Below are 56,837 nucleotides of genomic sequence, written 5' to 3' on the forward strand. Positions count from 1 at the left end.
TCTCCTCAATTGCGGCTCTGAGCCTTCGGTTCTTCGGAGCCTCAAGCTTAACCCGCGTCGCTTGAGGTACAGCAGGTCCAATACATTGTGTCTAGATAGACACTACCCGCGTCGAGCGTAGTCGTCCGCGACAACTCAAGCAGGCTGATCGATTTCCCAGACTTGTGCGGTGACGCAGGAATCAACTGCGTCAGCTTCCCTTTCCACGACCTGACAGAGATCCGGCCGAGCGTAGTCTAGCGAGGGGCTGGCGCGCCCGACCATTAGGGTCGGCGGATGCATTGGCACGGGCGGCAACGTCCGGGAGGCTGCTTCGGAAAATCATACCCGTCGGCATGCGAGAATGGTGTCTAGCCGATCTTCCTCGACTAACGGATCGAAGATATGAGGAATCGCCATCAATGACGAGCGACGCGACTCGACCCTCATCCGCTCGCGGTCGCGCTCGGGCGGAGGAACTATCTGCACTTCGGCGTCGGCAGCGGCGGTGAACGTGCGCGGCCATGCGCACGCTGATTCGACCTGGTCAGATCAGGGCGTAAGGTAGCATTGATTTTTCAGGGAATTCATGTCCCTCTTGAGGGGATACATTTGGCTATCTCCGATATATGTAATTGTGGGTGCACTTGCACCTCCCCTGCTTATGGATCATTTCTCGATCAGACCGGATCGAAACCGCTCTCCCGTCGCGTACTCGCCAGAGACTGAGCCGTCAGGAAGGCGGCGAAATCCTGAGCAGGCCGTGAGTGGTCAATCACCGCCAACACATATTCCGTCGCGAGACGGAAGGTTTGCGGTAATGGGCCGACGAGCACCGCCCCGGGGTTCTGGAGGACTTCGGTGCGCTGTGCGAAGGCGAGCACGCGCTTGTCTTTGGCGTCATCAAGTGCCTCGACAGCCGGTGCGCCGCCCGGAAACTCGACAACGTTGGGGCGCAGGTCGCCAGTGAGACCAAGCGTCTCAAGCATGTGGACGAGATGACGCCCGACCGTCGACTGCCGCGTATCACCGGTGTAGATCGCATCTACTTCACCCAAAGTCCGGCGCAGCGTTTCAATGGTGGAGATGTCGAACGCGCGCACATCGCCACGGCATGCGAAGCAGGTCATCGTCGAACCGAGCGAGCCGGCCGGCGACACGCGATGTGGGAAGGCCTGCTCAAGACGTTGTAACAATGCCGGCGTCAGAACCGTTAAATCGCAATGCTGCTGCGCCCGCATGGCTTCGCTAACGCGCTCGAAGGTCGTCCCCACCGCGGCAAAGTCCGCTAACAATGTTATCCGGTGGCGAGCTAAAAACGCATCCGACACCATGCCAACCAAGCCACGTGCCGCACCAGCACTTTTGATAGTAAGTTGTCGCATCAATCCTCCTGCCCCTGTCTCGGCCGGCTGTACTGGGCTATTCCGCTGCAACTGCGTTACGCAGTGTGCCAATACCCTCGATCTCCACTTCGCGTTGATCCCCGGCCTGCATGAACAATGGCGGGTTCCTTGAGAACCCGACGCCTGCTGGTGTGCCCGAAATGATGATGTCGCCTGGCGCCAGCGCAAAAGGTTCGGAGCAAATAGAGATCAAAGTCGCGACATCGAAGATCATATCCGTGGTGACTGCGCTCTGCACAACACGTCCGTTCAGGCGCGTCTGAATCCGCAGGCCTCTCGCGCCAGCCGGCAATTCTTCCTCGGTGGTGATCTCGGGTTCGAAGGCTCCCGAACGATCGAAGTTCTTGCCCATCATCCACTGTGCCGACTTGAACGGATAATCGCGTAACGTTCCGTCGTTGAAAATTGAATAGCCGAACACGTGATCGAACGCATGCTCTTTCGAGATGTAACGCCGCCCTTGCCAATAACCACGACTAACTCGCCTTCGTAATCAAAGTGGCTCGATACCTTCGGCAATTGCAGCGCTTCGTCGTGTGCGACCCACGAAGATGGATACCGGTGGAACAGCACCGGATAGTCCAACGTTGTGGCCTTAATCTCAGCAGCGTGATCGACATAGTTAAGTCCAACCGCAATAGCCTTGGACGGCTTTTGGAGTGGTGTCAGAATGCGCAGTCCGAGGACCGGTTCGACACGCCTCGCCTGCTTCACGATACTTTCGGCACGATCGATAGCATCGGATCCCGACGCGAGCATCGCGTCTAGCGTGGTGGGAAGTCCTGCCGCGGTCAGATCAATGAAACCGCCTCCAGTGCGCGCGCCGATGGCCATGTGGTCATCTCTCGAAAACATAAAATACTTCAAAGTCAATTCTCCAAATCAGTCGGCACGCCTTGCTGTCAAGCAACGTGACGTTCTCTATGTCAATCGCTCAGGCTGACAGCGGCGAGCGCGACCAGTGCACACTTTTCATCGTTGTCAGCGGTGTCTCCGCTGATGCCGATCGCGCCGCGAACGCGCTTTTCCGTGTCGTGGATGAGTACGCCACCCGGGACGGGGATGACGTTGCCGTCAGTGAGTGCCGCAATCGCTGCGAAGAAATGCGGCAGATGGTCGACCCGTTCGGACATAACGCGGGTCGACTGTCCAAGACCCAAAGCACCCCGCGCCTTGGCGGCCGCGATCTCGGCCCGCATATTGCCGGAGTTGTCTTCGCGTTTTAGGGCGGTCAGGTGGCCGCCGCGATCGAGTACAGCGACTGTCATCGGCTGCAGATTCAGTTTGCGCGCCTCGGACAACGCAGCGTCAATAATCCGCAGGGCTTGCGCCAAAGTAATGTCTGTCATGTCGCTACTCTTGATGATGCTGATTGAACGGCTTGATGATGTTTGCAAAGACCTCGGAGGTGTGTCCTCGGTGGTCATGCCCGGCTCCAACGTGCCGTGGTAGACAAGCGTGCCCGGTCGGACTGCCGTGTCGTGGCATTGGCCTCATCGGCGCGGTCGCCATCCTCATCCGAGATGCCTGTCCAGGAACGGAAGTGTCCGCCCCTGGGCGAGATCGTAGTCAGCCGGACTGAACCCCGCCGGACGAGCATCACAGCCGAAGCCATGCTTCGCGCCCGGATAGACGCAGATTTCGACCTCTGGCCGCACCTCCCGCAGAGCATCCACATCCGCCATCGGCACGGACGCGTCCTGGTCGCCAAAATGCAGTAGTACCGGGCAGTTTGGTTTCTCGTCTTTCAAGGCCACCATTCCGCCACCGTACCAACCACAGGCGGCCTGGAAAACGCGCGTACGGGTAGCGGCAAGCCACGCCACATAAGCGCCGAGTGAATAGCCGACGATCCCGCGCCGGGATGTCCCGAGCGCATCAGCAGCCGCTTCGATATCCGCAATCGTCGTGGAGTCGGTCATCCGGCCGCGATACGCGCGACCCTTTATCCTTTCCTCCTCCGAATAACCCATGTCGACGCCACGCTCGATGCGATCGAACATCGCGGGTGCGACAACTTTGTAGCCTCGGTTAGCGAAGCGATCCGCTACCTCGCGGATATGCGCGTTGACCCCGAAGATCTCCTGCACGATAACCAACCCATACGTAGAGGCCTCTGGTCCCGCCTTATAGGCCGACAGCTCAAACCCATCTTTTGCGCGCAAACTGATATGGCTTCCCATAATATCGCTCCATCTGCTGTCGGTTATTGCTGACTTGCGTGCTACCAGAGTGGTGACCATAAGGGACTTACACCATTGTCAACTTTTGATCGCAGCGGGGTGGTCATATCCACGCCCATTCCAAGCTGCGAATATCTCCAAACTCCTGCTTTACTTTCGTCCAGGAGGCGCCTCCGTCGGCGGAGCGGAAGACTTGTCCGAGCTTGGTGGTACAGAAGATGACCATTGGATTTTCGGGATGAGGTGCAAACTTCCAGAGCGTGCTGTTGAGCTCTGTCGGCATGGGGACCTTGCGCCACGTGTCACCGTGGTCGTCGCTACGTAAAAGATAGCCCCAGGATCCCGGTGGCCCATTCCCGTTTGTGACAAAAATCGTTTGGGGGGCGTGAGGCGAGATAACCACAGAGCGCGTATACTGATTCGGCACATCTAGAGGGATGTGGGACCACGTCTCACCCTCATTGGTGGTCATGTGGAGGCCTTGGTCGGTCGCGGCGAAGACGCGCTCCTTAACCGGTGAGACAGCAAGCCCGTGAATGTCGCCGGATATCAGTCCGCGAGTGCTCTGCTCCCATGTCTCACCACGATCGCTCGAACGCCAGATGTGGTCAATCTCGACAGCACCCCAGATCGTGTTCTCGTTCTTCGGATCGAACACAAACTTGGTGACGCGCGGATAGGTTACGGCGGGGCAACCTTGCGCCAGGCGTGCAGGAAGCCACTTCCAAGTCTTGCCGTCGTCAGTCGAGCGATAGAAAGCAGCGGGGCGTCGGGTCCCGGCGAGGATGAAGTCGGGGTCCCATGGTGCGTGGGCAAGTGCCCAGACAGGCGTCCCACTGATCTCGTTGAACAGTGGAACCCACCCCTCGTCGGCGCTACGCCAACGCATAATTCCGTTATCGGTACCTACCAGAAGTTCGCCTAGCCGAGCAGGATGCGAACTCAACGTCCACGCAGGCATCACCGGATAATGAACTCCTTTCGTCATTCTGTTCCAGGTTTCGCCTTCGTCAGAGCTGGACCATGCCATCATTGTTGCAGTACCAATCACGATCTGCATTCGAGTGCTCCCTTTGCCTCATTTCCTGAAGTCGATTTATAGACGAAGGTGCGGGGCAGCCGGTAACCGGAATGTTTGCAGAGTGACCCTTTTGTTTGATCAAGCCCATCTGATCGGATCGGAAGGTAGTCGTGGAGTGCAGGTCGGGGTCCCACGCGATGGCACGGCATCTCCGGCACGACACTGCGATAATCCGTCGTCCGTGGCGTGGGTGCACTGAGACGACGCTGACCGCATGTCCCGCCTAGCCGATGGACTATGGGTCATCTTTGCAGCGCACGGATCTGTCGGGTACAGCGGCCACCATCCAGTTCCAGTTGGGCACCGCCGTGCCCATGGCGGCTTTGGTATTCCAGTGCTGTTCACCGCCACGTCCTGCGGAGCGTCGGGCAACGGTGCGCGGTGCTCCGCAGGTCGTCGTTTCGCACGCCGGCCTGGCATCTGTAGCGTAACGGCGTGCCGCAGATGCCTGCGGATCTAACTCGACATACCTGCCTGCAGATGGTTACACCGGTTTTCCCGGCCGACGAATGGATTTTGATGGTCCGAACGGTCAGGAACGCTTTACGTTTGAGATCGCGACCTTCCTTTTTCTCGGCCCACCACCGCGTTGTTGCGGACTCGCGTAAACGAACCGCTATCTTTCTCGCGTGAGATTAAAGTTTTGGGTTCGGATTCATCGATTTTATAACGCAGCTTATTTCAGACGTGGGCAAAGTGAACCGCGCCCGCACAGGCCTCCCGAATTCATATCTCACAGCGACTCGAGGATGAGGTTCCTCGTCCTGTAGGACATCGGCGTTTCACCCGTATGCTTGGTAAAGAATCGGGTGAAATGGCCGGGCACACTAAAGTCCAGCATATCGCTGATCGTCGCGATAGAATCATCGCCCTCCAGTAAAAGATGAAGCGCAGTTTTCATCCGGACAGCGTTAATCAGCAGTTGCGGCGAAAAGCCAAAGTGAGCACAGAATCGGCTATAAAAGTGGCTTCTGGAGAGCCCGTGTTCTTTCGCCAGATGGTCGACGTCTGTTCGTCCGTTGCACAGCTGAATACGGTTGGCCGCGTCCAAAATCCGCTTGTCCCAATAACCCTTCAGGCCGGCTGAATTGAGAAACGGAGCGGATGAGCCTATTGAGCCCACGCCATCGATAAGCGCGTTGACGAGTGCCGTCACATGCTCTGACGCGTCCAAACTCGGATTCGTCAACGACAATCGCAAATGCGCCAGGATCTCCTTGAGGGAGCGAGGTACAGCAAAGACCTCTACGCCCCCGTTGATGTTATAGCCAGCCTTATTATGCGCACGCAGCCATGCAGGCGAAATCGCCATCACAATCAGATATGTTGGTACGGTGAGGTCCACATCACGCGAATGCTTCACCCAAGAGGGAATGGCCGCACCTTGACCGGGCTTCACCACTACGAGTGCGTCATCGATCCTATAGTGCAGCGGTCCGTCACCAAGATTGAATGTAATCTGGATCTCATCATGGGCATGCAGCCCGATGTTGCGGTGCGCCCAGCAGCCCACGACCCGTCCAAAACGACCTGTCGCGAGCAATGCTCCCTGCGCTCCTGGAGCCGTCGACACTCGCGTTGGACTTTGATGCACGGAGACGGCTCCGGGCGCAACGCCGCTGAGATTTCCTTCGACACGCGTTTCGCCAATAGACGACTGCGCGCCTCTGCCGTCCGAAAATCTCATGTCGGTAGAAAGTCGCTGTTTCATGTTCCTGTCTCCGCCCAAGAGTGGCTGTCCAACAGTAGACGCTGGAAGACCTTTAGTTCTTAAAGGCTACCATGGTCAAGGACAGCTGGGTATTCGTCATGCACCTAGCGTCCTCGCTCGCGCTTTGGCCTGGCCGAGGCTTTGATACAGGGAACGCAGGGCATACTGCGGGATTGTGTACAAAGCTTCCGGAAAAGAGCTGATTTGTGACCACCAACACGAAGACAGTGAGACATTCAGGCAGGGCATCAAGGAAGCGAGGTTGCTCATACCCACGAAGCGGGGATGAGGACGACAGGCCGGTGCCTAATTGAAGAATGAAAAATCAATAGCTATCTGGAAAAATCTCCACGTGGCAGGCCGTAAGTTGTTAAACGGTTGGACGGTAGTGCTCCCGGGAGTGAGCGACGAACGACTACCAAGGTGGACATTTGGCGTCTTAAATAGTCGCGCTTAATTCTCTCATCCACCCGTCGTCGCCGCTAAAAAAAGCCACCATTCGATGGTAGTGGATTCCCAGGGGACACCGAAAGTAGTCACTTAAGGAGCCTCTCGCGGTCACAGCGATCCTAACCGTGCTGGGCGACAGCAGGAGCATCCTGGCGAAGCAGATCCAGGGCAGCATCCACGATCATGTCTTCCTGGCCACCTACCATTTTTCGGCGACCAAGTTCGACGAGGATGTCAACCGTCTTCAGCCCATATTTGGCCGCTGCGAGCTCTGCGTGGCGCAGGAAACTCGAATAGACGCCTGCGTAACCCAGCGCGAGCGTTTCCCTATCCACTCGCACGGGTCGGTCCTGCAACGGTCGGACCAGATCGTCGGCGGCGTCCATCAGCTTGTACAGATCACAACCGTGGTTCCAGCCTTGTCGTTCCACGGCGGCAATGAATACCTCGAGCGGCGCGTTCCCCGCACCGGCACCCATACCGGCAAGGCTTGCGTCGACGCGGTCGCAGCCCTCTTCGACGGCAACGATCGAATTCGCTACGCCGAGACTCAAATTGTGGTGTGCATGCATTCCCGTCTGTGTCTCTTGCTTGAGCACATCCTTAAATGCCCGGAACCGGTCGCGAACATCGTTCATACCCAGTGCGCCGCCCGAGTCCACGACATAGACGCAGGTTGCGCCGTAGCTTTCCATCAGCTTTGCCTGCTCGGCAAGCTTTTGAGGCGTGGTCATGTGGCTCATCATCAGAAAGCCGACCGGGTCCATGCCCAGTTCGCGTGCGAATTCAAGGTGCTGGCGCGAGACATCAGCCTCCGTGCAATGCGTGGCGACCCGTACGATGCGGGCGCCTGCATCGTACGCGTTGCGTAGATCGTGCGTGGTGCCAATGCCCGGAATCAGCAGCGTGGCAATCTTCGCAGTCTTCACACTTTCAGCGGCCGCCGAAATCCACTCTACGTCGCTATGTGCGCCGAATCCATAGTTGAAGCTTGATCCATCGATGCCATCGCCGTGAGCAACCTCGATGCTCTCAACGCCAGCTGCATCAAGGGCGGCGGCTATTGATTTGACATTGGCAACGCTATATTGATGCCGGATGGCGTGGCTGCCGTCGCGCAGCGTCACGTCGGAGATATAGATCTTTTTATCGAGAGTCATTGTGCCGCCTCCTTGATGCTGCGTGTGATGCCTGAAGCCAGCCGACGTTGTGCCGTTAGATCGCCGCAGGCGAGGGCGGCGGAGGTCATGATGTCGAGGTTGCCGGCGTACGAAGGCAGATAGTGTGCTGCTCCTTCGACTTCGAGAAACACCGACGTCTTCAGGCCGTGTATCAGACCGACATCGGGTATGTTCAGCGGTTTATCAGCCGGAATCACGTCGAACTGCACCTGCTGTTTAAGTCGATAGCCGGGTACGTAGGTCTGCACCTTCGCGATCATCTTCTCTATGCTCTCCTTGATGGCTTGCTGATCCGCCATTTCAGAGAGGACGAACACGGTATCTCGCATGATCAGCGGCGGCTCGGCCGGATTGAGTACGATGATCGCCTTTCCGCGCGTCGCACCCCCGAGCTTCTCGATCGCGCTGCGCGTGGTCTCAGTGAATTCATCAATGTTGGCACGAGTGCCGGGGCCCGCCGACTTGCTCGCAATCGACGCTACGATTTCCGCGTAGTGAACCTTTGCAACGCGTGAGACAGCCGCGACGATTGGAATGGTGGCTTGCCCGCCGCATGTCACCATGTTCATGTTCGTCGCGTCCTCCTCCTCGAGATTGATGGCGGGAATGACATAGGGGCCGATAGCCGCAGGAGTCAGGTCAATCACCTGCACACCGTGCGCCTGCAGTACTTCATTGTGGTGTTTATGTGCACCGGCGGAGGTTGCATCGAAGACAATTTCGATATTCTTAAAGATATCGAGGGCCAGCAAGCCGTCAATACCTTCGGCCGTTGTTGCCACGCCCAAACGGGATGCACGCGCGAGGCCGTCTGAGTTGGGATCGACGCCAACCATTGCGCCCATTTCCAGATACTTGCTGTTCCGTATCACCTTGATCATCAGATCGGACCCGATGTTGCCGGACCCGATGATCGCTACCTTCGTCTTGGTCATTGTGTATAACTCCTTGAGTGATCAGTCCAGGATGCGCCCGCTTGCCTGAGCGGTGGATCGTACGTCTTGAACGAGGTTGCCGAGGGCGAAACCGATGTGTGCTGTGTCAACACCGACCGCTACGAACCTCGCGCCGCAATCAAGCCAGGTTTTTGCCTCCGTCGCCGTGGGTGAGAAGACCCCCGGCGCGATGCTGGCATCAAGTGCACGAGCAATCGTTGTGGCAAGTGCGGCACGCACTGTCGCATGATTGATTTGCCCGGGCACTCCCAGTGCATGGGATAGGTCGACCGGACCCAGGAAGATGCCGTCGAGATCGGGGATGCCCATGATGCTGTCAAGTGCTTCCAGCCCCGCGGGGCCTTCAATCATCAGGAGAACGGCGGTTTCGTTGTTTGCCGTCTCAAACCAGCGTGGAGAGCAACCGTAGCCGCCGGCTCGCACCCAGGGATTGGCGCCACGATTACCTTGCGGCGCGAAGCGGGCGGCCCGTACAGCATGTGTTGCCTCTTCGATTGATCCGATCTGGGGGACCAACACGCCAGCTGCACCTGCGTCGAGCGCCGCACCGATGAGAGAGGCATCATTGCATCGCACGCGCACTATAGGAAAAATGTTAGAGGCCCTTGCTGCGAGAATAAGAGCGGGTAGCGTTTCGGTTCCATAGCTGCCATGTTCTGTATCGAGAATAATGCCGTCGAATCCGGATTGGGCCGCGATTTCGACGAGCTCCACCGCTGGGATGATGGAGAAAAGCGCCAGGAAAGGCTCGGGTGTGCGAAGGCGAAGACGAAGATTCGTCTCTCGGTGCGCCGAAGAAGGGCAATCGCCGCCATTTGGATGGGCCGCTGTCACGATTGCCCTCCAATTTTTGGCATTCCAGGGGCAGTTTCCAGCGTGAACAGGTCGGCTCCGGGCGCCGTGTCGCGGCGGATCAAGGCCCATTTGTCCGGCACGCTCACAGCGGCTTTCGCCTCGCGTTTATCGATCTGATCCTTGCGCCTGATCAATTCATACGCGTTGAGAATTCGCGGGTTCGGAGTATCCGAGAACCATGGCGCGTTGGCCAGACGCCGGGCGCGGCGATGAACGTCCACCACGCCAAAATCAAACTTCTCCATATGACCTGTTCTCCTTGCATCCTGTCTGATTTGGCTCAACAGACTTTGATCATTGGCTATACCAATCTGCTAATTGGTGTAGCCAATGTATAACTTGGTGCGTCCAATTGTCAACTACTTAGTCACCGATCAGTGGTGTAACAATTTAAAAAAGACTGTGGCGCTGACTTGTACTTCTGTTTTGGCGACGGAACTCAGGAGGCGAACAGTTTCGCAACGCACCCGATCCAATGTGTCATGCCAGTTGATGTTGCGACGGGTGGCTGCGATGCTCCTGAAGGTTTTGTAGGTAGATGAGCGTATCTGGCCGGTAGGTCGGGACCTGGATCAAGCAGCGATCGGTGCCCGGTTGTTGTGTGAGGTGCGGTTTTCCGATTGCGTGGATGGCTGGGACGTTCCGTTCTCGTGCAGGGAAATCTGAACTGGCGATTCCAAGGCCGGCAGGCAGGTGTGATGGTTGATGTTTTTTTTGGTTGAACCAATTGGATTGATGGTGTAGCCTTGGTTTTGAGGGCGAGGTGTCGCCATCAACAAACGAATACGATTACCCCGAGAGCAAAGGATAAAGATGAAAATCGTTAATTTCACAGTCGACGGCTTGCGTCGACTTGGCTTTCTGCTCGATGACGAGATGGTCGATCCGCTAGCGACCAACATCGGAGAGAGATCTGAGAACAGGGCTCTGTTTGCCGATACCGCAAGCTTCATTCGTTCTGGCGAGGCTGGCAGGGCGGTGGCGAACGCAATCGTGAACTCCGGCGAGGGTAGGCACTCGCTTGGCGACGTGCGATTGACCTCGCCGCTTCTACCTTCGACTATTCTCTGTAGTGGTAGCAACTATCGCGCGCATAACGCTGAAAAGGTCGGCGCGCCTATCAGCGGCAAAGAGCCGGAGTTTTTCGTGATGACATCGGACTGCGTGGTGGGACCAGACGAGCCGATCGTCTACGACCCCGAACTTACACAGAAGCTCGATTGCGAAACCGAACTGGCAATTGTCATCGGCCGGGAAGGTCGACACATTCCGGTTGAAAGGGCGCTTGATCACGTTTTCGGCTACACGGTTGCCAACGACGTCACCGCGCGGGATCGGCAGGTTCGGCGATCGCCTGAAGGTTTCACCTGGTACGAAGTGGGTCGTGGCAAAGCCTTCGACAGCAGTTCGCCGCTAGGACCCTGCATTGTCACCGCTGACGAGATCGGGGACCCGCAGACCCTGACACTGCGTACCCGGATCAATGGAGAGTTGCGACAATCAAGTCCGACTGCCGACATGATCTGGACGTGCGCGGACCTGATTCATTTCTTCTCGATCAACTTCACCCTGCGTCCCGGCATGGTGATCCTTACCGGAACGCCCGCTGGCACGGCTTGGTCGACCGACGCCGAACTCGGCGGAAAGTGGCAAGGCCAGGAGGGATTGGTCGCGGCGACACGCTATTGCTTGCCAGGCGACGTCATTGAAAATGAAATCGATCGTATCGGCATTCTGAGGAATGCGGTCGTTCATATCTAAACACCGCGCGCTGAAATTCGAGAACAGCTAGATTTTGGCTGTTCGGCGCGTAGGGGCTGTTGCGTTGGAGGGGGGAGGCGGAAGCTCGGCGGCAATTTCGGGTATGCAGCAACGGCTAGGCCGCGATAGTGCCGCCGAGACCGTTTCGTATCCGAGATACGGGGTCCGGCTGACATCCTCAGTTATGAATTGTGGCAACTACTGTGTTTTTCTTACGCCGCGAAAGGTGGCGGAGTTGCCGGTCGGGGGCCGCATTGAGCTTACCGTAAAGGGTGCAGTAGTGCTGCTTGGTGACATTCTCCCCGAACATGGCCCGCACATCAGGCCCGTGGCGCTGGCTCGAGGTGGTGAATGTCATCTCGACCAGGTCGGCGATGACCGACGGAAGGAATGCTCCCAATGGAGTTGATTGGAGCCACACGGCGCAGTGTTCGATTTGTCTGCGCAAGATCGGCGCGACAGGAAGACGACCAAGCGGCCATGCGACAACATAGGTGCTCTCCCACCTGTACCGATCCCTGACGACCGAAGGAGTTATACAATGTAAGAAGCATCGTAGAACGTTCGAACTGGTCACCGCGGGTGAGCGAGAAGTGATTCGTTGCTTCACGCCAGCACGCTATCTGTACCGATTCGGATGGGTACACGACTAGGTGGCATATCTGTTCTCGCACCGCGGCTATAACGCGAACTTGCAACCGAAGTGGCAGGCTGAACTTCGCGCCATATGAAACGGCAGCAGGCAACATCACGCTGGAACAACCTGCCAGATACTTTAGTATTACTAAAGTAAAACGTCATAAATGATGAGCAATTAAACAATTGTGACATTACTGTAGGAGACGATGATGGCCGAGATATTTGCTATGCACGAAGGGGCGTTCGGTCGCATTTCGCTGCTGCCATTGCGGACAGGCTTAGTTTCCCATGCGCACTCGGAAGCGCATATTGTCTGGTGGCTCGGTGGCGCTGACGCTGAAGCGAGGATAGGCACGCAGGTTTTCCGTCTCAGCGAAACGCATGCTGTCGCGATTAAGCCATTCGAACAGCACGATGGGAAGCTCTTGTCGTCAAGTACGCCGGCCATTTTCATTTCGGTGTATATCAATAAGGAGTGGTTGGACAAAAGGGCCGCCACGGCAGGTAGGCCGTTCGTGTTTGCCTCCCCACGTATTGCCGTCAGTCCCGAGCTGCGCGCCAGTCTCTGGAAGGTTTTGGACCTGATATTGTTCCACCCGGAACTGGAAGAGAAGATTGAGATCGCAGCTGAGGAGCTCATTACTGGTTCAATTCAGGCGTCGCTGGTGACACACTCACCAGGTCCGTTGGCTGCAGGCCTCCCGCTGCTCAGTCGCAAGTTGAGGTTGGCGATAGCGCTCATGCGCGAAAGAGTTGATGTACGCGCCACTATCGACGAGATTGCGAGCGAGGCAGGATTATCGAGGGCACGACTGTTCGCGCTATTTCGCGACCAACTCAACACTACGCCGCAGGTGTTTTGGAGCACAATTCGCCTCGAGGAGGCTATTCGCAAGCTAGTGATCGGAGATGTGCCCTTGACAAATGTTGCAGATGAACTGGGATTCTCTGCGGCTAGCAATTTTTCGCGTTTCTTCAAGGAGCATACCGGGGTTTCCCCTTCCGATTACAGGCGCGCAGCGACAGCCCCGCGTGTTGGTGTGGCGTGCAACGCCATTGGGAAATTGCTGTATTTCGCGAACGAAAAATTTGCGTAATATTAGTATGACTAACGGTATCGCTGATACAACCTTAAAGTAGATCAAGGCGGGCATGCCGTCAGCCAAGCTTATTTGCTGGTCGCAGGGACGGCGGAATGGCCTCTAGCAGCGCGTCTATCACCACCCGAAACTTGTAGGGCAGGTAGCGGGTGCGAGGCCAGATAACGTGCAGCGGGACCATGATCGACGAGGCTTCACCGAGAACACGGACAAGTGCCCCCGACTGCAAATGCTCGTTCACCAGCCAGTACGGGACATGAGCTAGCCCAGCACCGTCGAGAGCGGCGGCAGCTATCGCCCCGATGTCGTCGAATCCAATCCGGTGCGCGATTTCCGTCTCCACCACATGCCCGGTGGCGTTCGTCAGTGGCCATGGGAATGCCCGGCCCCCACGCATGTAGTTGATGCCTAGGTGTGCGGCGAGATCGGCAAGATCATGCGGGGTTCCATGACTCTCGAGATAGGCGGGCGAGGCGCAGAGCACCATGGGCTGCTCGCCGAGCCGGCGCGCCACGATGGCATCGCTGTCGGCCAGGAGGCCGCTGCGGATCGTTAGGTCAATGCCATCGTCGACAAAGTCGACCAAGCGATCACTGAAGATCCCCTCGAGCTGCAGTTGCGGATGGCGCTTCGTCAGACGTAGCAGAACGGGCGTCACGTGCAGGCGACCGAAGACCACCGGCGCGCTTATCCGTACCCGGCCTGCCGGCTCGTCGCGCCCTGCTTCGAGGACGTGCTGCGCGGCGTCCAGCTCCTCCAGTGCACGGGCGCAACGCTCGTAGAAGATCCGGCCATCATCAGTCAAGCTCTGGCTGCGCGTTGTTCGCACGAAGAGCCGAGTTCCCAGCCGCGCCTCAAGCCGGGCGATTGATTTGCCCACTGCAGAGCGGGTCAGCCTCAATCGCGCCGCCGCCTGCGCGAAGCTTCCCGCTTCTACTGCTGCCACGAAGGCGCTAATTCCGGCCAGCCGATCATGTGAGACAGGTTCCACTTATTGGTTCCATTTTATCTGCATACCGCCGATCAATATGAAGCACTCCGTTGTCGGCAGAACCATTATCCTGCGTCTCTCAACATATTAATACGAGAGAACGCTATGCCATTCTCAATGCAACGCTGGCAATTGCCTACCTATGGTCGCGCAAATCTAAAACTGGCTGAAGTCGCTGTGCCTGTGCCTGGCCCTGGTCAGGTGCTGGTGAAGGTGCAAGGCATCGCATTGAACTACCGGGATCTGCTTATCACCCGGGATGGGATGGGCATGCCATTGCCGCTTCCGCTCGTGCCAGCTTCCGACATGAGCGGTGAGGTTGTCGTTCTGGGACCGCGTGTTACTAGCTTCTCGGTGGGCGACGCGGTGATCAACACTTTCTTTTCCGGATGGGTCGATGGCGTCCAGCCCCGCACCAGCGTGATGCACGGCGTGCCCGGGCCAGGCATGCTGTCCGAATATGTCGTGCTCGACGAGGACTCGCTTGTGCTTGCGCCGCGTTCGCTGGACCCGGTTGAGGCCAGCACACTAACCTGCGCCGGCCTGACTGCCTGGTTTGCGCTCGCCGAGAGTGCGTCGACTCGTCCAGGTGACACCGTGGTTGTGATCGGAACTGGCGGCGTCGCCCTATTCGCAGTGCAGATCGCGCGAGCTCAAGGCGCACGGGTCATCGTGATCTCCGGCAGCGACGACAAGCTGCAACGCGTCAAGCACTTGGGCGCTGCCTATGGCATTAATCGCAAGCTGACGCCGGACTGGGCAGCAATGGTGCGTGAGATCACCGGCGGACGCGGGGCCGACCACGTTGTGGAGTTGGCAGGTGGAGATAACTTCGGCCAGTCGCTGGAGGCATTGACACAAGGCGGCCGTATATCGGTTATCGGCATTCTGCAGGGAGACGAGCTGCGGACCTCCGTCTTCCCACTGCTGCAGGCACGCGCCACCGTGCAGGGCATCGGGGTCGGGCCGCGGCGTGCGCTAGAAGACCTGGTGCGCGCGGTCGACTGGCAGGAACTGAAACCCGTGATCGAGAGAACATATCCGTTCGACCAGCTCCCAGACGCGCTAGACCACTTGGAACGAGGCTCGTTCGGTAAGCTCGTGGTGACCGGCCCCGGGATGTGAGGCCGACAGGCGTGGGAGTCTCGCGATCCCGCTGATGTCAGTCGTAACAGGCGGTTGCCGGCCACTTGCAAAGCGATGTGGGGTTTCTCGCGGACTCCGGCGATCTTGGTTCCAGGGTAGGTACCGAGGACTGCATCGCCTCGCTTTGCGGACGCTGAACTGTTGAAGCGCAGCGTCCAATATGCTTCCAACGATACGCTACCCGTGGGGCATGTGAAACCATGGCAGGCGATCCGGTGCTGGGTCGCCTTGCTGTAGAGAAAAGGAATCGCGACGTCCTACGTTTTCGCTTTCCCGATCTCGAACACAGTGACATTTTGGTTCTTACATGGGGGGTGTTGGGATGAGTCGTTTGTAGTAGACCCCGTCCTTCATCACGACCTTGATGTTGTCGCGATCCTGTAAAAGCTTGATGTTCTCGACCGGATCGCCCTCGACGAGCAGCAGGTCGGCGAGGTAACCATCGCTGACAAGACCGAGGTTTGGTATGTCCATGATTTCTCCACCCCATTTAGTGGCCGCCATCAGGGCATCGGCGGGAGTGAAGCCAACAATGTTGACGAAGTGTTCCAGGTCGCGTGCGTTGGTGCCAATCGGATTCCATGCGAACCCGTAGTCGCCGCCCGGGAGAATCCGCAGACCGCGTTTCCTGAGTTCGCCGTACACCTTCGAGCATTGCTCAAGCATGGTGAAGAGCTCGCTTTTTTCGACAAACTCTCTGGTAATGCCCCACGGTTCTGCCTCGTACGCGGTTGCGTAAATTACGCCGATGGCCGGGGCGAGAAACACGCTGTCGCGCTTTGCCTCGAGCAGGTCATACGTCTCGCCCTCGATGAAATCGCAGTGGTAGATAACGCGGAAGTCATACTTCAGGGCAAGCTTCACGGCCGCATCCGCACGGGCGTGACACGACAGCCAGGCGCCGCGCATATGGGCCTCTTCCGCAGCGGCGGCGACCTCCGCTTCCGTATAGGAAAGGCGGCGGGCGAACCCCGGACGTCCAGCAAACATGTCACCCGAGATGTTGAGCTTGATCGTATCGACACCCTCGCGAATCAGCATTCTGACCGTTCGCCTGATTTCTTCGGTGCCGTCTGCAATCAATTCGAAGCCTTGGTGGTTCGTGTGGTACTGACGTTCGTCGCCAAGACCTCCTGTTGATGTGAGTTCCGGCGAGGCCGCCCGCATGCGCGGCCCCGGGAATTTTCCAGCATCGATGGCATCGCGAATCACCGCCTCGAGCCGGAACTTCGCCGAAGCCGCCGAGTACAGGCTGGTGAAGCCGGAGTCCAGCATCAGCTTGACGTTCTGCAGCGCGAGGATTGTATGTTCTTCAAGCGGAATCAGCCCTAGGTCACCGAACTTCGCCATGTTGCTGTAGGTCACGTGCGAGTGGGCTTCGACGAGGCCGGGCATCAGCGTCATGCTTTTCCCGTCGATGGTGTCATAGTAGGATTCGCGCGTAATCCCGCCATTTCCGCGCGCCACGGTGCGGATCAGATTGCCTTCGACAAGCGCTTCGCCCACGAACGTTGGCGCACCCGTGCCGTCGAAAATCTTCACGTTGGTAAAGAGTTGTGGATTCATGTTTTGCCTCGCTCCAAAAAGTGGCTGTCCAGTCGTAGTCGCTGCACGGCCTTTAGTTTTTACAGGCTAGCACGCACTAGAAGAGCAGGGTATTGGTCATACACCTGGAGTGCACGCGTGGACCCTGAAAAAAATGGACTGTCTGATAAGCGAGTGCCGGCGGAATCTCGGGAGCGTGTGAAACATAGCGGATTCCGGAAAAGGCCTGCTCACGGGGCTGGACTCTTTGATAATCTTGAGGACAATTCGATAACCCTGAAATCGAACACGGATCTAGAATGCATCCATAGGATTCGCTGGCGAAAGTTGTCAGGATCAAGACGTCTGGCGTGAAGTGCGTGGTTGTTGACACCGCTGTCATATGCATGGGATTGCACATCCAGCCGATCAAGGGTTGTTTGAGCGGTGTCGCGAACACCTCGTGAACACTGAGGTGCGGCACGGACCGAAGCTCTAGCAGACCTGCAACCACGAAGCACTACGGATGGCATTGCAGATTGGTCGCTACGCACAAGGCGCGCTCAGTGATGCGAGCGGTCACAGCATGCGGATGATCCTGAGGAAGCTGCAGCTTCGTTGTGCCTTCGTTCTAACCGCTCTGATCAATCTCCGGGTTACCGCGGACATGATGGCGTAACGCTGGCGACACCCGAAATAAGTTGTTCACGGCCGAGCGCGGGTCACTGATTAGCTCAGGAGCAGTACTGCATCAAAGAGGGCTCCCGGATGGAATGTGGAACATCGGCAAGACAAGGGGCTAGGCAATCTCTCAACAGTCGATTTTCGACTAATCTGACTTAGGAACGGCTACATTCGTCGCACTATGGAAAGTTTGCGAACCATCGAGGATTGCCAGCGCTCACCCCGCGCAATTGCGGCGCTGGCAAGCGATTATCCGCATGGCTATTATTTTCCGCCGCACCGCCACCTACGTGCACAGCTGATTCATGCATTGAGTGGCGTGATGACAGTCATAAGCGAGCACGGGAGTTGGGTCGTACCGGCGGGACGCGCCGTGTGGATGCCGACTGGGTCGGACCATGCGGTGCGGTTTTTTGGCGACGTCAGCATGCGCACGGTCTTTGTGGCCCCTGATGCCCGTCCCTGTCTTCCAGACGCGTGTGAGGTCATCGGAGTGTCACCGTTCCTACGCGAGGCAATCGTCGCCGCGACACGCGTACCGCTTGACTACGAGCTTGGGGGTAGGGATCACCGAGTCATGGAGCTGATTCTCGACGAACTTGAGTCAGCGCCGCGGTTGCAATTGCATGTGCCTATGCCTCGAGACCCGCGACTCATGCGCCTGTGCGAGCAGTTGATCGCAAGCCCTTCCGGACCCGTGACACTGGCAGATCTTGCCACCGGGGTCAACGTCAGCGAGCGAACGCTCGCCCGGATGTTCCATCGCGAACTCGGGATGAGCTTCGGCCAGTGGCTGCGCCGCATGCGCCTGTTGCTAAGCCTCCCACGTCTCGCGGCGGGCGCCTCAGTATTGCAGGTCGCACTGGAGCATGGCTATGAAAGTCCCAGCGCCTACACCGCGATGTTCCGGCGCACGCTCGGGATCGCACCAACCGTTTATTTGAACGGGCGGAAATGAATGAAGCGGGGTTGGCCGGAAGGGTGCTATCAAATTGTTGAAGATCGAACAATAAAAACGTGAAACATCAGTATTCCTAATATATATAGCAAGACAATACAGCATTGAATTCCCTGTTTCTATTTCTGATGCCTTGAAGGTTTGCATGCCTACCCTCACGCAGGCAAGCCGGTATTGTGGTGCGTTCACATTTTGGCGGCAGCGCATGAACTGGTTTGCCATCTGGTCGTAGGCCGATGCCAATTGTTGCCGATGATGTGCTCACTTGAAATGGAAAATCACTTTCTCGCATACCTGCGTTCGCGAGTACGCGTTTTCTGCCCGGTTGTCCGTATTGCGACGAAGGTTGGCATTGCTTAACGGTACGGCCAAATCAGGAGTTGCTAGAGTAAGGTAACTTTCCTAAACACACCGGGTGTAAGCCATGCCGAGTCTGCTTATATATTTTTTCATCACGCGCTGGTCGCTGTCCCGGCGGGCCTGCACCGCCGCTGCGTCTATGGCAGCGATCTGCCCTGCAGCAGCTCGCCGAAGCGTGCCCTCCGCGCTTTCATTCGCCGTTACGGTTTCATCAGTATGACGACCACCGAACTTCTGGCACCCGTGCCAAGCCAGCAGATACCCGTGGCTGCTGCTGCGCCTACTCCACCCGCCGCGCCTATGCCACCCGCAGCGCCTACGCCACCCGCTTTCGGGCTACGGCTTGCGATCGGACTGGTGGGAGTGCTGCTCGCTTCGTTTGCCGCCGGGCTGAACGAACACGTCACCGACGTGGCAATGATCGACGTGCGTGGCGCACTGTCGATCGGTCACGACGAGGGAACCTGGCTGACGGCGCTCTTTGAGGCCACCAATGTCTCAGCCATGGCGTTCGCACCCTGGTGCTCAGTGACATTCTCTCTGCGACGTTTCACGATCGGCGCGACCCTCGTTTTCGCACTATTGGGCTTCCTTTGCCCATTCGCCACCAATGTCGAAACGCTTGCCGTCCTGAGGGCGCTGCAGGGGCTTGCCGGCGGGTGCCTGCCGCCTATGCTGATGACGGCGGCGCTGCGCTACCTGCCGCCCAACGTCAGACTTTATGGACTCGCCAGCTATGCGCTCACCGCTACGTTCGGGCCCAATCTGGGCACCCCGTTAGCCGCCTTGTGGATCGAGTACGTCGGCTGGCACATGGTGTTCTGGCAGGTGGTGCCGCTGGGCCTCCTGAGCAGCGCGGCGATCGCCTATGGTCTGCCGCAAGATCCGCTGAGGCTGGAACGCTTTCGCTCATTCAACTGGGTTGGCTTGCTCACCGGCTTTCCTGCCATCTCGATGCTGGTGATCGGGCTTAACCAGGGCGACCGGCTTGATTGGTTCAACTCGCCGCTGATCTGCTTGTTGCTCGTTGGAGGGGGGCTGCTGTTCTGTCTGTTCCTGTTGAACGAGTGGTCACACCCGCTGCCTTTTTTCAAGTTGCAGCTATTGGCCCGACGCAATTTCACCCATTCGCTGGTCACGCTTGCTGGAGTACTGGTGATCCTGTTGGGCGTGGCTATTATTCCCGCCGACTATCTCGCCGAGGTGCGTGGCTATCGGCCCCTGCAGATTGCACCGCTGGCGCTGGTCGTCGCGTTGCCGCAGCTTATCGCGCTACCGGTTACGGCGGCGATCCTCAACATCGAACGTGTTGACTGCCGCTGGGTGCTGGGGATTGGCCTGACCCTCATCGCGCTCTCTTGCGCCCTCGGCAGCTTCATGACCTCGGACTGGGTGCGCGAGAACTTCTACCTGCTCCAGTCGCTTCTCACTGTCGGCGAACCGATGGCTGTGATTCCGCTGCTGCTGCAAACGACTACCGGACTGCCACCAACCGAGGGCCCGTTCGCGTCAGCCATGTTCAACATGGTGAAGGGTTTTGCCGGGGCGATTGGCATCGGACTGGTGGAAGGGGTTGGCACCGTGCGTGAACACTATCATTCCGCGATGCTCGTCGACAAGCTGGGCGGTGAACCCTTGATCTCCGGACAGGCCGCCGATCACACGGGGACATTCGCCCAACTGGCTGGCCGGATTCATGAGCAGGCGGTTGTGCTCATGTCGGCGGACCTCTATATCGTCATGGCGGTCTTTGCCGCCGCCCTTGTGCTTCTCATTCCCATCGTGCCTGTGCGCGTTCGTCCGCCCCGTGCGCCCGCCCAGACAACTTCTCGCTAAGCGCACCGAAAATGCCACTACCTGCTCAATCATCCCGAAAGCCGGTCCTGCTAGGGGCCTTAGCCTTGCTAATAGCCGGCTGCGTCTGGGGCGGCACAAAGCTGCTCTCCGAACCCAGCGCCGAAACGACGAACGATGCCTATGTCAGCGCCGACTACACGCTCGTTGCGCCGCGTATAGCCGGCCAGATTGCTGACGTCCTGGTCGACGATAATCAGGTGGTGAAAGCGGGTCAGTTGCTAGCCCGCATTGACGACCGGGACTATCGTGCCGCTCTTGCCAGCGCGCAGGGCGAGCTGACGGTAGCGATGGCTGTGGTGAGTGATTTCGATGCGAAGATTGCGCAGCATCCTGCGCTCGTCGCACAGGCGCAAGCAACCTTGCACTCCGACGAGGCCGCCATCGACTTCGCGCGTGCCAACGCCACGCGTTACCGCAATCTCTCCGCGGGCGGCGCCGGCACGATGGAGGAGCAGCAGCACGCCGTGACCGCGCTCGAACAGCAACAGGCGGACCACGATCGCGACAGTGCTGCACTGCAAGCTGCCCGGCAGGAGCTTGATATTCTGCGTGCGGAGCGTGTCAACGCGCTCGGCGCGTTGGCACGCTCCCAGGCCGCGCTCGATCAGGCGAAGCTTAACCTTTCCTATACGGAAATCCGCGCACCGATTGACGGTATGGTCGGTCAGCGCTCGATCCGCATTGGCGCAATCGTTAGTGCGGGTACGCCGTTGCTAGCAGTGGTACCCCTGTCACAAGCGTATGTCATTGCCAACTTTCAGGAAAACCAGCTTGCCCGCATGCACCCGCATCAGCCGGTGCGCATCACCGTGGACAGCTTTCCGGGCCTTGTTCTAACGGGCCATGTGAATAGCCTTGCGCCGGCGACGGGCGTCGCGTTCGCGCCGATTGCGCCAGACAACGCAACTGGCAATTTCACCAAGATCGTTCAACGCCTGCCCGTCAAGATCACCGTGGATCCCGGACAGCCTGGAGCAGCCCGGTTGCGAGTGGGTCTTTCGGTCGAGCCGACAGTCAATGTCGCCGCAAGTGATGCATCAGTTAAAGGAACGGGAGCAAATTGATGGAGCGCTCCATTTCCATTCGGTCCGTTCTGCTGGCCCTGTTCTCAGGTGCCATGCTTGCCGGCTGCACGCTCGGACCGGATTTCCAGCGGCCCAATGTTGCGGCAACGAGTGATTTCGCCCGTGCCGATCACGCTGAGGCGCCGAGCCGGCCCGTTGAGGCAACGCTCGCGCCCCAGTGGTGGGCCCTCCTTGGCGACCCTGAGCTGGTCGCGTTGGAGTCGCGGCTCGCGACCGACAACCTCGACGTCCAGGCCGCCTCCGCGCGGCTGCTGGAGAGCCGGGCCGGGTTACGCATCGCCGGTGCGGAACTGTATCCTACGTTAACCGGTGCGGCGTCCTACAACCGCGAGCAGGCGAGCCCGAATGGCATTGTTTCGCTGCTGGGCACGAATCCCGTCGGAGCACAGCCCGAATCTGCGAATGGAACCACCGCATTCGGTGTGTCCAGTTTGCCCGGCTCGAGCGGATCGCCCGCCTACAACCTGTGGCAATACGGCTTCGATGCGTCCTGGGAGCTGGACCTGTGGGGCCACGCACGGCGCGGCGTGGAAGCAGCCAACGCTGCAATGCAGGCATCGGCTGAGGAACGCCGCGCTGTGTTGCTCTCCGCTCAAGCCGAGCTTGCCCGCGACTATATCGAGCTGCGCGCCACGCAGACCCTGCTTGACATCACGAACCAGAATCTTGCGCTCGCCGGCAATAGCGTCAAGCTGACACGACTGCGGCTAACCGAGGGCGTTACGACCACCCTCGATGTCGCCAACGCATCGGCGCAGGTTGCATCGATCGAAGCTCTGATGCCACCGCTGCAGACGCGCCGCGACGCACTGATCAACGCACTAAGCTTCCTGCTCGGCGAAGAACCCGGTGCACTCGCACAGACGTTGGCAGACCCGCGCGATATTCCATCGCTACCGGCCCAAGCGCCGATCGGCTTTCCGTCGGAACTGGTACGACGGCGTCCCGACATCCGGCGTGCGGAAGCACAACTGCATGCCGCAACTGCCGAGATCGGCGTTGCGCAGGCCGACTTCTATCCCCAGATCTCGCTCTCGGGTAGCCTTGGCTCACAGTCGCTCCAGCTTTCCAGCCTGGGCGACTGGGCTTCGCATCAGTTCGTCTTCGGTCCTTCGATTTCGCTGCCCATTTTCCAGGGCGGAAGACTCAGGGGCACGCTCCAGCTGCGCAAGGCTCAGCAGCAGGAAGCGGCGATCATCTTCCAGCGCACGGTCTTGCAAGCCTGGCACGAAGTGGACGATGCACTGTCCGCCTACGATGCCGAGCAGCGCCGCCGTGACCATTTGAAGGAGGTGGTGCAGCAGGACCAGCTCGCGTTTGCGGTCGCGCAGCAACGGTATCGCGAGGGCGCCATTGATTTCCTCAACGTGCTCGCCGTGCAGAAAGACCTGCTAAACGCCGAAAGCGATCTGGCGCAGAGTCAGGCAGGTGCTGCAGTCAATCTCGTCACCCTCTACAAGGCCCTCGGCGGTGGTTGGGAGACGGCCTTCCCGGAGGATTCATCCGCTGTGGAGCACACCGGATCCATGCCACTGAAAACCGTCGGTACCGCAACCAATGGATCGGCTCCGCAATGACCGCTTGACCTTGTGCACATCCATCCATTCGGGAGGATGCCGGTGCCCAATTGACCAATTGCCACGCCGGTGACATTGCCGCTTGGGGTTCCTGGTTCCTTTGTCGATGATGAGGCTGGCAATGTTATTTCCCGTCGCAGGAAAGATCATCAACGGCGATGGAAGAAGCACTTTTTCTAACGGAGGTGGGGCCTGGACGAATGCTCTGATGCACATGTGTCCGGAATAGGTGTCGTTCCAAAACTTGCAACTACGTGTACGGCGACTTGATCTTTTGTCATTTAACAAATGACCCTTTGATCTGGAAACTAACCATCGGTTCGCGCAAAATCCGTAAGCAAGCTGGCTCGTAGTTTCTATCCAGTGGTTCGCGCCTTCGGTTGAACATATCTTGGAGAGGCAATGGTGTCCCTACATGTCAATGGTACGGGCTACGAGTTGGATGTTCCAGATGATATGCCGCTGCTTTGGGTGCTGAGAGACGTCATTGGTCTCACCGGAACTAAGTTCGGCTGTGGCATTGCCCAGTGCGGCGCGTGTACGGTGCATCTGGACAGTGACGTTGGCCGCGCTTGTGTGACCCCGGTGGCCGCCTTGGCAAACCGCAAAGTCACCACCATCGAAGCCGTGGCCAATTCGCCTGTCGGGAAGCGGGTGCAACAAGCATGGCTTGAGGTTGATGTCGTGCAATGCGGTTATTGCCAGTCGGGACAGATCATGTCAGCGGTCGCACTGCTTGGCCGCATCCCAAGACCGACAGATGCGGACATTGATCTCGCAATGGCAGGAAACATCTGTCGTTGTGGGACATACGAGCGGATTCGTGCAGCCATTCACCGGGCAGCGGAGGCAGCATGATCGATAAGAATGAGGTCGAGTACGGTCGGCGTGCCTTCCTGAGAATTGGCGGCGGTGTTGGTTTAACCGTAGGCGGAATGCTCCTGTTTGGCGTTAGTCTGTCTGCAACTGCGGCTCCAGTATTGGGGAAGGGCAATTCGCTAGTTGATTCTTCTGATCTCAGTGACACGCGTGGTGATTTCATCCCGAATGCATTTGTGCGTATTGCACGAGATGGGCGCATCTGCCTCGTCATGCCGAAGGTGGAAATGGGGCAAGGTGTTTACACGTCAATTCCAATGCTGATTGCTGAGGAACTCGAAGTATCCCTCGACAACGTTGAAATCGAGATCTCAGCTCCGGTTGCCGCGCTCTATACTGACCCGCTGCTAAGTGCGCAAATAACGGGGGGATCGAACTCAATGCGCTACGCGTGGGAGCCCTTGCGACGTGCAGGGGCTGCCGCACGCGTTTTGTTGATCCAGGCTGCGGCCAGTCAGTGGAGCGTCCCCCCGGAGAGCTGCCATGCCGAGAACGCACGGGTCATTCATGGGCCGACCGGCCGCACGCTGGAGTACCGGCAACTGGTTGAGAGGGCTACGAGGTTGCCGATCCCTCAGGACCTCGCCAAGACCGTTACGCTGAAGGATCCACGGCAGTTCCGCCTTATTGGCCGGCCGGTGAAACGTCTTGATTCTCCCGAGAAGGTCAATGGCAGTGCGGTATTCGGTATCGATGTCCGGATCCCGGGAATGCTCTACGCGGTTTCTATTACAAGTCCGGTGGCCGGAGGAAAGATAAAAGCGGTTGATGACCGGTTTGCCCGGGAAATCCCAGGTGTACGCCAAGTCGTTACGCTCGAACATACTGTCGCGGTCGTCGGTGATCATACCTGGGCAGCAAAGCGAGGTCTTGATGCCATGGTGATCGAATGGGACGATGGACCGAACGCGTCGCTTGATACACGGATATTGCAGCAGGATCTGCGAACGGCGGTATTGAAAAGCGGGGTGGTGTCCCGGCAGGCCGGTGACGTTGAGGAAGCGTTCGCCAAACACACCAGGCATTATGAGGCCGAGTACACTCAGCCGTTTCTCGCGCACGCTCCCATGGAGCCGCTGAACTGCACGGTTCATGTCAGGCCGGACGGTTGTGACATATGGACAGGAACGCAAGTGCCGGTCTGGGCGGTGGACGCCGGCGTGAAGTATACGGGCTTGCCGCGGGAGCGAATCGTCCTCCATAACCGGCTCCTTGGTGGGGGCTTCGGCCGGCGCAGCGAAGTGGATATTGTCATCCAGGCTTTGCAGATCGGAAAGCAGGTGAATGCGCCACTCAAGCTTACGTGGATGCGGGAAGAAGACATTCGTCAATGTACGTTTCGACCTATGTACCACGACAGGATCGCGGCGAGTCTCGACGAACACGGGTGGCCCGTAGGTTGGCGGCATACTGTGGCCGGCTCGTCTGTGCTTGCGCGTTTTCAGCCGAAGAACTTTCAAGGCGGCCTTGATCGGGATGCCGTTGCCGTCGCATCCGATCTGCCCTATGCAATTCCCAATCAAAGGATCGAGTATGTCAGACAGGAGCCACGTGGAATCGTCACCGGCTTCTGGCGTGGCGTAGGACCGGTACGAGGAACCTTTGTCGTTGAAAGTTTTATCGACGAACTGGCGGTGCAGGCAAAGACCGATCCCGTCGCTTATCGCCGGGCGCTGCTGTCGCCTGCGCCGCGTGCGCTTCATGTTCTGGATGTCGTCGCCCGTGAGGCGGGATGGGAAAAACCCCTTGATGCCGGCGCGGGACGTGGCATAGCGGTGATGCATGCGTTTGGCAGTTTTCTGTCTGCGGTTGTCGACGCAGACGTTTGCAATGGCGAGGTCCATGTGCGGCGGGTGGTGATCGCCGTAGATTGCGGGCATGTCGTCAATCCGGACACAGTCGATGCGCAAATTCGTGGAGGCGCGATTTTCGCCATCACTGCCGCGCTATATGGAGGTATCACAATCGATCGAGGGCGAGTCGTGCAGGGCAACTTCAATGACTATCGCATCATGCGCATCCATGAAACACCTCGCATTGAAGTTCACATGGTACAGAGCAACGAATCGCCGGGCGGGATAGGTGAAGCTGGGTGTGCGGTCCTGGCGCCAGCCCTCGCAAACGCAATCTTTTCCGCGACCGGCAAGCGCTTGCGTCACCTGTCAGTGGGAAGCCAGCTGGCTGACGGCAACTTCGCTTGAGGACAAACGGTAATGAATGTTACTACGTTCAGTAGCGTTTTCGTGTCAATACTCGCAACGCTCGCATTCACTGCAAACGCTCAAAGTCAGGATCCCAATTCCAGACTGATCGAACGAGGGGAATATCTTTCGCGGGTCGGAAACTGCGCAGCCTGTCACACGGCGCCCGGTGGTGCTCCGCTATCAGGTGGCTTACCGATGGTTTTGCCGATGGGCAGGATCTTCTCAACGAACATTACTCCCGAGCCGGCAACAGGAATCGGTAAGTACGCCGAACGAGATTTTTCCCGCGCACTACGTGAAGGAGTGGCGAAGGACGGCCACAACCTCTATCCGGCGATGCCGTACACATCCTATGCGAAGGTGAACGACGCAGATATGCATGCACTATATGTATACTTCATGCACGGGGTACGTCCGGTACAGAAGGAGAATCGGCAAGCGGACCTCAGTCGGCTGCTTGGCATTCGCTGGCCGCTAAAGATCTGGAACGCGATCTTCCTGGACTCAAAGGTATATGAGCCTGTGCCGAGTCATGATGCGCAGTGGAACCGCGGAGCCTATCTGGTCCAAGGTCTGGGGCATTGCGGAGCATGCCATACTGCGCGCGGCGTTGCCGATCAGGAACTTGCGCTCGACGGCTCGCGGGCCGGATTTCTCGGAGGTGCGTTAATCGATAACTGGTACGCATCCGATCTTAGCGGAGACTCGATTACGGGACTGGGACAATGGACTGAAGCGGACGTCTCGGAATTCCTCAAGAGAGGTTCAAATCAACACGCTACCAGCTTTGGGTCAATGGTTGAAGTTATCAATCAAAGTACGCAGGGTATGACTGATGCGGATGTGGCTGCGATGGCTCATTACCTGAAGTCATTGCCCCCGGCTCCTGATTCGGCCGAAGAGAAGGCCGCATACATTTCGCAATCTACTGTGGCCGCGCCTATTTTGGATGGAACGTCGGTACAAAGCGGGAAGGGCTTGTATGCAATCTATTGTCTGCAATGTCATGGCGCTGATGGGAAGGGAATGGCACCACTGATTGCGCCTCTTCAGCGTAACCCAAATCTGCTCGAACCAGATGCATCATCATTGATCAATGTCTCGCTGAACGGCACCGGAAGGGTGGTGATCCAAGGCGTCCCGATGGCATACCCAATGCCGTCTTTTGGAGCGGTCATGAGCGATCGTGATATTGCAGAGGTGCTGACTTACATCCGCGGCAGTTGGTGTAACCACGCGGATGCGGTAAGCGAAAGGAGCGTCACGTTAATGCGCAACCGAACGAAATCTCCTGCACAGTAAGAGTAAGCCTCGCATTGTGTTTTGAGCGGCGGATGTAGGTCGCATGAGTTTCGATGAGCGCATTTTGAACAGCACGGGTGTCCTGTTGAGGATCGGGTATTCGCCGTGCACTCAGAGTACTCACTTCAGCTTTCACAAATATGGACTTTTTGATAATCATCAGGACGGTGCGATAAGCCTGAAATTGAACGCCGACCTAGAATGTATACACAGGATTCGCTGGCGAAAGTTGTCTGGATAGAGTTCAGACAACGAGGCTCAGCTTATTCCCGAATGGATGCAGTCACGAGACAGCGGCATGTAACGGGATAAAGGAAAAGCTGACCAGGCAGGGGATGGCCATGATGATGGTCCACTGCCGCGGCAGTTGCCGGACCTCCTGCGCTGCAATCGACGCGCTGGCGAAGTCGCGCGTACGTCTGTCGGGTCTGAACGGCGTCAACGCCGCGGATCTGATCAACGCTGCTCTTGAATACCAACACGCGGCATCAGAGGACGTGAGCGTCACAACGTTTTCAGCGGCGTTGCAGGGACACGTAACCGCGATTTCACCGAAACGGAAACGAAGCGCCGCATAAAAGGGCAGTGTGCCAGACGTACCGCCCCATCTTCAATTCACCCAACCCATTCTGGAAGGACATATGAATCTCAAATATGACGATGTAGGGACAGGTACACCGGTCGTCCTCGTGCACGGACTTGGCGGTACCGGCAACGTTTTCGGGGCGCAGGTGGCGGCACTTTCACCCAGCTTCCAGGTTGTGGTCCCGGACCTGCGTGGCTGTGGACGTAGCGACAAGGGGCCGATCTCCATCGAGGCGCTTGTCGCGGATGTTGTGGAACTGATCGACGGCGCGGGTTTTGAAAGCGTCCACCTCGTAGGGCATTCGCTGGGTACCGTCATCGTGCAGCGCTTGGCCCTCGAGCATCCGCAGATGGTGCGTAGCATTGCGCTGATCGGGCCGATCCAGGCAGCGCCGGAGGCCGCGAAAACAGCGATACGCGATCGTGCGGAGCAGGCCAGGAAAGCCGGTCTGACAGGTATCGCCGACGCAACCGTGAAAGGCGGCACGTCGCCGGAGACCAAGCGCGACCATCCGGAACTGGCGGCTTTCGTGCGGGAGCTTGTCATGCGACAGGATCCTGAAATGTACGCGCAGACCTGCGAGATGATTATCGGCCTCGAACCGGCCGAAATCGAGAAGCTGCGGATTCCGGCGCTGGTTGTGACGGGTGACCAGGATGCAACGTCTCCGCCCGCAACTGCGAAGGCAATTGCCGGCAAGATTCCTGGCTCGAAGTATGTCGAACTTCCGCAGTGCGGGCACTGGACGCCCATCGAAAAAGCGGCAGCAGTGAATGAATTGCTGCTTCAGTTCCTGACGAAATAGAACGGATGACCCATGCGGCGGTGTCGCGCTGAAGTCAAGATTTGCAGGGGCTCGACACCGCAGCCAGGAATGTCAATTTCGCCGAAATCCATGATCTTGACTTTTGTCTTCGTGCCAATAGGCACGTCATTGAATCACTACTTTCAGCTGGGAATATGAAGCTAGTACGCTTTGGTCATAAAGGTGCTGAGAAGCCAGGTATCGTCGGGTCGGACGGGGTTGTCCGTGATCTGTCCGCACACGCCGCAGACATTGATCCCCAACTGATCGGGTCGGGCTCACTGCCGGGCCTCGATTCAGGGGAAATCGATGCCTTGCCGGGAGCGCCCGCTGGTTCCCGGCTTGGTTGTCCCATCGGAAATATCGGAAAGGTGGTTGGAATCGGACTGAACTATCGCGAGCACGCAAAAGAGGCTGGCGCCGAGATCCCAAAGGAGCCAATCATCTTCCTCAAGGCGAATACGGCCATCACAGGTCCGTTCGATGACGTCATTCTTCCGGAAAACTCAACGAAATCGGACTGGGAGGTGGAACTCGGAGTTGTGATAGGGCGCCGTGCGAGAAATGTTTCAGAAGCCGTAGCGCTCGATCATGTCTTTGGATACGTCATTGTGAATGACGTATCGGAGCGTGAACATCAGCTTGAGCGAGGTGGTCAGTGGACAAAGGGCAAGAGTCATGACACGTTTTGCCCTATCGGGCCCTGGCTGGTAACTCGGGACGAAGTGGGCGACGAGCAGGCGCTGGATCTGTGGTGCGAAGTGAACGGTGAGCGAGTACAGCATAGCAATACAGCGGACATGATTTTCTCTGTCGCGCAGTGTGTGAGTTACATCAGCAAATTTATGACTCTGCTTCCGGGCGACGTGATCCTAACGGGAACACCGCAGGGCGTTGGCCTTGGTTTCAATCCGCCGCGTTACCTCGACGGTGGATACACCATGCGGCTTGGTATTGCCGGTCTTGGCAAGCAGGGCCAGTTGGTCAAGCGCTATGACGAGCACAGGTAAGACATCAATGTGTGCAGTGAGATCGCTTGGGATTCTGGAAGATCACCGTCGTCAAGTTGAAACCTTCGACCCGCTGACTCGGTAGATTCAAATGCAGAGTTCCGACTTGAAGAAAGCTTTTTTGGTACTGTGTTTGCCGAACAGTCCGGCCCACACTGACGGCAATGATTCAGAAAATCAAACTGGGGTTTTTGTATTGTATCGGAGGAAGTTATGTCGCTTAAAGGTAAACGGATTGTCATTCTCGGCGGATCGTCTGGAATGGGTTTCGCTACGGCGAAGGCTGCGGCAGATGAAGGTGCACTTGTCGTAATTGCGTCTAGCAGCCAGGAGAGGGTAGCGAAGGCACAGGAGCAACTGCCGCCGAGTGCGGAAGGTCATGTGCTCAACCTGCAGGATGAGGGTAGCATCAAGTCGTTCTTCGAGAAAATAGGAGCGTTCGACCATCTGGTGTACACCGCTGGCAATCCTTTGCTAATGGCTAATCAGAAGGATTTGAGCTTCCAGGATGCGCAGGCATTTTTTGGCGTCCGCTACTGGGGTGTCTTCCTGGCCACGAAGTACGGTGCAGGCCAGATTCGTGAGGGTGGCTCGATTGTCCTCTCCTCCGGGATGGCAGCGCGCCGCCCCCGTAAGGGCTCGTCCGTGGTATCGAGCGTCTGCGGGGCGATTGAAGCGCTCGCGCGTGCGCTTTCGGTAGAACTCGCGCCGCTCCGGGTCAATGTGGTTTGCCCTGGAACTGTCAGGACTAGTCTTTGGGATAGTTTCCCCGAGGCTGTCCGTGAGGCGACATTTCAACGCGCAGAAGAGAACCTTCTCGTCAAGCATGCCGCTGAAGCGCATGAGGTGGCCGAAGCTTACCTCTATCTGATGCGAGGCAGCTTTACGACGGGCCAAGTCGTAGTTGCCGATGGTGGGGCATCGGTGGCCTGATAGCTCACCGCCTGACATGCGGGTGCGAGTACGCCGGTGCAATATCGGCGGAGATGCGGCGACGCCTTTACGTGTGAGATGGATCACTTCTCGACATGACGCACCTGCCGCCAACGGTGTCTTGTATTCGGGCCGGCAGCTTCGGACTGACTCCATCAGCTTTGCGGTGTGGTGTCCGATGTGCCGGCGCAAGTTCGGCTAGACGGGCAGACCCCGGCTGCTCATACCTACCCTGCACTGCTGGGGAAACACGGCCGTGCTCCACGTGCACCGGCCACTGACAAGTTCGGATGACGGAGGTTCTTGTCTGACCGGTGCCACTCGGGATACCAATTTGGAGCGAGGACCGACGCTGGACGTTGTCAAGTTCCGTTCCAGTGCGGATTCAGAAGGGCCATCAACGACAAACAAAGGGTGTCTTCGAATCTTGACGGCGAAGTCGCCTCGCCTATCAGCCCACCTGTTTTGCGTAGACAGCGCGGCTCATCGGTCGACGTGTACCGTTTGCGCCAATCGACCACCGAAGATTTTCGCGCCTTCTGCCATCCTCACCACGGCAGGATTTCACCATGACGGTCAGTAAACCGAAGTCCCGGCACGCCCGCGTTGCGCTCGACCATATCGACCACGAGCGGGATGCTCTCCGAGATCTCGAATGTTGCCTCTGGTCCGCCCATTTCAGTACGGACCCAGCCTGGAGCGACAAGGAGAAGTGCGTGCGAGTCGTCCGGATGGCGTGTCGAGAACGCCTTCATCAACATATTCAGCGCCGCCTTGCTCGAACTGTAAAGCTCCCAGAATCCGAAACTGTTTGTAATGCTGCCGATCTCGGACGACATCGCTGCCATCACGCCGTTCTCCACGACAATGTCACGAAATACCTCAATGACACGCATTGGACTAAGTGCATTCGTCAACATCATGTCGAGGAAGTCGTTCTCATCCACCTCGGCGGATGTCAATTCATTTGCCTTGCAGATACCCGCGTTAACGAACAGCGTGTTCAGCTTGCGCCCCTCAAGCCGTGCGCGCAGGGCCTTCACCGAGGTCAGGTCTACGATATCCACCGTCTCGAGTTCAAGCGATTCCGGATAGCGTTCGCGCAGGCTCTCAAGTCCAGCGGACTTACCCCGCGATGTCGCTATTACGTGCCAGCCCCGTCCACAGTATTCCTCTGCGAGGGCAAGGCCAAGGCCACGCGAGGCACCTACGACAAGAACATTCTGCCTGACTGTCATTCCAATTCTCCTACCTCAAATAGCTGTCAGATACGGAAACGGGTTGTGATATCCGTGTTTCCTCATTCGGCGCTGCCTCTGTGTTGAGCAAAGTTAAAACATTCGAATTCTCTATACGTAAGTCAAAGAGATAACGCATGCGGTCTCGACTCAGATAAGGAATACTAAAGTAATAGTCTTTAAATTATCCGATCTCGAACACAGTGACATTTTGGTTCTTACATGGGGGGTGTTGGGATGAGTCGTTTGTAGTAGACCCCGTCCTTCATCACGACCTTGATGTTGTCGCGATCCTGTAAAAGCTTGATGTTCTCGACCGGATCGCCCTCGACGAGCAGCAGGTCGGCGAGGTAACCATCGCTGACAAGACCGAGGTTTGGTATGTCCATGATTTCTCCACCCCATTTAGTGGCCGCCATCAGGGCATCGGCGGGAGTGAAGCCAACAATGTTGACGAAGTGTTCCAGGTCGCGTGCGTTGGTGCCAATCGGATTCCATGCGAACCCGTAGTCGCCGCCCGGGAGAATCCGCAGACCGCGTTTCCTGAGTTCGCCGTACACCTTCGAGCATTGCTCAAGCATGGTGAAGAGCTCGCTTTTTTCGACAAACTCTCTGGTAATGCCCCACGGTTCTGCCTCGTACGCGGTTGCGTAAATTACGCCGATGGCCGGGGCGAGAAACACGCTGTCGCGCTTTGCCTCGAGCAGGTCATACGTCTCGCCCTCGATGAAATCGCAGTGGTAGATAACGCGGAAGTCATACTTCAGGGCAAGCTTCACGGCCGCATCCGCACGGGCGTGACACGACAGCCAGGCGCCGCGCATATGGGCCTCTTCCGCAGCGGCGGCGACCTCCGCTTCCGTATAGGAAAGGCGGCGGGCGAACCCCGGACGTCCAGCAAACATGTCACCCGAGATGTTGAGCTTGATCGTATCGACACCCTCGCGAATCAGCATTCTGACCGTTCGCCTGATTTCTTCGGTGCCGTCTGCAATCAATTCGAAGCCTTGGTGGTTCGTGTGGTACTGACGTTCGTCGCCAAGACCTCCTGTTGATGTGAGTTCCGGCGAGGCCGCCCGCATGCGCGGCCCCGGGAATTTTCCAGCATCGATGGCATCGCGAATCACCGCCTCGAGCCGGAACTTCGCCGAAGCCGCCGAGTACAGGCTGGTGAAGCCGGAGTCCAGCATCAGCTTGACGTTCTGCAGCGCGAGGATTGTATGTTCTTCAAGCGGAATCAGCCCTAGGTCACCGAACTTCGCCATGTTGCTGTAGGTCACGTGCGAGTGGGCTTCGACGAGGCCGGGCATCAGCGTCATGCTTTTCCCGTCGATGGTGTCATAGTAGGATTCGCGCGTAATCCCGCCATTTCCGCGCGCCACGGTGCGGATCAGATTGCCTTCGACAAGCGCTTCGCCCACGAACGTTGGCGCACCCGTGCCGTCGAAAATCTTCACGTTGGTAAAGAGTTGTGGATTCATGTTTTGCCTCGCTCCAAAAAGTGGCTGTCCAGTCGTAGTCGCTGCACGGCCTTTAGTTTTTACAGGCTAGCACGCACTAGAAGAGCAGGGTATTGGTCATACACCTGGAGTGCACGCGTGGACCCTGAAAAAAATGGACTGTCTGATAAGCGAGTGCCGGCGGAATCTCGGGAGCGTGTGAAACATAGCGGATTCCGGAGAAATCCAGTCACTGAGCTGGATTGCCGGATACGCGACCGGACGTTCCGATACCGGAATTTCTGTTCACCAAATCACCTTGATATACGTCTGATTTATTCTTGAGATCTGACCGAGCTTCCGCACCGCTTATGTGCGGATACGTGAATTCTTAAGCGTTGGCAGAAGTTCGATAGCTCGGCGACTCCCTAGTGAAAGCACTCGGGGGCACTACTGAGCGAGTGCCCGACATGGTCCGCTTCAACATCATTCCCGCGAGTGTGGTACGGACTCAACGGATAGGCCATGAACCCAACGGCAGGCAAAGGATGCGGAACGAAATAGCCGTTAGCTAGCTTGTGATATCGGGAATTGAGCCGGCATTATTTTGCTTGTTCTTCCGCCGAATTAGGATAACCATAACGGCATACCTGTTATGAAAAAATGTCATATGTAAGGTTATACAACAAGTTTTTTTATCGTGGAGCAAGTTAAATAATCTGTATAACTAACAATTGCGCCAGTGAAATTAATATCGGTTAAGTCGACAAGTAGAAGTAAGGGGACGTAACGCACACGCTATCTACTGGAGAAACTTGCATGATTTTTTGGGAGCGAACGCTCAACAATATGAGCATATTTGCCGAGGTGGCCAGTAGTGGCATGTTGCCCCGCCGGCGAACTGCGCAACATGCCGAAACCCGGCGTCGGGCGCGGAATCGCCCGGCTGGAGGTGCTATTTGAAGTAGGACGGTTCGACCGAAATCAGTGCCCGGTTCCTTCTTTTCGCGCGTGCACAGATCGCCTCAACTGCTCTTACGATCAGCCGGTTGATATGTGTCCCGTCTCTTTAGACCACAAGGTTTGCAGAAAAGGTAGATGCAAGCGCGCTGCTCTGCACAGCGATGTCAAGCAAATTGCGTTCACATTAAACCTTGATTTTCCCGTTGGCCTTGGTCGGGCACGTCATCGACCACTTCGGCTCATCTGCCTGTTAACTTTTTGCGACGGGCTTTTTTTTTCGATATTTCGGAAGGAGGCGCTACGTTATCGTCCATTTCGCAATAACCAAATCACTCATCCACACGGAGAAACAGATGAAACGAACAACGCTCTCGACACTCTCGCTGATGCTGTTAGCCGCCGCAGGCGCAGCACATGCACAAAGCAGCGTCACGCTATACGGCACCATCGATACGTCGATTACCTACATTCATAATGCGAATGCAGCTGGTCAAAACCAATGGTCGGTCGGCAACGCGAGTTACGGGGATCTTTCCGGTAGCCGCTGGGGTCTGAAAGGTCAGGAAGACCTGGGCGGCGGCCTGAAGGCGATTTTCCAGTTAGAAAACGGGTTTAATCCGAGCACCGGGCAACTTGCGCAGGGTGGCCGGGAGTTTGGCCGCCAAGCATTTGTAGGTTTGTCGTCGGGTCAATATGGCACGTTCACATTAGGTCGCCAATATGACCCGCTGGTTGACCTTGTGCAGGGCATTACCGAAGACAACTATTTCGGGAGCGGGTTTGCAACCGCAGGTGACGTCGACAACTACGACAACAGTTCCCGTACCAACAACTCGATCAAATACCTGTCGCCGGCGTTTTATGGCCTGCAGGTCGAGGGCCTGTATGCGTTCGGCGGCGTTGCGGGACAGACGGGCTCGGGACAGACCTGGTCGGCCGCCGCCGCGTATAACAACGGCCCGATCTCGGTGGCGGCGGGTTACTTTGTGGCGGACAATCCATCGGTGAACGGTCTCGTGCGCCCATCGACGGCAACGGGCTCCGGCTGGGGTGGAACGTCTGACGGCACCTTTGACGGCTCGCTGATCAACCTGGGCTTGCAGAGCGCGAAGTCCATCAACATTGCTCGCGTCGCCGTACAGTATGTGGTGGGTCCGTTCACGCTCGGCGCGGCTTATAGCAACTCGCAGTACAAGTCGGATGGACAATCGGCATTCGCGGCGACCGAGAAGTTCAACACAGGGCAGGGTTTCCTCAACTACCAGGTCACCAAGGCAATCTTGCTGGGCGTGGGTTACAGCTATACGAAGTCGAGCGGCGAAACGGGGGCGACGTACCATCAGGTCAACTTTGGCGCGGACTACAACTTGTCCCCGCGCACTGATGTATATCTAGTGGGCGCCTGGCAACACGCAAGCGGAGAAACGCTCAGCGCAAGTGGCACCGCCGTGGTAGCCGCACAGGCGTCCGTGGGCTCCTACGGGTACGGTGGCACCAACACGCAGGAGGTGGTTAGCCTCGGACTGCGTCATAAGTTCTGATGATGCTGCAACTGCAGTGCTCATAGCGAAAGAACAGCGCGTAACAGATTAGAGCCGGTCGTCAGCATGAGCTGACAACCGGCTTTGTTTTCGCGCCCCTGCGGGGAGCGCCCACGGGGGGGATGAAAGTCATTTACACGCGCAGCAATCGAGGTTCAGCTATGCCATACCGTTATGGAAGGTATGACGTGATGGCGGTCCTAATCTGATGAAAGAAGAACGAGAATGTTGAAACACCGAGTTTGATGCAGTTCTAGCTACAAGGGGTCCACTATGTTTTCTCTTATTGGAGTCACTGGCCAGGTAGGAGGCGTTGCTGCCCGGCTGCTTCTCGCAAACGGATGTGACGTTCGCGCCGTCATTCGAAATCCAGACAAGTCGTCGACGTTGCGGGAGGAGGGGTACGAGGTATCGCTCGCTGATCTGCGGGATACGCAAGCGTTGGCGATGGCGTTCCAGGGAGCGGAAGGCGTCTTTGTGATGTTGCCCCTGAACTTCGATCCGTCTTCGGATTTTTCAGAAGCGCACGAAATCGTTTCGTCTTTGCACGACGCGATTGTAACCGCACAACCTGGCAAGGTCGTCTGCCTGTCGACCATTGGGGTTCATGTGCCGCAACCAAGCCTGCTTACGCAGGTTAGCTATCTGGAGCAAGCGCTCAGCAAGCTCCCGATGCCGGTCGCGTTCGTGCGTGCTGCGTGGTTCATGGAGAACGCCTTATGTGATGTTGAGCCTGCACGTGAAAGCGGGGAGATTCCCTCCTTTCTTCAGCCTCTTGGCCGGACGATTCCCATGGTGGCAACGGCCGATATTGGACGCGTGATTTCAGAAACACTCATGGAAGAGTGGGACGGTCTTCGGATCATCGAACTTGAAGGTGACAGGCGCATTAGCCCGAATGATATCGCCAAGACCTTTGATCGGCTGCTGGGACGGGAGGTCCGGCCGAAGCTGATTCCCCGAGACGCGTGGGAGGAAATGTTTCGCGCGCAAGGCATGAAGAATCCTGGCCCGCGCATGCAAATGCTCGATGGCTTCAACGAAGGCTGGCTGAAGTTCGACGGCCGTCGGACTGAAACACGAATTGGGCGCGTGCCTTTAGATATCGTGCTGCGTGAGCTTGTTCGAAACGCGGGCTAATCCGGACTCAGTGTCTGGCCATGGCGAGGTGCGAGCGGTGTTCGAGATCGGGTGGTGAGAAGATCCACGCACTCCTGCGTGGTGTGTGACGACGAGAATGCTATTGCGTAGCCGATGCCGTATGGATATTGAAGATCGTGACGACAACTGTCGTTGCGTATCGGAAGCGACTCGGCAGCTAGAGACTGTATAGAAGCATTGAGCAGTTATCCAGACGACATCGCGGCGTGGTTTCCGTGTCAGTCATATGTCGCGCAGGTCGCTGCACGAAGCATCGTCGAGGCCGTGGCGACATGTGTTTTACCTGCACCCGCTCCAGGTCGATTTTTCCAGTTTTATTTTTATTCCGCACGAGATGCGTCCGGGATTGCGGTGCACATCGGCGCATTCATGCCGTTACGGCATCGAAAAAATGCCATCTGTGCTATGGAAAAGGCCGATTCGTCGGGCCAGAATGCATGTGAGTTCGTGATGGCAATCAGTCCAACGATGTAACGATATTTTCATATCGATGAGGGTCAAGTAATGTCTCAACTAACGACGCATTTCTCTAAACGTAAGAGATTCGTACTACAGATCATAACGCTGGTTGTCGTCGGAAGCAGTGTTCTACTGCTTAAAACGCATGCATCCGCTGCGTCCGATTCAGTGAATGCCGCACCCACACCCGCACCTCAGGTAACGGTAGCGCAAGCCCGTATGTTTCAGGTGGATGACCGTCAGGTATTCACTGGCAGGTTGCAGGCCGTCGACACGATTGACGTACGGCCACGAGTAAGCGGATACGTGGATGAGGTGCTGTTCAAGGAAGGCGCCCGGGTGCACAAAGGCGACGTACTGTTTCGGATCGATCCGCGTCCTTATCGCGCCGAGGTAGACCGCCTGGCAGCGGAACTCGCGCAGGCCAAGGCGGAGGCAGCGCAAGCCCGGTCCGATTCGGAGCGAGGTAGGCGATTGCTCACGCAGAGTGCGATTTCGCAGGAAGGGTCGGAGCAACTTGACACTGCGGCAAGCACCTCTCGGTCGAAGGCGCTTGCTACCGGCGCGCAACTCGACGCGGCGCAACTGAATCTTAGCTTCACAGAAGTGCGCGCGCCGATCGACGGGAAGGTCAGCTATGCGATGATCACCGCAGGTAACCTGGTCACGCCAGATGCGGTCCTGACCCGCGTCGTCAGCGTCGACCGCATCTACGGATATTTCGACGTCGACGAGCAGAGCTACCTTACGCTCCAGCATTTTCGCGACAACGGTCATAACGTGCCTGAAGTTGCAATGGCGCTCGCGGATGAGCACGACTTTACACACCCCGGACATCTGGATTTCGTTGATAACCAGCTCGACTCTGGCTCGGGAACCATTCGCCTTCGAGCTGTATTTGCAAATGCCCAAGGTGCGTACACGCCAGGACTCTATGCGCAGATCCGGCTTCAGGAAAGTCATCCGGTGCCTCGCATCCTCCTGAGGGATACGGCAGTGGGAACTGATCTCGGGAATCAGTTTGTGTACGTGGTCGGACCAGATAGCAAGATCATCTACCGCAAGGTGTCGACAGGCCCGGTCTTTGCCGGCCTGCGTGTCGTCGAAAGCGGTATTCAGCCAGGCGAGCGGGTGGTCGTTGATGGCCTGCAACATGTCCAACCGGGCATGGTGGTACAGCCGGTCACCGTCTCAATGGATACGGACCTCAACGACCGTGAGAAAGCCGAACTCGCAAGCGTAGCCAAGCCCGTCGCCGGATCTGACGCGACCGCGCTGGCTGCGCGATAACCGCCTCATCGAGACTCTAGCCATGAAAGGCATAGCCAACTATTTTATCGACAGACCGATCTTCGCTGGTGTTCTGTCGATTCTGTTCGTGATCGCTGGTGCCATTGCGCTCGCGATGCTGCCCGTCAGCCAGTATCCCGATATCGTACCGCCGACCGTTGTCGTGCAGGCGAACTACCCGGGAGCAAGTCCTGAGACGATTGCGCAGACGGTGGCCACGCCTCTTGAGGAGCAGATCAATGGCGTCGAACACATGCTGTACACATCGTCGCAAGCGACGAGTGACGGACGGCTTGCGCTGACAGTTACCTTCGCACTCGGCACCAACCTTGATACAGCGCAGGTCCAAGTGCAGAACCGGGTCGCGCAGGTGTTGTCGCGCCTACCCGATGAGGTTCAGCGACTCGGCGTGACAACCCAGAAGAGTTCGCCGGAGGTCACGCTGGTAGTGCATCTGGTGTCGACGAACCATCGCTATGATGGTCTCTATCTCTCGAATTACGCTCGCACACACATTCGCGACGAATTGTCCCGTCTCGATGGCGTGGGTGACGTGCAGATCTTTGGCGCGGGTGAATACAGCATGCGCGTGTGGCTGGACCCGCAACGCATGGCACAACGCGGACTGACGGCACCAGACGTCATAAAAGCGATTCGGGAACAGAACGTTGAAGTGGCAGCGGGTACCCTCGGCGCTCCCCCGATGCATACAGATGATGCATTTCAACTGAATGTGAATACACAGGGGCGTCTCGTTTCCGAAGACCAGTTCCGCCGCATCATCTTGCGTAGCAGTGGCGACACGGGCGTCGTACATCTTGGCGATGTCGCGCGCGTCGAACTCGGCGCGGACCTGTACGCGCAGCGCAGCTTGCTGGACAACGATCCGGCTGCTGGTATTGTGCTGTTCCAGCGTCCAGGTAGCAACGCGATCCAGACGTCGAACGAAGTCATGGCGACAATGAAACGCCTGAAGGCGAATTTTCCGGAGGGGCTGGACTTTCGAATCATACGCGACGATACGCAGTTCGAGCGCGCGTCAATCGAAGCGGTCGTTCATACGCTTTTCGATGCAATTGCGCTTGTAATACTTGTCGTGATTCTCTTCCTGCAGACGTGGCGCGCATCGATCATTCCGTTGATTGCGGTGCCCGTATCGCTGATCGGCACGTTCGCTGTCATGGACGTGGTCGGCTTCTCGCTGAATACTCTGTCGTTGTTCGGGCTCGTGCTGGCGATCGGAATTGTCGTTGACGATGCGATCGTCGTGGTTGAAAACGTGGAGCGGCACATCGAGCTGGGACAGAGTCCGAAGGAAGCGAGTCGACGCGCGATGCGGGAAGTCACGAGCCCGATCGTTGCTACGGCACTCGTGCTGTGTGCAGTGTTCATACCGGCCGCTTTTATCAGTGGGCTCACCGGCGAGTTCTATCGCCAGTTCGCGCTGACGATCGCTATCTCGACGGTGATCTCTGCGTTCAACTCCCTGACGCTGAGCCCGGCGCTTGCCGCACTACTGCTCAAGTCTCACGACGCGCCTAAAGATCCACTTACGGTATGGATTGACCGCTTGTTCGGCTGGTTATTCAGACCGTTCAACCGACTGTTCGTGACTGGTGCGGGTCGTTACGTCGGCGGTGTGAGTCGGGTGCTGGGCCGTTCGTCGATCGCGCTCGTGGTGTATGGCGGTCTGATTGTGCTCGCGGCGGTCGGCTTCATGCGAGTGCCCACTGGCTTCGTACCGGCGCTCGATAAACAGCTCATTCTCGCATTTGTCCAGTTGCCGAGCGGCGCGTCGCTCGACCGCACAGAAGGTGTCGTGCGTGAGATGAGTGACATCGCAGCTCACGAACCTGGTGTGTGGCGCTCCGCATCATTCCCAGGTCTGTCGATCAATGGGCTCACGAACAGTAGCGATTCAGGCGTGATCTTCCTTCTTCTCAAGCCGTTTGAGGAACGGAGGAATCCGTCTCTGTCGGCCGACGCGATCATTGCTGCACTGAACAAGAAGTATGCGGCTATCCCTGGCGCCAGCATTGGCGTCGTACCCGCGCCGCCGGTGGACGGCATGGGCGAGACGGGCGGTTTCCGGATGCAGATTGAAGATCGCGCTGGGTATGGTCCGGCGGAAATGCAACGCCAGCTTGATAAGCTCATTGCGCTTGGCGCGAAGGAGCCAGCATTGAGCCCGCTTTATTCGAGCTTCGACGCACACGTGCCGCAAGTCCGGGTAGACATAGACCGTGAGAAGGCGAAGATGGAAGGTCTCGACATGACGGACGTTGCCGACACGCTTCAGGCATTCACGGGCACCTTCTACGTCAACGATTTCAACCGTTTTGGCCGCACGTATCAGGTGAATCTCTCCGCCGAACCGGATTTCAGGCGCACGTTCGAAAACGTCGGGCAACTGAAGGTCCGCAACTCGTCGGGCGCCATGGTGCCACTTGGCTCGTTCGTGTCAGTGCAGCGCACCGTCGGGACGGAGCGCTCGATGCACTACAACGGCTATCCCACCGCGGAAATCAATGGTGGCGCCGCACCGGGTTACAGCAGCGGACAGGCGCAGGATGCGATGGAGCGCATTGCGCGAGAGAATCTGCCGAGAGGCATGGTTTTCGAATGGACTGATCTAACGTACCAGCAGATCCTTGCAGGTAATACGGCCGTACTCGTATTTCCTTTGTCCGTGCTGCTGGTGTTCCTCGTACTCGCCTCCCTGTATGAGAGCGTTTCGCTCCCGCTGGCGGTCGTCCTGATTGTACCGATGGTACTGCTGTCAGCTATTGGTGGCGTGTGGCTTACACACGGCGACAACAACATATTCACGCAGATCGGTTTGATCGTGTTGGTCGGCCTCGCGTGCAAGAACGCAATTCTTATCGTGGAATTTGCGCGCGACGCACAAGGGCGCGGCATGGACCGCAAGCAGGCAGTGCTTGAAGCCGCGCGGCTACGTCTACGGCCGATCCTGATGACATCCGTGGCGTTCATCATGGGGGTTGTTCCACTGGTATTGGCCCACGGCGCGGGGGCGGAGATGCGACATGCGATCGGTGTGGCCGTCTTCGCGGGGATGCTGGGCGTTACGGCGTTCGGACTGATGTATACGCCGCTTTTTTTTGTGTTGGTACGCGGGTTCGTGGAACGGTGCGAGGCGCGCCGCAGCAAGGCTATCCAAAGCGCGCCGGTTCTCGGGGAACATTGAGATGAATAGGCTGAATCCTTTCTCGGCCGGTGCAGGAATTCTACTTGCACTGACGCTCGCGGGGTGCGTGTCCGTCGGACCCGACTACCACGCGGCGACGCCAACGGTACCGAAGCTGCTCAATGTCGATCCGATGCGTGAGAACAACGGGACCTTCCAGGCACAATGGTGGAAGCAGTTTGGAGATCCGACGCTCGATGCCCTGATACAAATGGCCGCACTCGATAACCTCGATCTGCGCATTGCACAGGCACGCCTTCGTGAGTCGAGAGCCTTCGTGAGCGGCGCGGAGTCGGCGCAAATTCCAACCGTGGCCGCCGGGACGAGCTTCGCGCGCGCCTATGGTCAGTATCCGGGGATAACGACGGACCAGGTTAGCTACGACGTGTATCGCGCAGGGTTCGACGCCAGTTGGGAACTTGACCTATTCGGTGGCATTCGGCGCGAAGTGGAGTCGTCGAAAGCAGAACGCGATGCACAGCAGGCGGCATTGCGTGGCACCCAAGTTTCCGTCATCGGCGAAGTGGCACGCAACTACTTCGTTATGCGCGGTTCACAGGCACGAATCGCCATTGTCGAGAATGACATCGGGACGCTCCGGGAGACGCTGCGTCTCGTGCAGGCGCAGGCGAATGTTGGCACGGGCTCGGAACAGGATGTCGCAAGCGCGGGCGCGCGGTTAAGTGCGGTGGAGGCACAGTTGCCAGACCTCCGGATCGCCGAGCAGACTGCACAGTTCCGGCTCGCGGTGCTGCTTGGCAAGCGACCCGGCGAACTTGGCGTCGATCTGTCGTCGCGCACTTCCGAACCGATTGCCGTAAGCCTGCCGATGGGGCCAATAGGGGATGTGCTTGCACGTCGACCCGATGTCCAGGAAGCGGAGCGTCGGCTGGCGGCTTCGACGGCGCGTATTGGCGTTGCGAAGGCCGACTTCTATCCGCACGTCTCACTGAGCGGGTTTCTCGGCTTTCTCTCGAGCCACGGCACGGATTTCATGACAGCGGGCTCGCAGGCATGGTCGATCATGCCGGGCATTACGTGGGATGGTTTGAATGTACAGCGCGTGCGTGCGAATTTGCATGCCGCGCAAGCACGGTCGGACGCTGCGCAGGCCGCTTACGAGCAAAGCATTCTTCTCGCGATCGAGGACATTGACAGCGCAGTCACGTCCTACAACGAAACTCATGTGCGGGTCGGCAAACTGATCGATCAATTTGCGCAGAGTCACCGCGCAGCGGATCTCGCGCGTGTCCGCTACCGAGAGGGATCGACAGGCTTTCTGGAACTGCTTGATGCCGAGCGGGTGGAACTCGCTGCAGGGGACGATCTGGCGCAGGCTGAGTCGGATATTAACGTGCGCGCTGTGGCACTGTATAAGTCGCTTGGCGGGGGGTGGGAGGCCTGTGGTGATGACCGTTGCGATGCACTTGCGCAGACCCAGGCTTCGACTGAAGGCACACAGCCCTCCACGACGCGCTAATCGAGCTGGCTCAGCTGTACCGCCGGCCTTCAATGGCCGGCGCACTGTCGTTCGCCCTATGAGATAACCCGACTGCCATAGGATGAGCTGATTTTTCCCAATGCAGCGGTGAACACGTTCGCCGACGACTTGTGTGGGGATGCGATGCCACGACGTTATGACAGACATGACCTGACGTACGTAGAAGTCTTGGCTGGTATTGCTGAAAATATCATTAAGTTCAGCGAGTGCGAAAAATAGAGGGTGGAACCTGACGTAACTGGATATCCACGGAATGTCGCTGCGTTGGACTGGTTAAGGAAATGCGCATCGAGGAAAGGCAGTTAATAAATTCTGCGACGCAGCCTTTTTTCACTCATTCAAACTTTCGTTGATACACAGGAGCAGGAAAATGATCGTTAACATCCGCAATCTGGTTATTGGTCTCACGGTGGTTCTGCCTGTACTTGCGAGCGCCCAGGAAAATAGTGCCCCCATCACGCGTGCTCAGGTACGTGCTGAACTGATAGCTCTCGAAAACGCAGGATATCATCCGAACAAGTCCAGCCCATACTACCCGGCAGACATTCAGGCCGCCGAGGCCAAGATTCATGCGGGCAACGCAGCAGGCGGAGATCCGCAGACCTCCTATGGTGGTGTAACCAGCGTGAACTCAGAGTCTGGGGACCAGGGGGCCGCGAAGCCTTAAACCAACACACTGTTTTCGCATCATGGAGCAACCATGTGGGACGCGCGTCCGTAAGCGCACGAAATCTGGAGTTTCGCCCGCTACATTACTTGCGGCAGGTCGGGCAGTGTCTGACATGCGAGAAATTCCGTGTGGTTGCTCGATCCCCATCGAACTGTGCATTGACGTCTTTTTGGACGAAAAGTGACGATGAGATGGGACTCCTGTCTTTGATATGTGCCTTCGTTGCGGTTGGCAAGTTCGGTAGCTCTGAAAAAGCATTGGACATGCCTCACCTATCCAGATCCAGTCGTTTCAGGCTGGTGTCCGACATCGATGAGCACCCTGTACGCAAACAGCCGAATCGCTCGAGACGGCATGTCGCCCTGAGAGAGCGTGTGGAAACTGTTCTAAGGCTATGGTGTTGACTCACGTTTGCGTATTCGCGGACCGGCTGATGGCTCCAGTGCTGAATCTAACCTTCGTCGTTGTTGAGCCTCGCTATTGGGACAGCTATGTTGATTTGCTTCGGACCGCGCGGGCGTTACTCATCAGGCAGAAGATTTTACGGGATCGCTGCATTCTTTGGGCAAAATTATTCGGTTATCTAATGATTTCATGGTATTGCCTCATTCAGCTTGCTTTGGAGTCGCCCTTCAAGCTTAGACCGGGTACTGTCTGGCTAAACGACATCGTCGGCACAGGCTCCGCTTTGCTAAGCCCCGTCATTGAAAGACCTGGGAATCGGGGAAGCGGACGCAATGTGACCGATTCAATGATGTCGCTGACCATTGGAGCATTTGGCATCTTTTGGTTCGGCCGCGCTTGCCTCTTTGTGATGGCGTTGGATTGCTTTTCATGGACCTTGGCGTGGACCTTGCTGACGTCAGTCAAAAATCGGGATCATGCTCTGAAGGTCATTTCAATCATCCATGTCCATATTCGGACAGCCTACATGACGTACAATTTTTCCGGTAGTGGAGGAGGCGCCGTGGTCGGGTGGGTCTGGGGTCAATGGGGCTGGGTAGGGGTTTGTGCTGCTGGGTTCTCAATTCTGGCTGTTCAATTGGTTCGGTGGCTGCTGCCGCCGCAAACATAGGTCGTCATGTCAAAAATCGCTGACGAGCTCGTTGTCGATATGCAATTCCATCGGCTTGAAAGGCTCTGCATCTCTCTCTTTGATGGATGGTGCGAGGGAAGAAGCGTAATACCGCTTGTTTACCTCATGAGTGCATGGCCGATTATTTCCCCGACCGTGCTTGCCACGAGTCGATTGTTACATGCTCTCAGGGAACTCCAGCAATATCACCCGGAGATGTTGACGCCTGATGAGCATCGAGTTGTCACGCTGATCTTGGCGATCGATATCCATGGGGTGGAACGGGATGCGGAACGCCTCTCGCCATGACGACTGATCGAATGGAACTTGCGCGACTGCATGTAGGTATCAAGCAGCGTGCAATTGAATCCACGGTTTGGTCCTCCGAGAGGCCGGACGCCTGGAGTGCAGTTCGCGGAACTTAGAGCTTGCCTACGGGAGTGCATTTCGGCATGGGGCGCAGTTACCGATTCGCCCGACGCTACGATGCGCGACAGTTCCTCGATATATCACCGTCCCAAGGCAGGAAATCCATCTATCCGAAAGTGACGCCACAATTCGTGCATAACGATGAGTGTTAGGATGGCATCGCAATCAATAATCGTGCATTGAGATTGATCGTTGTGTCAGATAATTTGGTATGCATAGTATTTGGATTATATTGATACACAGATAATTTCGTGCACCTTTCATGGGTCGGGAGTCTCGCTTTAACCACGAAAAATCTGCAACTTGAGATAGAGGGAGGCGGCGATAGAACGGGAATTTGTAAAGTACATTGGAGTTCAGGGAAACCCCAGTCACAGAGTTGGATTCTTAGATACGCAATGGGACGCTCTGATAAGCATGCGATCGGCCATACTTCTAGAATTTGTTCACAGGATTCCTCGAAAAGATAAAGTCAGGAGACAGTGTCATGCTCACCACGCACGAGAGCCCAGAACAATGTCAGGTCGTTATCCGGGATATGAGCGAGCACGGCCAGTCGAATACCGTCGCAATCTGTCGTACCTGCCCGAGAGACCGACCACACACCGGAGCGGCGGGATTGTTTCTGTATAACGAAATCAAAGAAAGGCTGACCGGTCAGGGGATGACCGTGATGATGGTCCATTGCCTCGGCAGTTGCCGGATGCCCTGCGGGGTTGCGCTTGACGCGCCAACAAAGCCGCGCGTACGTTTGTCGGGTCTGAAGGATGTCGACGCCGCGGATTTGATCGACGCTGCTCTGGAATACAAACAAACGGCATCAGAGGACGTGGGCGTCACAACGTTTCCAGCTGCGTTGCAGGGACACGTAACCGCGATTTCACCGAAACGGAAACGAAGCGCGGCATAAAAGCGCGGTGCGCCCGACGTACCGCGCCACAGACAGTGTAGATAACGGATCAGGGACGCCTCAATCTTGCGACTATTCCTTCCGCGCTGGCGTCGATTGTGATCGCATCGCGGACCTGAGCCGGCACACGCTGTAGCATTGATAAGCAAGGCCGACGGCGTGGACGGACTGGCTTTCAGAGTTTTGGCCTAGCTAAACATGGCGACATAAATACTGCAGCATTATATGATTACGTGGTTACTCTTTGGAGAGGCGACCATGCGCAAGCTCGAAATTGCAGACCCGCAGATCATGCAGGTTGCGATTCAACAGGAGATCGAACGGAGCGAGGAATCGCGGTATGACCATCGTCTCCATGGGGTGCTGCTGGTAAGCAGCGGTTACTCGTGCACTGAAGTGGGCCAGTTGTTCGGTCAGGCGGCCACGACCGTTCAGCGATGGGTCCAACGTTTCGAGCGCGGCGGCTTCGAGGGATTACGGGAAGGTGAGCGGCCCGGACGTCCGCGTACGTTGGATGAATCGCAATGGGCTCGCATTGAGGCTGACCTGCGCAAGACACCACGCGACTTCGGATTTGAAGCGGGCCTGTGGGATGGACCCGTTCTGTCGGAGCACTTGCGTCAGCGCTACGGCATCGAGCTGGGCGTGCGACAGTGCCAGCGGCTGTTTCGCCAGATGGGTTTTCGGCTGCGCAAACCGCGCCCGCAAGTCGCCCAGTCTGATCCCGTACGGGTTGCGACAGTAAAAAAAACTGCGGCGCCTGGCAAAGCGCGACGACGTTGAGTTATGGAGCCTGGACGAATGCCATTTCCAGCAGCATGGATCGCGCTGTCGCATGTGGGTGGCCCCGGAGGTTCGCGATCCGGTGTTGATGCACGCGCCCACGCGCAAGTCGGTGGCGTGCTTTGGCGCCGTGAGCCTGAGCACCGGGCGCTTCGTCTGGCAGGTGTGCCCTATCTTCAACGCAGAAACGTTCATGTCCTTTCTGCGCCGGCTACTGCGTCATCGACGTCGTGGCAAGCGCATCGTCGTCGTGCTGGACAACGCCAAGTACCACCATGCCAACATGCTCAAGCCAAGGCTGCACAAATACAGGAGGGACCTGACGTTGCTGTTCCTCCCGCCATACAGCCCGCAACTGGCACCTATTGAACGGGTCTGGAAGCTGACAAGGCGTCTGGCGCTGCATAACCGGTACTTCGCCACGCTCGCCGAAGTCCTCTCGGCCGTCGAGGCCTGTTTCCGGCGCTGGATCGGACCAAATGAAGTTCTACGGAGATTATGCTGCATTATTTAAGACGCTGTGTTTAGTTGGTTCTGGCGAAAATCACTTCGCCTTGAACATCTTTATTTTGTATTGCAGGCCGAAACTGATGGGCTCGATGTCGCGATGGGCCATCGATCTTTGATCGAAGCCGATCTCCCCGCCGGGCGCATGATCATTCCCTTCGAAAATCGGACCAGGCGCCAGGAGAACTACTCCATTATTCTTTGCCAGGATCGCCAGCATGATCCTGTGGTGAAGACGTTCTGCGACTGGCTGGAAGAAGGCACGCAGTTCGACAATACTATTGTGCCGGTTCTCAAAAAGAGTATGTTCAGTGCGTCAGAGCTTTGATCACAATGTCTTTCCAGTTCCGGCCGTGACATTTTTCAATATGTAAGGCACGGATAGGAGCTCTGCTCGAAGCGTCGCACGGACATAGCGGTTTCAACGGGGGTTGCCGACGATCGACGAGATAAAGTCGAGGAATGCGTTGGTCTTCGCGGGCATATGATTTCGGGAGGGATACAGCACATAGAGAGGCCAGCGTTCGTCGCACCAGTCGGGAAACAGATTGATCAGTCGCCCGCTTGCAATAAGGCCTTCAATGCCGAGCTCCATGACTTGAGCAATACAGTATCCGGCCAGACATACCGCATGCATCGTACCTGCGTCATTAACCATTAATCGGCTTTCGGGGTAGAGCTCCATTTCCTCGCCATTGCGATGGAACTCCCATTTAAATGGGAGACCTGTCTCCGGATTCCGATAGTTCAGGCAAATATGTGAGGAGCCGCGCAACTCATCGGGGCTACGCGGACGGCCATGCTCTTTCAGGTAAGAAGGCGATGCCACCGTGAGTATTCGTGTCTTGAGCAACTTGCGAGCTATCATGGAAGAGGACTTGGGCTCGCCGAAGCGGATCGCCAGATCGAAGCCCTCAGAAATGAGATCACCGAGTTGGTCGCGCGTGACAAGGTCAAGCTTCAGCTCGGGATAGGCTTTGAGGAATTCGCTCAGGCGCGGACCAAGAATAAGGTTTGAGAAGAAAGGATGAACGTTCACCCGCAGACGTCCACGCACCGTCTCCTTGCTGCAGGCAGTTGATGCAGCGGCCTCTTCCAGTGCAGTGAGTAGTGGCACCACCTGTTCGTAAAGGCGCCGCCCCTCGTCGGTAAGGGTTACAGAACGAGGATGACGATCGAACAGACGCGCGTCAAGTCGGGCCTCGAGCCGAGCGATCGCACGGCTGACCCCGGGTTGCGACATATTTAACGCTTCAGCGGCGGAAGCAAAGCTGCCGCTACTTGCCACTGCAGCTAGCACGCTCATCCCATTGAGGGTTCGCTCGTCGAAAGCCATATACCTTCTCCTGTCGGTTGTATCTTTCCGCGACAGCGATGCTAGCGAAAAGCGAAGACCTAGTGATGACGTGGGCTAAGCAACAAGACCCAAGTGTCGTCGGTTCCCTCGTGTCCCTTGACCGCTTCAAGCATCTGCTCGAATGTCACTTAACAAGGTGATGCTCGAATTCTTTATAAGATTTGAAGGTAACTAATCGGCGCCAGAACAGGTCAATGATGTATTGGGTGCACTGCGAACGGCGTCGTCTCCATGTGTCCGCCCGACAGTGCTGAGGGTGTAAATCGACTATCCATGGAGCGCTTGGGATGAAACGCAATATGATCGCCAATGAAGGTAGTGATGAAGTAGTAGCTATGGTTAAACCCGGGATTGAGCCTAAGTGTCGGGGATGACCGACGGCTTCACAGGAACCTTGTAACAGATTAGGTTTGAGGTGAGTCTCAAGAAATTCGTCCGCAGCGCCTTGATCAACCAGTAGCGGAAGCTTCCCTGCCGTGGACCTGATGAGGTCGCACGCGTCATATGCCTCCATGTCGTACGGTCCGGACCCAGATAGGCTTCGAGCGCTTTCTCGCCCCACGGCACCCGGGAAGGTGCGACGATCGGGGAGAACGCCGAGACGCTGGAATAACGGCCCGGATTGCACTGCGGCACGAGCGCGCCATGACCGCCCATTGAGTGACCACTTATGGAACGGACTTCTGACGCTAGGAATTCCGATTCTAGTAATTCGGACAGTTCCGTAACAACATAGTCGTACATTCGGTAGTGGGCTGCCCAAGGTTTCTGGGTTGCATTGACGTAGAAGCCCGCGCCTTTTCCAAGGTCGTTGCCCATGTCGTCAGCAACTTGCTCCCCGCGAGGGCTGGTGTCTGGTGCGACTATGATAACGCCATGTCGAGTTGCGTATTGTTGAGCTTTAGTCTTCGTGGAGAAATTCTGCTCTGTGCAAGTAAGACCTGCGAGCGGGTACAGTACGGGTAGTTTCTTCCCGGATAGCGCCGGGAAAAACACAGGGAAGTTCATAGAACAGTCGCGCGAGGGGGACTCGCGCCGGTATACGTCCTGCCATCCGTCAAAACAGGCACGGTGTTCTATCCTTTCCATTGCGATTCCTGTAAACGGGCGGATCGGTATGAACGATCCGCCCCGGTTTTTTCTACTTCAGCACACCACTGCGCTTGGCGATGTGTGTGGCTATCACGTCCATTAGTGGAGGATTGAGTGCGTCGTGTGGTGCGAGTCCAAGCTCGGTAAGCCGAGCTCGAACGTCGTCCATTTGTTCCGGTTTTGCACCGCCGCCTTCGATCACCGATGAGACGAATGCCGCAAAACGTGGCTCTTCCCAGCCGTCGTCGTCGGACAGTTCGGTGTGCACGAAGTCGAGACCGTAGAAAGGATGGTCGCGGTTCTCTATTCGACCATACATGTGCGTTCCGCACCCCTTGCAGGCATGGCGCTGGATCACTGCCTTCTCGTCGACCACCTGCAGCTTTTCCGGATGAGCCGTGACTTCGACCTTGTCACGCGGAACCACTCCTACCACTGAGAAAACTGCCCCCACGGGTTTCCAGCACTTGGTGCAGCCACAAGCATGGTTGTGTGCCACGTTACTGTCTACCCGGACTTCGACTTTATCATTCCGGCAATTACAATGGAGCGTACCGCCGGCGAAGCCGGGTGCACCCTTTTTGACACCGGCGTCTACTGAAGGGTGAATTGCCACAGTACTCATTTTGACTTCTCCCTTGTTTTCAGAATAAGAATCGACGCAATAACGCTGCACCGGTGACTGCGCACGGTCGTGTCTTAGTAGTTGATCACGGTGCGAATCGACATGCCGTCGTGCATCAGGTCGAATGCTTCGTTTATCTGATCAAGTGGCAATCTGTGCGTGACAAATGGGGTAAGCTCGATGTCACCTCGCATGGCGTCTTCCACCATGCCCGGTAGTTGTGAGCGACCCTTTACACCACCAAATGCGGTGCCTCTCCAGGTACGGCCTGTCACCAGTTGGAACGGACGCGTCGAGATTTCCTGACCGGTTCCCGCGACGCCGATGACCACGGACTGTCCCCAGCCACGATGCGCACACTCCAGCGCGGCACGCATGACGTCGACGTTGCCGATGCATTCGAACGAATGGTCGACGCCCCAGCCGGTCATTTCGACGATCACCTGCTGGATCGGCCTTTCATGGTCTTTAGGGTTTACGCAGTCGGTAGCGCCGAAGGCTTTCGCGAGGTGGAACTTCGAAGGGTTGGTGTCGATCGCAAAGATGCGCCCGGCCTTGGCCTGGCGCGCTCCCTGAATTACCGCCAGACCGATTCCGCCAAGTCCGAACACGGCGACACTGTCGCCCGACTGAACCTTCGCGGTGTTGTGCACTGCGCCGATACCCGTTGTCACGCCGCACCCCAACAGGCAAACCTGTTCGTGGTTGGCAGCGGGGTTTACCTTCGCCAGCGAGACCTCGGCGACCACGGTGTATTCGCTGAATGTTGAACAGCCCATGTAGTGGTAGATCGACTGGCCGTTATAGGAGAAGCGGGTTGTACCGTCGGGCATCACACCTTTGCCTTGGGTCGCACGCACGGCTACACACAGGTTCGTCTTACCGGATTTACAGAACAGGCATTCGCCGCACTCGGCTGTATAAAGCGGGATCACGTGATCGCCGGGTTTGACAGACGTCACGCCTTCGCCGATTTCCACGACGACACCTGCGCCTTCATGCCCGAGCACGCAGGGGAACAGACCCTCCGGGTCGTCGCCCGACAGTGTGAAGGAGTCCGTATGGCATACGCCCGTATGGGTGATTTTTACTAATACTTCGCCTTTTTTTGGCGGTGCAACATCGATCTCGACGATCTCCAGGAGTTTTCCTGGCACGAATGCAACTGCAGCACGTGATTTCATGTCAGCTCTCTCGATTGGATGACGAACACTAGCAATATGAGTATCTGGACAGGCCGGGCCGTGCATCATCACCGCAGGTAGGTGCGTACGAGATCGATAACGCCTTCGATCGATGCGTTGGCGTCGCCATCGAGGTTGATTGCGTTAGAAAACTCCTCGCGCAAATGGCTCTCGAGCACGCCGGCCATCAGGCCATTGACCGCGCCGCGCGCTGCGGCGATCTGCTGTAGGACCGGCGCGCACTCAGCACCGCCCTCCAATGCCCGCTCAAGCGCATCGATTTGCCCGCGTAAGCGTCGGACGCGGGTAAGTACAAGTTTGTTGTCTTGGGGGGAATGCGGCACGCGACCTCCGATAGATACTGGGCATGAGTATGTGGTATCGCCACCGTTCCTCTTTATCTCAGCGTCCAGTTTTTTCAGAACGTAACCGAAAACTCCGGGTGCGTGGCGACTACGCGGCTGCTGAGACCTATGCGAAGAGAACAGTGTGAAACACAAAAGGACTCCGGGAAAGTCCTAGGCAATGCGCTGGACGATCCGATAAGCATGCGGTCGGACACAGTCTTAGTATGGATATAGAGGGTTGACCGGCGAAATTTGTCCGAACAGAGCTTGGAACGCAGCGGACGCTTCCTTGCTCGAATAGATGAAAATGGGAGACAGCGTGATGTCCATCGCACAGAAGAGCCCTATACAACGCGAAGTTGTCCGTTCGGATTTGAAAGAGAGCGGGCAGCCGAATACGCGATTTTTACAGAACATCTGGTACTTTGCCGCGTGGTCTGCGGATGTCTTGCAAGAGCCTCTCGCGCGGCTCATCATCGAACAACCGGTCGTTTTGTTCCGTACCCGCGAGGGCGACGTGGCAGCTCTGCGAAACGTGTGCCCGCACCGCTTCACTCCGCTTAGCATGGGCAAAGTGGTTGGCGACACCATCGAATGCCTCTATCACGGTCTGCGATTCGCCCCTTCGGGGCAGTGTGTTCACAATCCTCACAGCGAGACTATTCCCAAGGCCGCCTGTGTCAGGCGCTATCCCGTGGCGGAGCGCGATGGGATCGTCTGGATCTGGATGGGCGCAGCCGAACTCGCGGATGAATCCACTATTGTCCGTTACCCGGAATTAAATCAACCCGACTTATTTACGTATACCTGCGGGCAAACGATGGAGATGCCCTTAAGTTATGAGTTGATGACCGACAACCTGATGGATCTCAGTCACGTTGCCTTTACGCACAAAACTACCCTGGGTTCTGAAGGCCTCGTCCCTGGTCAGACCGAAGTGCGTGAGGAAGGCGACTCGATATGGTGCCTGCGGATGGCGCCAAATACAAAGCCAGCACCATCCTTTTCCATGTCAGGTGCGTGCTCGGAGGACGACCTGGTCGATTACTGGCTGGACATCTGTTGGGATGCGCCGGCGAACTTCTATCTCACATCCGGGCACGCACCAGCCGGACAGGGACGTTATCACGGCGCTCAGATTGACTCCTTGCAGGTACTGACTCCGTCGAGCGCCACCCAGTGTTACTACTTCTTCATACATTTTCGCAACTATCGTCGCGACGACGATGCCATGACGCAGGAGCTGGCAAAGTTTATCCGTCAGGCGTTCGCGACGGAGGATGAACCAATGATCGCCAGCGTTCAGAAGCATATGGGCGGTCGCGCGCTGGAAGAAATGAAACCGGTGCTGCTGACGTGCGACGCAGGCGCAATGCGGGTGCGAAGGGCGCGCGAACGGCTTCTGGATCTCGAGGCGAATAGCGGGGTACTGACGGAGCGTCGTGAATGAATGAGTCGTGGTTTGAGGTAGACGTTGCGGTCAAGGAGATCGAGGCGGATGGCGTTGTCCGTCTTGAGCTGGCGGACAGGAAGGGCAGGGAGCTCCCCGGGTTCACTGCTGGCGCACACATCGATGTTGAAGTCACAGCTGACCTGACAAGACAATATTCGCTCTGCAACAGTCCGCGCGAGCGCCGTCGCTACGTGATCGGCGTGCTCCTGGAGCCGTCATCACGCGGGGGCTCACACGCTGTGCACGACACCATTCAGGTCGGTCATACAATCCGGATCCGAGCGCCGCGCAACCACTTCGCGCTTGATCCCACCGCAAGCCGCACCATCCTGTTTGCCGGCGGAATTGGTGTGACACCGATACTGGCCATGGCCGAAGATCTCAGTGAGTCGGGAAAGCCCTTTGAGTTGCACTATTGCGTGCGCACGATAGCTCGTGCCGCCTTTGTCCGGCGCATGGCGCAATCGTCATTTTCAGCCCATGTGCATCTTCATCTTGATGACGGGCCTCCTGAACAACGGCTTGAGATCGGGCAGGCATTGGGAAGCTCGGCCGATGAAGCGCACGTATACGTCTGTGGGCCTGCGCCGTTCATTGGATATGTCCTGGAGAGTGCGCGCGCAAGGGGTTGGCCAGAAGCGCGGCTGCATCGAGAGTTCTTCGCTGGGTCAACGTCAAACATCACATCTGCAGACGGATCCTTCGAAGTACAGCTACGCAGCACGGGTCAGGTCCTCACGGTTCCTGCGGATCGAAGCATCGTAGAGGTTCTGGGCGAAACCGGTGTCGCTGTGGAAGTCAGCTGCGAACAGGGGGTCTGCGGAACGTGTCTGACGCGAGTGTTACAGGGTGAACCCGATCATCGGGATGTATTTTTGACGGATGCGGAACATCTTCGCAATGACCGTATGACAGTGTGCTGCTCCCGGTCGAAAAGCGCGAGACTCGTTCTCGACTTGTAGGCACTGGAACAGCACGTCATCAGGCGCACTGATTGATCGTCAGACTGGTCGAACGGCGTCGATACAAGTGCGGCGTTGGTCTCATGAATCTTCGCTGGAATGGGTGCACCGCGGACGCAATTTTCCCATTTCAGGAGATGTTCGGCCATCCCTGCCCGTATGTCCTGTTTCCCTTCATCGCGATACTGCTATGGGCGGGCAACATGATGGTTTCGAAGCCGTCTTCCCAAGCGCCAAGATGCATCGGTTCACGAACCGGTGGAAATAAATTTCGGGGTTTTCGGTTGCATGACGAGAGGTTCGTCGCGCGGGGAGATGCGACATTTACAGCCGCAAAAAAAACGCGCATGATCGTTTCATGCGCGCATGTACCAATGTTAAATCATCTTAGAAGCGGTGACGCATGCCCACCGCGACGACTGTCTGATTGGCAGTTGACGACGGCGACAGCGTGTTGATCGAAGCAACGTTCGCACCGAAGTTGCCGAGTTCCCCCGATGCGTGCTGATACACGCCTTCGAGGTACACGTCGGTACGCTTGCTCAGCGAGTAATCGCCTTGTAGCGACACTGTCTGCCACTTCGGATCGCCCGAACCGTTCGAACCCGACACTTTGCCGTCGGTGAAAGTGTAAGCAGCGGCGAGGCTCATGGCTGGCGTCAGCGCATAACGGCCATTCACTTCGTAGTTGTCCATATGGAGGTTTGTGCCTGCCACGCCTGGCAGCGTCGTGCCGCCAACGTTCACGCCGGTGATGCCATCGAGTTGTGTATGCGTGTACACGAGGCCGACGTTAGCAGGGCCGTAAGCGTAGTTGAGGCCGGCGCCATAAGTGCGTTGCTGTTGTGCGGCGATCGCTGCCGTGCCGTCGCCTTGTGACACGGCGCCACCCACGTTATTGCTACCTGAGTTGTTCAGTTGCAGGTAAGCGGCTGCTATGCTCAGCGGGCCATTGTCATACGACGCACCTGCGCTCCACGCACGGTTGTTCGAGAACTGGCCGGCGGCGTTGCTGAAGCCGTAGAGGCCGCCGAACTTCACGCCGCCGTAGTTCGCGCTCTGGTACTTCACTGCGTTCTTGACCGAGAACGAATTGTCGAGGTTGTCGTTATCGAACGGGTGAGCGGCAAGGTTATTGCCATAGCCTGCACCGGCTTCCGAGAGCGGCGCCAGATAGTCGACTACGGAGTCGTATTGACGGCCGAGCGTCACCGTACCGTACTGGTCGCTTTGCAGACCGACAAACGCCTGGCGATTGAAGATCGTATTGTTCTCAGCGAACTTACCGTTGTTCAGGTTGAAGCCGCTTTCCAACGTGAAGATTGCGTGCAGGCCGCCACCCAGATTTGAACCGCCCCGGGTTCCGTGGAGGCTGTTGGGTTTAAGTTACGCTGTCATTGGGACAGTTTGATTAGAGAGTTGCCGGTAGTAGTTTGCTTC

At 57.2% G+C, this 56,837-nt stretch carries 44 protein-coding genes and 5 pseudogenes; 29 read left to right on the forward strand and 20 right to left on the reverse strand.

Translation table 11 applies throughout. From position 1 onward, the window contains the following. Nucleotides 1–659 precede the first annotated feature (659 nt). The 5 genes and pseudogenes from ABH944_RS40170 to ABH944_RS40190 form a co-directional block, all read right to left on the reverse strand. The gene (locus ABH944_RS40170; protein WP_404614091.1) at nt 660–1,364 is read right to left on the reverse strand and encodes a substrate-binding domain-containing protein; all 705 of its coding nucleotides are present in this window, start codon (nt 1,362–1,364) and stop codon (nt 660–662) included. A gap of 37 nt (nt 1,365–1,401) precedes the next feature. After that, nucleotides 1,402–2,240: pseudogene (locus ABH944_RS40175) on the reverse strand (fumarylacetoacetate hydrolase family protein). A 71-nt stretch (nt 2,241–2,311) separates the two neighbouring features. Further along, nucleotides 2,312–2,812 carry a GlcG/HbpS family heme-binding protein gene (locus tag ABH944_RS40180; protein ID WP_404614093.1) on the reverse strand — a complete coding sequence of 167 codons (501 nt, stop codon included), beginning with the start codon at nt 2,810–2,812 and terminating at the stop codon, nt 2,312–2,314. Between the two features lie 87 nt (nt 2,813–2,899). Then, nucleotides 2,900–3,628 (reverse strand): dienelactone hydrolase family protein, encoded by a 729-nt coding sequence (locus tag ABH944_RS40185; protein WP_404614095.1) that lies wholly within the window; start codon nt 3,626–3,628, stop codon nt 2,900–2,902. 43 nt (nt 3,629–3,671) lie between these two features. After that, nucleotides 3,672–4,628 (reverse strand): WD40/YVTN/BNR-like repeat-containing protein, encoded by a 957-nt coding sequence (locus tag ABH944_RS40190; RefSeq protein ID WP_404614096.1) that lies wholly within the window; start codon nt 4,626–4,628, stop codon nt 3,672–3,674. Nucleotides 4,629–5,075: 447 nt separating this feature from the next. Between ABH944_RS40190 and ABH944_RS40195 the strand changes: the two are divergent. After that, nucleotides 5,076–5,215 (forward strand): annotated as a pseudogene (locus ABH944_RS40195) (LysR family transcriptional regulator); the annotation flags it as partial. Nucleotides 5,216–5,382: 167 nt separating this feature from the next. On the opposite strand, the gene ABH944_RS40200 reads toward ABH944_RS40195, so the two are convergent. The 5 genes from ABH944_RS40200 to ABH944_RS40220 form a co-directional block, all read right to left on the reverse strand. Then, nucleotides 5,383–6,360, reverse strand: a complete 978-nt coding sequence (locus tag ABH944_RS40200; RefSeq protein WP_404614098.1) for a helix-turn-helix domain-containing protein — start codon at nt 6,358–6,360, stop codon at nt 5,383–5,385. 569 nt (nt 6,361–6,929) lie between these two features. Continuing rightward, a complete protein-coding gene (dmpG, locus tag ABH944_RS40205; RefSeq protein WP_404614100.1) occupies nt 6,930–7,970 on the reverse strand; it encodes a 4-hydroxy-2-oxovalerate aldolase in 1,041 nt (346 codons plus the stop codon). After that, on the reverse strand, nt 7,967–8,926 hold the full coding sequence (locus ABH944_RS40210) for an acetaldehyde dehydrogenase (acetylating) (RefSeq protein ID WP_404614102.1): 960 nt from the start codon (nt 8,924–8,926) through the stop codon (nt 7,967–7,969). The genes dmpG and ABH944_RS40210 overlap by 4 nt, the downstream gene beginning before the upstream one ends. A gap of 21 nt (nt 8,927–8,947) precedes the next feature. Next, nucleotides 8,948–9,781: an HpcH/HpaI aldolase family protein gene (locus tag ABH944_RS40215; protein ID WP_404614104.1), complete on the reverse strand. Its 834-nt coding sequence runs from the start codon at nt 9,779–9,781 to the stop codon at nt 8,948–8,950. Then, nucleotides 9,778–10,047 (reverse strand): hypothetical protein, encoded by a 270-nt coding sequence (locus ABH944_RS40220; RefSeq protein WP_404614106.1) that lies wholly within the window; start codon nt 10,045–10,047, stop codon nt 9,778–9,780. Before ABH944_RS40220 ends, ABH944_RS40215 begins: the two co-directional genes overlap by 4 nt. A 568-nt stretch (nt 10,048–10,615) precedes the next feature. Here ABH944_RS40220 and ABH944_RS40225 point away from each other — a divergent pair. Next, on the forward strand, nt 10,616–11,563 hold the full coding sequence (locus ABH944_RS40225) for a fumarylacetoacetate hydrolase family protein (protein WP_404614108.1): 948 nt from the start codon (nt 10,616–10,618) through the stop codon (nt 11,561–11,563). An 845-nt stretch (nt 11,564–12,408) separates the two neighbouring features. Then, the gene (locus ABH944_RS40230) at nt 12,409–13,299 is read left to right on the forward strand and encodes a helix-turn-helix domain-containing protein (protein WP_404614109.1); all 891 of its coding nucleotides are present in this window, start codon (nt 12,409–12,411) and stop codon (nt 13,297–13,299) included. A 61-nt stretch (nt 13,300–13,360) separates the two neighbouring features. On the opposite strand, the gene ABH944_RS40235 is transcribed toward ABH944_RS40230, so the two are convergent. Further along, nucleotides 13,361–14,293, reverse strand: a complete 933-nt coding sequence (locus ABH944_RS40235; protein ID WP_404614111.1) for a LysR substrate-binding domain-containing protein — start codon at nt 14,291–14,293, stop codon at nt 13,361–13,363. A gap of 105 nt (nt 14,294–14,398) precedes the next feature. Here ABH944_RS40235 and ABH944_RS40240 point away from each other — a divergent pair, with 105 nt between their 5' ends. Then, nucleotides 14,399–15,418: a zinc-dependent alcohol dehydrogenase family protein gene (locus ABH944_RS40240; RefSeq protein WP_404614113.1), complete on the forward strand. Its 1,020-nt coding sequence runs from the start codon at nt 14,399–14,401 to the stop codon at nt 15,416–15,418. A 324-nt stretch (nt 15,419–15,742) separates the two neighbouring features. Here the strand turns inward: ABH944_RS40240 and ABH944_RS40245 are convergent, their stop codons facing one another. Further along, nucleotides 15,743–17,005, reverse strand: coding sequence for an amidohydrolase family protein (locus tag ABH944_RS40245; RefSeq protein WP_404614115.1), 1,263 nt, complete (start codon nt 17,003–17,005; stop codon nt 15,743–15,745). Between the two features lie 823 nt (nt 17,006–17,828). Here ABH944_RS40245 and ABH944_RS40250 point away from each other — a divergent pair. The 11 genes and pseudogenes from ABH944_RS40250 to ABH944_RS40300 form a co-directional block, all read left to right on the forward strand. Then, a pseudogene (locus ABH944_RS40250) lies at nt 17,829–18,083 on the forward strand (AraC family ligand binding domain-containing protein); the annotation flags it as partial. 57 nt (nt 18,084–18,140) lie between these two features. Then, complete coding sequence (locus ABH944_RS40255; protein ID WP_404614166.1) at nt 18,141–18,605, forward strand: helix-turn-helix transcriptional regulator; 465 nt, start codon at nt 18,141–18,143, stop codon at nt 18,603–18,605. A 660-nt stretch (nt 18,606–19,265) separates the two neighbouring features. Then, the gene (locus ABH944_RS40260) at nt 19,266–20,801 is read left to right on the forward strand and encodes an MFS transporter (RefSeq protein WP_404614168.1); all 1,536 of its coding nucleotides are present in this window, start codon (nt 19,266–19,268) and stop codon (nt 20,799–20,801) included. Nucleotides 20,802–20,812: 11 nt separating this feature from the next. Beyond that, entirely contained in the window at nt 20,813–21,886 is a 1,074-nt protein-coding gene (locus ABH944_RS40265) for an HlyD family secretion protein (protein ID WP_404614117.1), read from the forward strand. Continuing rightward, nucleotides 21,886–23,484, forward strand: coding sequence for an efflux transporter outer membrane subunit (locus ABH944_RS40270; RefSeq protein WP_404614119.1), 1,599 nt, complete (start codon nt 21,886–21,888; stop codon nt 23,482–23,484). The genes ABH944_RS40265 and ABH944_RS40270 overlap by 1 nt, the downstream gene beginning before the upstream one ends. A gap of 402 nt (nt 23,485–23,886) precedes the next feature. Continuing rightward, nucleotides 23,887–24,342 (forward strand): (2Fe-2S)-binding protein, encoded by a 456-nt coding sequence (locus ABH944_RS40275; protein ID WP_404614121.1) that lies wholly within the window; start codon nt 23,887–23,889, stop codon nt 24,340–24,342. Then, nucleotides 24,339–26,564, forward strand: coding sequence for a xanthine dehydrogenase family protein molybdopterin-binding subunit (locus tag ABH944_RS40280; RefSeq protein ID WP_404614123.1), 2,226 nt, complete (start codon nt 24,339–24,341; stop codon nt 26,562–26,564). The genes ABH944_RS40275 and ABH944_RS40280 overlap by 4 nt, the downstream gene beginning before the upstream one ends. A 12-nt stretch (nt 26,565–26,576) precedes the next feature. Beyond that, entirely contained in the window at nt 26,577–27,869 is a 1,293-nt protein-coding gene (locus ABH944_RS40285) for a c-type cytochrome (protein ID WP_404614125.1), read from the forward strand. Nucleotides 27,870–28,510: 641 nt separating this feature from the next. Then, on the forward strand, nt 28,511–29,260 hold the full coding sequence (locus ABH944_RS40290; RefSeq protein WP_404614127.1) for an alpha/beta fold hydrolase: 750 nt from the start codon (nt 28,511–28,513) through the stop codon (nt 29,258–29,260). Between the two features lie 155 nt (nt 29,261–29,415). Continuing rightward, nucleotides 29,416–30,270, forward strand: a complete 855-nt coding sequence (locus ABH944_RS40295; RefSeq protein WP_404614170.1) for a fumarylacetoacetate hydrolase family protein — start codon at nt 29,416–29,418, stop codon at nt 30,268–30,270. Nucleotides 30,271–30,483: 213 nt separating this feature from the next. Further along, the gene (locus ABH944_RS40300) at nt 30,484–31,203 is read left to right on the forward strand and encodes an SDR family oxidoreductase (protein WP_404614129.1); all 720 of its coding nucleotides are present in this window, start codon (nt 30,484–30,486) and stop codon (nt 31,201–31,203) included. Nucleotides 31,204–31,751: 548 nt separating this feature from the next. Here ABH944_RS40300 and ABH944_RS40305 read toward each other — a convergent pair. Together ABH944_RS40305 and ABH944_RS40310 are read right to left on the reverse strand one after the other, a co-directional pair. Continuing rightward, nucleotides 31,752–32,441, reverse strand: coding sequence for an SDR family NAD(P)-dependent oxidoreductase (locus ABH944_RS40305; protein ID WP_404614131.1), 690 nt, complete (start codon nt 32,439–32,441; stop codon nt 31,752–31,754). A gap of 218 nt (nt 32,442–32,659) precedes the next feature. Then, entirely contained in the window at nt 32,660–33,922 is a 1,263-nt protein-coding gene (locus ABH944_RS40310; RefSeq protein ID WP_404614115.1) for an amidohydrolase family protein, read from the reverse strand. 1,274 nt (nt 33,923–35,196) lie between these two features. Here ABH944_RS40310 and ABH944_RS40315 point away from each other — a divergent pair. From ABH944_RS40315 to ABH944_RS40370, 12 genes are all read left to right on the forward strand, one after another. Then, nucleotides 35,197–36,384: a porin gene (locus ABH944_RS40315; protein ID WP_404614133.1), complete on the forward strand. Its 1,188-nt coding sequence runs from the start codon at nt 35,197–35,199 to the stop codon at nt 36,382–36,384. Nucleotides 36,385–36,657: 273 nt separating this feature from the next. Next, entirely contained in the window at nt 36,658–37,524 is an 867-nt protein-coding gene (locus tag ABH944_RS40320; RefSeq protein ID WP_404614135.1) for an NmrA family NAD(P)-binding protein, read from the forward strand. A gap of 525 nt (nt 37,525–38,049) precedes the next feature. Further along, nucleotides 38,050–39,294 carry an efflux RND transporter periplasmic adaptor subunit gene (locus tag ABH944_RS40325; RefSeq protein WP_404614137.1) on the forward strand — a complete coding sequence of 415 codons (1,245 nt, stop codon included), beginning with the start codon at nt 38,050–38,052 and terminating at the stop codon, nt 39,292–39,294. 22 nt (nt 39,295–39,316) lie between these two features. After that, entirely contained in the window at nt 39,317–42,502 is a 3,186-nt protein-coding gene (locus ABH944_RS40330) for an efflux RND transporter permease subunit (RefSeq protein ID WP_404614139.1), read from the forward strand. A gap of 1 nt (nt 42,503) precedes the next feature. Then, nucleotides 42,504–43,982: an efflux transporter outer membrane subunit gene (locus ABH944_RS40335; RefSeq protein ID WP_404614141.1), complete on the forward strand. Its 1,479-nt coding sequence runs from the start codon at nt 42,504–42,506 to the stop codon at nt 43,980–43,982. Between the two features lie 391 nt (nt 43,983–44,373). Next, nucleotides 44,374–44,670, forward strand: coding sequence for a DUF4148 domain-containing protein (locus ABH944_RS40340; protein WP_404614143.1), 297 nt, complete (start codon nt 44,374–44,376; stop codon nt 44,668–44,670). A gap of 436 nt (nt 44,671–45,106) precedes the next feature. Beyond that, complete coding sequence (locus tag ABH944_RS40345) at nt 45,107–45,748, forward strand: hypothetical protein (protein WP_404614144.1); 642 nt, start codon at nt 45,107–45,109, stop codon at nt 45,746–45,748. A gap of 6 nt (nt 45,749–45,754) precedes the next feature. Beyond that, the gene (locus ABH944_RS40350) at nt 45,755–46,057 is read left to right on the forward strand and encodes a hypothetical protein (RefSeq protein WP_404614146.1); all 303 of its coding nucleotides are present in this window, start codon (nt 45,755–45,757) and stop codon (nt 46,055–46,057) included. Between the two features lie 607 nt (nt 46,058–46,664). After that, nucleotides 46,665–47,087 (forward strand): DUF1636 family protein, encoded by a 423-nt coding sequence (locus ABH944_RS40355; RefSeq protein ID WP_404614148.1) that lies wholly within the window; start codon nt 46,665–46,667, stop codon nt 47,085–47,087. 258 nt (nt 47,088–47,345) lie between these two features. Then, complete coding sequence (locus ABH944_RS40360; RefSeq protein ID WP_404614150.1) at nt 47,346–47,870, forward strand: IS630 family transposase; 525 nt, start codon at nt 47,346–47,348, stop codon at nt 47,868–47,870. 10 nt (nt 47,871–47,880) lie between these two features. Further along, on the forward strand, nt 47,881–48,384 hold the full coding sequence (locus ABH944_RS40365; protein ID WP_404614172.1) for an IS630 family transposase: 504 nt from the start codon (nt 47,881–47,883) through the stop codon (nt 48,382–48,384). A gap of 6 nt (nt 48,385–48,390) precedes the next feature. Then, nucleotides 48,391–48,705 (forward strand): LysR substrate-binding domain-containing protein, encoded by a 315-nt coding sequence (locus tag ABH944_RS40370; RefSeq protein ID WP_404614152.1) that lies wholly within the window; start codon nt 48,391–48,393, stop codon nt 48,703–48,705. Between the two features lie 93 nt (nt 48,706–48,798). On the opposite strand, the gene ABH944_RS40375 is transcribed toward ABH944_RS40370, so the two are convergent. From ABH944_RS40375 to frmR, 5 genes and pseudogenes are all read right to left on the reverse strand, one after another. Beyond that, nucleotides 48,799–49,713, reverse strand: a complete 915-nt coding sequence (locus ABH944_RS40375) for a LysR family transcriptional regulator (RefSeq protein ID WP_404614154.1) — start codon at nt 49,711–49,713, stop codon at nt 48,799–48,801. Between the two features lie 212 nt (nt 49,714–49,925). Beyond that, nucleotides 49,926–50,823: pseudogene (gene fghA, locus ABH944_RS40380) on the reverse strand (S-formylglutathione hydrolase). A 52-nt stretch (nt 50,824–50,875) separates the two neighbouring features. Beyond that, entirely contained in the window at nt 50,876–51,451 is a 576-nt protein-coding gene (gene gfa / locus ABH944_RS40385) for an S-(hydroxymethyl)glutathione synthase (protein WP_404614156.1), read from the reverse strand. Nucleotides 51,452–51,525: 74 nt separating this feature from the next. After that, entirely contained in the window at nt 51,526–52,635 is a 1,110-nt protein-coding gene (locus ABH944_RS40390; RefSeq protein ID WP_404614158.1) for an S-(hydroxymethyl)glutathione dehydrogenase/class III alcohol dehydrogenase, read from the reverse strand. 68 nt (nt 52,636–52,703) lie between these two features. Next, entirely contained in the window at nt 52,704–52,979 is a 276-nt protein-coding gene (gene frmR, locus ABH944_RS40395) for a formaldehyde-responsive transcriptional repressor FrmR (RefSeq protein WP_404614160.1), read from the reverse strand. A 325-nt stretch (nt 52,980–53,304) separates the two neighbouring features. On the opposite strand from frmR, the gene ABH944_RS40400 reads away from it, so the two are divergent. After that, the gene (locus ABH944_RS40400) at nt 53,305–54,432 is read left to right on the forward strand and encodes a Rieske 2Fe-2S domain-containing protein (RefSeq protein WP_404614162.1); all 1,128 of its coding nucleotides are present in this window, start codon (nt 53,305–53,307) and stop codon (nt 54,430–54,432) included. Beyond that, nucleotides 54,429–55,397, forward strand: coding sequence for a PDR/VanB family oxidoreductase (locus ABH944_RS40405; RefSeq protein ID WP_404614164.1), 969 nt, complete (start codon nt 54,429–54,431; stop codon nt 55,395–55,397). Before ABH944_RS40400 ends, ABH944_RS40405 begins: the two co-directional genes overlap by 4 nt. A 387-nt stretch (nt 55,398–55,784) precedes the next feature. Here the strand turns inward: ABH944_RS40405 and ABH944_RS40410 are convergent. Continuing rightward, a pseudogene (locus ABH944_RS40410) lies at nt 55,785–56,762 on the reverse strand (porin); the annotation flags it as partial. Nucleotides 56,763–56,837: the final 75 nt, after the last annotated feature.

Source organism: Caballeronia udeis, from assembly GCF_044909315.1.
Lineage (GTDB): Bacteria > Pseudomonadota > Gammaproteobacteria > Burkholderiales > Burkholderiaceae > Caballeronia > Caballeronia udeis_A.

Bases quoted from the DNA above. Each gene is read 5' to 3' on its own strand.
- ABH944_RS40170 (WP_404614091.1), bottom strand. From the start codon at position 1,364: ATGCGACAACTTACTATCAAAAGTGCTGGTGCGGCACGTGGCTTGGTT.
- ABH944_RS40200 (WP_404614098.1), bottom strand. From the start codon at position 6,360: ATGAAACAGCGACTTTCTACCGACATGAGATTTTCGGACGGCAGAGGC.
- ABH944_RS40230 (WP_404614109.1), top strand. From the start codon at position 12,409: ATGATGGCCGAGATATTTGCTATGCACGAAGGGGCGTTCGGTCGCATT.
- ABH944_RS40300 (WP_404614129.1), top strand. From the start codon at position 30,484: ATGTCGCTTAAAGGTAAACGGATTGTCATTCTCGGCGGATCGTCTGGA.
- ABH944_RS40295 (WP_404614170.1), top strand. From the start codon at position 29,416: ATGAAGCTAGTACGCTTTGGTCATAAAGGTGCTGAGAAGCCAGGTATC.
- ABH944_RS40245 (WP_404614115.1), bottom strand. From the start codon at position 17,005: ATGAATCCACAACTCTTTACCAACGTGAAGATTTTCGACGGCACGGGT.
- ABH944_RS40325 (WP_404614137.1), top strand. From the start codon at position 38,050: ATGTCTCAACTAACGACGCATTTCTCTAAACGTAAGAGATTCGTACTA.
- ABH944_RS40340 (WP_404614143.1), top strand. From the start codon at position 44,374: ATGATCGTTAACATCCGCAATCTGGTTATTGGTCTCACGGTGGTTCTG.
- ABH944_RS40400 (WP_404614162.1), top strand. From the start codon at position 53,305: ATGTCCATCGCACAGAAGAGCCCTATACAACGCGAAGTTGTCCGTTCG.
- ABH944_RS40355 (WP_404614148.1), top strand. From the start codon at position 46,665: ATGCTCACCACGCACGAGAGCCCAGAACAATGTCAGGTCGTTATCCGG.
- ABH944_RS40190 (WP_404614096.1), bottom strand. From the start codon at position 4,628: ATGCAGATCGTGATTGGTACTGCAACAATGATGGCATGGTCCAGCTCT.
- ABH944_RS40280 (WP_404614123.1), top strand. From the start codon at position 24,339: ATGATCGATAAGAATGAGGTCGAGTACGGTCGGCGTGCCTTCCTGAGA.
- ABH944_RS40310 (WP_404614115.1), bottom strand. From the start codon at position 33,922: ATGAATCCACAACTCTTTACCAACGTGAAGATTTTCGACGGCACGGGT.
- ABH944_RS40360 (WP_404614150.1), top strand. From the start codon at position 47,346: ATGCGCAAGCTCGAAATTGCAGACCCGCAGATCATGCAGGTTGCGATT.
- ABH944_RS40260 (WP_404614168.1), top strand. From the start codon at position 19,266: ATGCCACCCGCAGCGCCTACGCCACCCGCTTTCGGGCTACGGCTTGCG.
- ABH944_RS40180 (WP_404614093.1), bottom strand. From the start codon at position 2,812: ATGACCACCGAGGACACACCTCCGAGGTCTTTGCAAACATCATCAAGC.
- ABH944_RS40275 (WP_404614121.1), top strand. From the start codon at position 23,887: ATGGTGTCCCTACATGTCAATGGTACGGGCTACGAGTTGGATGTTCCA.
- ABH944_RS40350 (WP_404614146.1), top strand. From the start codon at position 45,755: ATGTCAAAAATCGCTGACGAGCTCGTTGTCGATATGCAATTCCATCGG.
- ABH944_RS40405 (WP_404614164.1), top strand. From the start codon at position 54,429: ATGAATGAGTCGTGGTTTGAGGTAGACGTTGCGGTCAAGGAGATCGAG.
- ABH944_RS40265 (WP_404614117.1), top strand. From the start codon at position 20,813: ATGCCACTACCTGCTCAATCATCCCGAAAGCCGGTCCTGCTAGGGGCC.
- ABH944_RS40240 (WP_404614113.1), top strand. From the start codon at position 14,399: ATGCCATTCTCAATGCAACGCTGGCAATTGCCTACCTATGGTCGCGCA.
- ABH944_RS40220 (WP_404614106.1), bottom strand. From the start codon at position 10,047: ATGGAGAAGTTTGATTTTGGCGTGGTGGACGTTCATCGCCGCGCCCGG.
- gfa (WP_404614156.1), bottom strand. From the start codon at position 51,451: ATGAGTACTGTGGCAATTCACCCTTCAGTAGACGCCGGTGTCAAAAAG.
- ABH944_RS40305 (WP_404614131.1), bottom strand. From the start codon at position 32,441: ATGACAGTCAGGCAGAATGTTCTTGTCGTAGGTGCCTCGCGTGGCCTT.
- ABH944_RS40345 (WP_404614144.1), top strand. From the start codon at position 45,107: ATGGCTCCAGTGCTGAATCTAACCTTCGTCGTTGTTGAGCCTCGCTAT.
- ABH944_RS40335 (WP_404614141.1), top strand. From the start codon at position 42,504: ATGAATAGGCTGAATCCTTTCTCGGCCGGTGCAGGAATTCTACTTGCA.
- ABH944_RS40375 (WP_404614154.1), bottom strand. From the start codon at position 49,713: ATGGCTTTCGACGAGCGAACCCTCAATGGGATGAGCGTGCTAGCTGCA.
- ABH944_RS40315 (WP_404614133.1), top strand. From the start codon at position 35,197: ATGAAACGAACAACGCTCTCGACACTCTCGCTGATGCTGTTAGCCGCC.
- ABH944_RS40320 (WP_404614135.1), top strand. From the start codon at position 36,658: ATGTTTTCTCTTATTGGAGTCACTGGCCAGGTAGGAGGCGTTGCTGCC.
- ABH944_RS40185 (WP_404614095.1), bottom strand. From the start codon at position 3,628: ATGGTCACCACTCTGGTAGCACGCAAGTCAGCAATAACCGACAGCAGA.
- ABH944_RS40290 (WP_404614127.1), top strand. From the start codon at position 28,511: ATGAATCTCAAATATGACGATGTAGGGACAGGTACACCGGTCGTCCTC.
- ABH944_RS40330 (WP_404614139.1), top strand. From the start codon at position 39,317: ATGAAAGGCATAGCCAACTATTTTATCGACAGACCGATCTTCGCTGGT.
- ABH944_RS40225 (WP_404614108.1), top strand. From the start codon at position 10,616: ATGAAAATCGTTAATTTCACAGTCGACGGCTTGCGTCGACTTGGCTTT.
- dmpG (WP_404614100.1), bottom strand. From the start codon at position 7,970: ATGACTCTCGATAAAAAGATCTATATCTCCGACGTGACGCTGCGCGAC.
- ABH944_RS40210 (WP_404614102.1), bottom strand. From the start codon at position 8,926: ATGACCAAGACGAAGGTAGCGATCATCGGGTCCGGCAACATCGGGTCC.
- ABH944_RS40270 (WP_404614119.1), top strand. From the start codon at position 21,886: ATGGAGCGCTCCATTTCCATTCGGTCCGTTCTGCTGGCCCTGTTCTCA.
- ABH944_RS40390 (WP_404614158.1), bottom strand. From the start codon at position 52,635: ATGAAATCACGTGCTGCAGTTGCATTCGTGCCAGGAAAACTCCTGGAG.
- ABH944_RS40285 (WP_404614125.1), top strand. From the start codon at position 26,577: ATGAATGTTACTACGTTCAGTAGCGTTTTCGTGTCAATACTCGCAACG.